Origin of the sequence: Butyricicoccus pullicaecorum (genome assembly GCF_002160355.1) — a bacterium.
Taxonomy (GTDB): domain Bacteria; phylum Bacillota; class Clostridia; order Oscillospirales; family Butyricicoccaceae; genus Butyricicoccus; species Butyricicoccus pullicaecorum.
Window position 1 is genome coordinate 1 of record NZ_NFKK01000007.1, and the last position, 56216, is coordinate 56216.

At 54.2% G+C, this 56216-nt stretch carries 61 protein-coding genes (1 of these 61 running past the window's edge); 15 read left to right on the forward strand and 46 right to left on the reverse strand.

Going from position 1 to position 56216, the window contains the following annotated elements:
• The 7 genes from B5F17_RS07270 to B5F17_RS07295 form a co-directional block, all read right to left on the reverse strand.
• The coding region (locus B5F17_RS07270) for a DUF3102 domain-containing protein (RefSeq protein ID WP_087372450.1) at positions 1–765 on the reverse strand (765 nt) is incomplete at its 3' end.
• Entirely contained in the window at positions 762–2264 is a 1503-nt protein-coding gene (locus B5F17_RS07275; RefSeq protein WP_087372452.1) for a PcfJ domain-containing protein, read from the reverse strand. The genes B5F17_RS07270 and B5F17_RS07275, both read right to left, overlap by 4 nt.
• 10 nt (positions 2265–2274) lie before the next feature.
• Positions 2275–2673 carry a hypothetical protein gene (locus B5F17_RS07280; protein ID WP_087372454.1) on the reverse strand — a complete coding sequence of 133 codons (399 nt, stop codon included), beginning with the start codon at positions 2671–2673 and terminating at the stop codon, positions 2275–2277.
• Positions 2674–2758: 85 nt separating this feature from the next.
• Positions 2759–3052, reverse strand: a complete 294-nt coding sequence (locus tag B5F17_RS07285) for a hypothetical protein (protein WP_087372456.1) — start codon at positions 3050–3052, stop codon at positions 2759–2761.
• Position 3053: 1 nt separating this feature from the next.
• A complete protein-coding gene (locus B5F17_RS14840; protein ID WP_162608115.1) occupies positions 3054–3212 on the reverse strand; it encodes a hypothetical protein in 159 nt (52 codons plus the stop codon).
• Positions 3209–3415 carry a hypothetical protein gene (locus tag B5F17_RS07290; RefSeq protein ID WP_087372459.1) on the reverse strand — a complete coding sequence of 69 codons (207 nt, stop codon included), beginning with the start codon at positions 3413–3415 and terminating at the stop codon, positions 3209–3211. The genes B5F17_RS14840 and B5F17_RS07290 overlap by 4 nt, the downstream gene beginning before the upstream one ends.
• Positions 3412–3591, reverse strand: coding sequence for a hypothetical protein (locus B5F17_RS07295; RefSeq protein WP_087372462.1), 180 nt, complete (start codon positions 3589–3591; stop codon positions 3412–3414). The genes B5F17_RS07290 and B5F17_RS07295 overlap by 4 nt, the downstream gene beginning before the upstream one ends.
• 90 nt (positions 3592–3681) lie before the next feature.
• Between B5F17_RS07295 and B5F17_RS07300 the strand changes: the two genes are divergently transcribed.
• Positions 3682–4047, forward strand: coding sequence for a hypothetical protein (locus tag B5F17_RS07300; RefSeq protein ID WP_087372465.1), 366 nt, complete (start codon positions 3682–3684; stop codon positions 4045–4047).
• Positions 4048–4298: 251 nt separating this feature from the next.
• Here the strand turns inward: B5F17_RS07300 and B5F17_RS07305 are convergent, their stop codons facing one another.
• Positions 4299–4748: a hypothetical protein gene (locus B5F17_RS07305; RefSeq protein ID WP_087372468.1), complete on the reverse strand. Its 450-nt coding sequence runs from the start codon at positions 4746–4748 to the stop codon at positions 4299–4301.
• 104 nt (positions 4749–4852) lie between these two features.
• Between B5F17_RS07305 and B5F17_RS07310 the strand changes: the two genes are divergently transcribed.
• Positions 4853–5059 (forward strand): hypothetical protein, encoded by a 207-nt coding sequence (locus B5F17_RS07310; RefSeq protein WP_087372473.1) that lies wholly within the window; start codon positions 4853–4855, stop codon positions 5057–5059.
• 14 nt (positions 5060–5073) lie between these two features.
• On the opposite strand, the gene B5F17_RS14845 is transcribed toward B5F17_RS07310, so the two are convergent.
• Genes B5F17_RS14845 through B5F17_RS07325 form a run of 3 tightly spaced genes read right to left on the reverse strand, consistent with a single transcriptional unit; the run spans position 5074 to position 5694 of the window.
• Positions 5074–5241, reverse strand: coding sequence for a hypothetical protein (locus B5F17_RS14845; RefSeq protein ID WP_162608116.1), 168 nt, complete (start codon positions 5239–5241; stop codon positions 5074–5076).
• A 14-nt stretch (positions 5242–5255) separates the two neighbouring features.
• Positions 5256–5441, reverse strand: a complete 186-nt coding sequence (locus B5F17_RS07320; protein ID WP_087372478.1) for a hypothetical protein — start codon at positions 5439–5441, stop codon at positions 5256–5258.
• A gap of 13 nt (positions 5442–5454) precedes the next feature.
• The gene (locus B5F17_RS07325) at positions 5455–5694 is read right to left on the reverse strand and encodes a helix-turn-helix domain-containing protein (protein WP_087372481.1); all 240 of its coding nucleotides are present in this window, start codon (positions 5692–5694) and stop codon (positions 5455–5457) included.
• A gap of 75 nt (positions 5695–5769) precedes the next feature.
• Between B5F17_RS07325 and B5F17_RS14850 the strand changes: the two genes are divergently transcribed.
• The 5 genes from B5F17_RS14850 to B5F17_RS07350 all read left to right on the forward strand — a co-directional run bounded on the left by B5F17_RS14850 (position 5770) and on the right by B5F17_RS07350 (position 9644).
• The gene (locus B5F17_RS14850; RefSeq protein ID WP_162608117.1) at positions 5770–5943 is read left to right on the forward strand and encodes a hypothetical protein; all 174 of its coding nucleotides are present in this window, start codon (positions 5770–5772) and stop codon (positions 5941–5943) included.
• Positions 5944–6158: 215 nt separating this feature from the next.
• Complete coding sequence (locus B5F17_RS07330; protein WP_087372483.1) at positions 6159–6548, forward strand: helix-turn-helix domain-containing protein; 390 nt, start codon at positions 6159–6161, stop codon at positions 6546–6548.
• A 35-nt stretch (positions 6549–6583) separates the two neighbouring features.
• The gene (locus tag B5F17_RS14685; RefSeq protein WP_143287703.1) at positions 6584–7405 is read left to right on the forward strand and encodes a YHYH domain-containing protein; all 822 of its coding nucleotides are present in this window, start codon (positions 6584–6586) and stop codon (positions 7403–7405) included.
• Positions 7406–7431: 26 nt separating this feature from the next.
• Positions 7432–7995, forward strand: a complete 564-nt coding sequence (locus tag B5F17_RS07345) for a hypothetical protein (RefSeq protein WP_087372490.1) — start codon at positions 7432–7434, stop codon at positions 7993–7995.
• A gap of 149 nt (positions 7996–8144) precedes the next feature.
• Positions 8145–9644: a recombinase family protein gene (locus B5F17_RS07350; protein WP_087372493.1), complete on the forward strand. Its 1500-nt coding sequence runs from the start codon at positions 8145–8147 to the stop codon at positions 9642–9644.
• A 172-nt stretch (positions 9645–9816) separates the two neighbouring features.
• Here the strand turns inward: B5F17_RS07350 and tsf are convergent, their stop codons facing one another.
• The 7 genes from tsf to B5F17_RS07385 form a co-directional block, all read right to left on the reverse strand.
• Positions 9817–10749 (reverse strand): translation elongation factor Ts, encoded by a 933-nt coding sequence (gene tsf / locus B5F17_RS07355; protein ID WP_087372497.1) that lies wholly within the window; start codon positions 10747–10749, stop codon positions 9817–9819.
• Between the two features lie 142 nt (positions 10750–10891).
• The gene (gene rpsB, locus B5F17_RS07360; RefSeq protein ID WP_016147604.1) at positions 10892–11620 is read right to left on the reverse strand and encodes a 30S ribosomal protein S2; all 729 of its coding nucleotides are present in this window, start codon (positions 11618–11620) and stop codon (positions 10892–10894) included.
• Between the two features lie 171 nt (positions 11621–11791).
• Positions 11792–12088 carry a PRC-barrel domain-containing protein gene (locus tag B5F17_RS07365; RefSeq protein ID WP_087372500.1) on the reverse strand — a complete coding sequence of 99 codons (297 nt, stop codon included), beginning with the start codon at positions 12086–12088 and terminating at the stop codon, positions 11792–11794.
• Positions 12088–12972 carry a polysaccharide deacetylase family protein gene (locus B5F17_RS07370; protein WP_162608118.1) on the reverse strand — a complete coding sequence of 295 codons (885 nt, stop codon included), beginning with the start codon at positions 12970–12972 and terminating at the stop codon, positions 12088–12090. The genes B5F17_RS07365 and B5F17_RS07370 overlap by 1 nt, the downstream gene beginning before the upstream one ends.
• A gap of 93 nt (positions 12973–13065) precedes the next feature.
• Positions 13066–14490: a 4Fe-4S dicluster domain-containing protein gene (locus tag B5F17_RS07375; RefSeq protein WP_087372506.1), complete on the reverse strand. Its 1425-nt coding sequence runs from the start codon at positions 14488–14490 to the stop codon at positions 13066–13068.
• A 61-nt stretch (positions 14491–14551) separates the two neighbouring features.
• The gene (locus B5F17_RS07380) at positions 14552–15106 is read right to left on the reverse strand and encodes a FumA C-terminus/TtdB family hydratase beta subunit (protein ID WP_087372508.1); all 555 of its coding nucleotides are present in this window, start codon (positions 15104–15106) and stop codon (positions 14552–14554) included.
• A 13-nt stretch (positions 15107–15119) separates the two neighbouring features.
• Positions 15120–15950 (reverse strand): hypothetical protein, encoded by an 831-nt coding sequence (locus tag B5F17_RS07385; RefSeq protein WP_087372511.1) that lies wholly within the window; start codon positions 15948–15950, stop codon positions 15120–15122.
• Between the two features lie 207 nt (positions 15951–16157).
• On the opposite strand from B5F17_RS07385, the gene ilvA reads away from it, so the two are divergent.
• Complete coding sequence (ilvA, locus tag B5F17_RS07390; protein ID WP_016147610.1) at positions 16158–17396, forward strand: threonine ammonia-lyase; 1239 nt, start codon at positions 16158–16160, stop codon at positions 17394–17396.
• Between the two features lie 61 nt (positions 17397–17457).
• Here the strand turns inward: ilvA and B5F17_RS07395 are convergent, their stop codons facing one another.
• From B5F17_RS07395 to B5F17_RS07415, 5 genes are all read right to left on the reverse strand, one after another.
• A complete protein-coding gene (locus B5F17_RS07395; RefSeq protein ID WP_087372515.1) occupies positions 17458–17832 on the reverse strand; it encodes a hypothetical protein in 375 nt (124 codons plus the stop codon).
• 80 nt (positions 17833–17912) lie between these two features.
• Positions 17913–18428: a Gx transporter family protein gene (locus tag B5F17_RS07400; RefSeq protein WP_087372518.1), complete on the reverse strand. Its 516-nt coding sequence runs from the start codon at positions 18426–18428 to the stop codon at positions 17913–17915.
• 16 nt (positions 18429–18444) lie between these two features.
• Positions 18445–18822: a NusG domain II-containing protein gene (locus B5F17_RS07405; protein ID WP_087372521.1), complete on the reverse strand. Its 378-nt coding sequence runs from the start codon at positions 18820–18822 to the stop codon at positions 18445–18447.
• Entirely contained in the window at positions 18812–19834 is a 1023-nt protein-coding gene (locus B5F17_RS07410) for an FAD:protein FMN transferase (RefSeq protein ID WP_242968726.1), read from the reverse strand. Before B5F17_RS07410 ends, B5F17_RS07405 begins: the two co-directional genes overlap by 11 nt.
• A gap of 157 nt (positions 19835–19991) precedes the next feature.
• Positions 19992–22106 carry a glutamine synthetase III family protein gene (locus B5F17_RS07415; RefSeq protein ID WP_087372526.1) on the reverse strand — a complete coding sequence of 705 codons (2115 nt, stop codon included), beginning with the start codon at positions 22104–22106 and terminating at the stop codon, positions 19992–19994.
• A gap of 323 nt (positions 22107–22429) precedes the next feature.
• Between B5F17_RS07415 and dapF the strand changes: the two genes are divergently transcribed.
• Together dapF and B5F17_RS07425 are read left to right on the forward strand one after the other, a co-directional pair.
• Positions 22430–23269, forward strand: coding sequence for a diaminopimelate epimerase (gene dapF / locus B5F17_RS07420; RefSeq protein WP_087372529.1), 840 nt, complete (start codon positions 22430–22432; stop codon positions 23267–23269).
• On the forward strand, positions 23266–23925 hold the full coding sequence (locus tag B5F17_RS07425) for an HAD hydrolase-like protein (RefSeq protein ID WP_087372532.1): 660 nt from the start codon (positions 23266–23268) through the stop codon (positions 23923–23925). Before dapF ends, B5F17_RS07425 begins: the two co-directional genes overlap by 4 nt.
• Before the next feature lie 186 nt (positions 23926–24111).
• Here B5F17_RS07425 and B5F17_RS07430 read toward each other — a convergent pair whose 3' ends face one another.
• From B5F17_RS07430 to B5F17_RS07440, 3 genes are all read right to left on the reverse strand, one after another.
• The gene (locus B5F17_RS07430) at positions 24112–24309 is read right to left on the reverse strand and encodes a hypothetical protein (RefSeq protein WP_016147618.1); all 198 of its coding nucleotides are present in this window, start codon (positions 24307–24309) and stop codon (positions 24112–24114) included.
• A 381-nt stretch (positions 24310–24690) separates the two neighbouring features.
• The gene (locus tag B5F17_RS07435; RefSeq protein WP_087372534.1) at positions 24691–25818 is read right to left on the reverse strand and encodes a stalk domain-containing protein; all 1128 of its coding nucleotides are present in this window, start codon (positions 25816–25818) and stop codon (positions 24691–24693) included.
• A gap of 90 nt (positions 25819–25908) precedes the next feature.
• Entirely contained in the window at positions 25909–27087 is a 1179-nt protein-coding gene (locus tag B5F17_RS07440; protein WP_087372537.1) for an S-layer homology domain-containing protein, read from the reverse strand.
• 131 nt (positions 27088–27218) lie between these two features.
• On the opposite strand from B5F17_RS07440, the gene B5F17_RS07445 reads away from it, so the two are divergent.
• Entirely contained in the window at positions 27219–28160 is a 942-nt protein-coding gene (locus B5F17_RS07445; RefSeq protein WP_087372539.1) for an L-lactate dehydrogenase, read from the forward strand.
• 55 nt (positions 28161–28215) lie between these two features.
• On the opposite strand, the gene B5F17_RS07450 is transcribed toward B5F17_RS07445, so the two are convergent.
• The 10 genes from B5F17_RS07450 to B5F17_RS07495 all read right to left on the reverse strand — a co-directional run bounded on the left by B5F17_RS07450 (position 28216) and on the right by B5F17_RS07495 (position 40700).
• A complete protein-coding gene (locus B5F17_RS07450) occupies positions 28216–29778 on the reverse strand; it encodes an S-layer homology domain-containing protein (RefSeq protein ID WP_087372541.1) in 1563 nt (520 codons plus the stop codon).
• 185 nt (positions 29779–29963) lie between these two features.
• Positions 29964–31211, reverse strand: a complete 1248-nt coding sequence (locus tag B5F17_RS07455; RefSeq protein WP_087372544.1) for a hypothetical protein — start codon at positions 31209–31211, stop codon at positions 29964–29966.
• A 13-nt stretch (positions 31212–31224) separates the two neighbouring features.
• Entirely contained in the window at positions 31225–32184 is a 960-nt protein-coding gene (locus B5F17_RS07460; protein WP_087372546.1) for a mechanosensitive ion channel family protein, read from the reverse strand.
• Between the two features lie 81 nt (positions 32185–32265).
• Complete coding sequence (proS, locus tag B5F17_RS07465; protein WP_087372548.1) at positions 32266–33705, reverse strand: proline--tRNA ligase; 1440 nt, start codon at positions 33703–33705, stop codon at positions 32266–32268.
• A gap of 83 nt (positions 33706–33788) precedes the next feature.
• Complete coding sequence (gene thrS, locus B5F17_RS07470) at positions 33789–35543, reverse strand: threonine--tRNA ligase (protein WP_016147626.1); 1755 nt, start codon at positions 35541–35543, stop codon at positions 33789–33791.
• A gap of 408 nt (positions 35544–35951) precedes the next feature.
• Positions 35952–36977 carry a LacI family DNA-binding transcriptional regulator gene (locus tag B5F17_RS07475; RefSeq protein ID WP_087372550.1) on the reverse strand — a complete coding sequence of 342 codons (1026 nt, stop codon included), beginning with the start codon at positions 36975–36977 and terminating at the stop codon, positions 35952–35954.
• Between the two features lie 34 nt (positions 36978–37011).
• Entirely contained in the window at positions 37012–37569 is a 558-nt protein-coding gene (locus tag B5F17_RS07480) for a YcxB family protein (protein ID WP_016147628.1), read from the reverse strand.
• A gap of 2 nt (positions 37570–37571) precedes the next feature.
• Positions 37572–38114: a YcxB family protein gene (locus tag B5F17_RS07485; protein ID WP_087372553.1), complete on the reverse strand. Its 543-nt coding sequence runs from the start codon at positions 38112–38114 to the stop codon at positions 37572–37574.
• Between the two features lie 351 nt (positions 38115–38465).
• On the reverse strand, positions 38466–39377 hold the full coding sequence (gene iolE, locus B5F17_RS07490; RefSeq protein WP_016147630.1) for a myo-inosose-2 dehydratase: 912 nt from the start codon (positions 39375–39377) through the stop codon (positions 38466–38468).
• A 150-nt stretch (positions 39378–39527) separates the two neighbouring features.
• On the reverse strand, positions 39528–40700 hold the full coding sequence (locus B5F17_RS07495; protein ID WP_016147631.1) for an NAD(P)-dependent malic enzyme: 1173 nt from the start codon (positions 40698–40700) through the stop codon (positions 39528–39530).
• A 213-nt stretch (positions 40701–40913) separates the two neighbouring features.
• Between B5F17_RS07495 and B5F17_RS07500 the strand changes: the two genes are divergently transcribed.
• A complete protein-coding gene (locus tag B5F17_RS07500) occupies positions 40914–41513 on the forward strand; it encodes a DUF4362 domain-containing protein (RefSeq protein ID WP_087372556.1) in 600 nt (199 codons plus the stop codon).
• Between the two features lie 226 nt (positions 41514–41739).
• Here B5F17_RS07500 and B5F17_RS07505 read toward each other — a convergent pair whose 3' ends face one another.
• A complete protein-coding gene (locus B5F17_RS07505; RefSeq protein WP_016147633.1) occupies positions 41740–42705 on the reverse strand; it encodes a transketolase family protein in 966 nt (321 codons plus the stop codon).
• A 15-nt stretch (positions 42706–42720) separates the two neighbouring features.
• Positions 42721–43572 (reverse strand): transketolase, encoded by an 852-nt coding sequence (locus B5F17_RS07510; protein ID WP_016147634.1) that lies wholly within the window; start codon positions 43570–43572, stop codon positions 42721–42723.
• 514 nt (positions 43573–44086) lie between these two features.
• On the opposite strand from B5F17_RS07510, the gene B5F17_RS07515 reads away from it, so the two are divergent.
• Complete coding sequence (locus B5F17_RS07515) at positions 44087–44845, forward strand: DeoR/GlpR family DNA-binding transcription regulator (RefSeq protein WP_016147635.1); 759 nt, start codon at positions 44087–44089, stop codon at positions 44843–44845.
• A gap of 1 nt (position 44846) precedes the next feature.
• Here B5F17_RS07515 and B5F17_RS07520 read toward each other — a convergent pair whose 3' ends face one another.
• Positions 44847–45731, reverse strand: coding sequence for a helix-turn-helix transcriptional regulator (locus tag B5F17_RS07520; protein WP_078689094.1), 885 nt, complete (start codon positions 45729–45731; stop codon positions 44847–44849).
• Positions 45732–46156: 425 nt separating this feature from the next.
• Between B5F17_RS07520 and B5F17_RS07525 the strand changes: the two genes are divergently transcribed.
• Both B5F17_RS07525 and iolD read left to right on the forward strand, forming a co-directional pair.
• Positions 46157–46963, forward strand: coding sequence for a 5-deoxy-glucuronate isomerase (locus B5F17_RS07525; protein ID WP_016147637.1), 807 nt, complete (start codon positions 46157–46159; stop codon positions 46961–46963).
• A gap of 75 nt (positions 46964–47038) precedes the next feature.
• Positions 47039–49000, forward strand: a complete 1962-nt coding sequence (gene iolD / locus B5F17_RS07530) for a 3D-(3,5/4)-trihydroxycyclohexane-1,2-dione acylhydrolase (decyclizing) (RefSeq protein ID WP_143287706.1) — start codon at positions 47039–47041, stop codon at positions 48998–49000.
• 109 nt (positions 49001–49109) lie between these two features.
• Here the strand turns inward: iolD and B5F17_RS07535 are convergent, their stop codons facing one another.
• From B5F17_RS07535 to B5F17_RS07565, 7 genes are all read right to left on the reverse strand, one after another.
• Complete coding sequence (locus B5F17_RS07535) at positions 49110–49535, reverse strand: VOC family protein (protein WP_087372562.1); 426 nt, start codon at positions 49533–49535, stop codon at positions 49110–49112.
• A gap of 85 nt (positions 49536–49620) precedes the next feature.
• Positions 49621–50304, reverse strand: a complete 684-nt coding sequence (locus B5F17_RS07540) for an MgtC/SapB family protein (RefSeq protein WP_016147640.1) — start codon at positions 50302–50304, stop codon at positions 49621–49623.
• Between the two features lie 174 nt (positions 50305–50478).
• Complete coding sequence (aspS, locus tag B5F17_RS07545) at positions 50479–52263, reverse strand: aspartate--tRNA ligase (RefSeq protein ID WP_087372565.1); 1785 nt, start codon at positions 52261–52263, stop codon at positions 50479–50481.
• Positions 52264–52293: 30 nt separating this feature from the next.
• Positions 52294–53652 carry a histidine--tRNA ligase gene (gene hisS / locus B5F17_RS07550; protein WP_087372568.1) on the reverse strand — a complete coding sequence of 453 codons (1359 nt, stop codon included), beginning with the start codon at positions 53650–53652 and terminating at the stop codon, positions 52294–52296.
• A 131-nt stretch (positions 53653–53783) separates the two neighbouring features.
• Positions 53784–54191 carry a methylglyoxal synthase gene (locus B5F17_RS07555; protein ID WP_016147643.1) on the reverse strand — a complete coding sequence of 136 codons (408 nt, stop codon included), beginning with the start codon at positions 54189–54191 and terminating at the stop codon, positions 53784–53786.
• 30 nt (positions 54192–54221) lie between these two features.
• Entirely contained in the window at positions 54222–54962 is a 741-nt protein-coding gene (minD, locus tag B5F17_RS07560) for a septum site-determining protein MinD (RefSeq protein WP_087372571.1), read from the reverse strand.
• Between the two features lie 230 nt (positions 54963–55192).
• On the reverse strand, positions 55193–56216 hold the 3' portion of the coding sequence (locus B5F17_RS07565) for a penicillin-binding transpeptidase domain-containing protein (protein WP_087372574.1). It continues 1076 nt past the right edge of the window; only the last 1024 of its 2100 coding nucleotides appear in the window; its start codon lies off the right edge, out of view; the stop codon is at positions 55193–55195.

Consider the following 56216-nt stretch of genomic DNA (forward strand, 5'->3'; position numbering starts at 1 on the left):
CAGCAAATTAACCTTCATCGCCAGCGGATTTCGAGCCTTGGCAAGCTTGCCCTCGGCGGCCTTCGCCTTTTCCTCGGCCTGTCTGACTGCCTTCTGCATCTCATCGCGCGCCGCCTGCCGGGCAGCTTCCAGCGCCTTTTCGTCCGGCACAACCTCAGCCTGAATGGGAATGGTCTTTGCCTCTTCCATAAGTTTCTGCACCTGCCCCTCAAGCGCACCGATCTTTTCCTCGGCGGCTAACCGAGCATTGCGCTCGTTCGTTTCAGCCTCTTCGGCCTTCTTTTGCGCCTCTTCTGCCTTTTCCATCTTTTCCAAGGCTTCTGCGCTGCGTTCATCAGCATCTTTAAGCGCTGCTCTGGCTTCTTTATAATCCGAAACCAACTTGTTGATTTCACGGCTGGACATAGACGGTAAATCATTTTCCGCCGCTAACTCTCGGCGTTCCTCGTCCGGTAAACCGAGCAACGGCAAAAGCTGCGCATATCCCAGCTCGCCGAAAAGCTCATCCTGACTCTTGCCGTCCAATCCAACTTGGTTGCCGCTGAATGCAGATGCAATACGCATATAGTTCTGTGCCGTGCTCGGCGTATACCCCAGTACACTTTGCAGGTAGTGAGTCCACTCACCGTGCGGAACCAAGTCTTTTGCTTCCAGCAGCCGACAGCCGATCTTGATGACCGCATCATAAAACACCTTCTTTGCATTATCACGGATGACAATGATTTCCGCCGTCACCGTGTCAATGTTGCGCACAATATCGCTCATGCACTTTTCCTCCTCTGGTCTCGTATATTTTTCAGCCGCTGCACCCAGGCATCCACAAACGCCTGCGCTTCCGGCGTGGCCTCCCGATTTTTATAGCCCCGGCACTGCCGCACAGTCAATGTACCCGGGATCAATTCAACTGTGTGCCAATTTTTCGTCGGATCATTTGCACGACGCAGAACGAAAATAACCGTTCGACCCTCCGCGTGCCGTTTGGCATACCCGGCAACACAGTTATCCTGCCGCTCACCCTCCAGCGTGATTTCTTTCACCGAATCAATCGGACGGATAAACATTCCGGCATGCCGCCACACCGCCCACTGCCATAGTCGGCGGCGGGCACGGAACATGCCATTGAGACCCTGATCCTGAATCTTTCGTTCCCGATCCGATAACCGCCGGTGCGCCTCATCCAGATCATGCGGCCAAAGTTCACCGCCGCCCAGACGCTCAATTTGTCTCAGATGATCGGCGTAATCGCGCAGCACGCTTGTGTACGACCGTCCGCAACGTTCAGCCTGCCGGTGAATATACCGGTACAGCTGTTTTTCATCGTCGTCCGGTATATCATGATTGAAACTCGGCCGTGCCCGTGCCCAGTCTACGCCGTCCTGATCGGCCCGAATGACTCCTGCTTGATACAGCCAATGAAACCAGATAATCTCCCGCGCGTGCAGTTGAGGAATAATTTTCATCTCCCGCTTGTCCGCACCTCGAAACAAGTCCTTGAACGTCTTTGCTTTCAGATTGACCGCGCGGCGCACATCGCCTCTGCTGCCATGGAAATAATCCTCAAGCAATGGAATACAATGCGACTTCCACAGGTATTCCACGCTTGGATTTTTCAGATAAAACCCAATGTACTCGATCAGCGGGAATTCATATTCGATTGCGCGATCAAGCTGACTATATTCCAGACAACTGCCCTGTATCGTCTCCCTGCTGATCGATCCCACAAAAGCTGGATAGTATTCGTATGAATACAAACTCACCCTCCAACTATCCATATGAATTGTTTTAATTGGTTTCCAGCCCTGCCAGCCGAACTTCCATTTTTCTGCTGTTCGATCGTCAAAATGATAAATGCTCATCGGCACATAATCCATTTCAAGCCCGTCTGGGCTTAAATACTGCGATACACGCCACGACCGCACCCAGATTTCCCGTCCGGCACCTCGAAACAGGTGATAGAACAAAAACGCACTAGTCAATTTGCCACCACGGCGAAACATCCAGCGGTGCGGTTCTACTTTTGTCCCGCACATCGGGCAAACCGTCATGTCTTTCAGCTTGTCCTTCACATCGGCCTCAAATTTCTTTCCACAGGCCGTACAAACACATTCCCAGTGCGGATAAGGAGACAGCGAAAACGGGTCTTCATCCATTCCTACACGCCGGGCAAACAGCTTGCCTTGCAGCTCTCGCCCGATGATCTCTTGCAGCTCCTCGAAATCCGGTTGCTCGCCCGGCAATCGAGCCAACATCTCGTCTGTTGTCATCCCGGCCACCTCACAGCAAATCCATCAGGTCGATGATTTCAGCCCGGGGTTCTTCCTCGTGCGCCATCGGCAGTACCTCCACCGAAGTATCTGCGCACTCCGTCCGGACACCTTCCACCCAAGCGCTTGGGATTTTGTAAAAATCCAGAATCAGCTTGATGACCGGATTATCTGAATTCATACCGAAAACTGCACACGCCCACGAGCCGCCCTTCTGGTGCTTTTGGGCGTAGTCATACAGTGCTTTGCCGCAGGCTTCAATCGACATCTCACGGTTTGCAAGATCCTGTTCGATCAGCTCCGCGATCTGTTCATTCTGTTGACCCAGATACAGCAAAATTTCGCCAATGCCCCGCACGTGCGGAGCACTGGCAGCTTCCAGCTGCTTTTTCAGCTCTAACATTTCCATATTCATTACCTCTTGCGCAGGCGAAGCGCCTGTGCTATACTAAAATACACACTTAACTTATCTTCAGGACTTGGGCGTCTCGGCATCAGCCGGACGCCCTTTCCTTTTGCCAAGACAGATCGCGCAAGTTCTCTTCCCGGCGAGCCTCTTCGATCAGGCGGTCATATTGTACCTTGATCGCCCAGGCTTCCCGAAAATCCTTTGTGTCCCGGCTGAGTGGTACAAGCTCCTCACTGCCCAATCTGCCGCCCAGACATTCATACAGCACATCGCCGTATAATGTCTGATATGCGGACACCAGCACACGATCAATCCGGCAAACCGGATACGACGTCACAGAACTAACTGGACGGACTTCAAGCCCCGAAAACCGAATCATCTCACGGCCTCACGCTGATTTTCCGTGCACCGGGCTGTAAAAAATCCTCCGGATTTTTCTGCTTTTGTGCGATCTTTACAGCGTGCGCCGCCTGACCCACATTGTTCGTCCGTACCTTATCGCGGACGATCTTATTTTGCTTGTCCTTCATGCAATTCATTTCTTGCCCCTCCGAACATGCAGCCCGATGATAATGCCGCTGCCCAAACACTGCAAAATATGTACGACAGGCATCGGCAGCAGCGCGGGCATGGTGCTTGTCCACCATTCATATAGGCCGCAGGCCGCGGCGATCAGCACGCACAGCATCAGCGCGACCCGGAACAGCCAGAAATAAATCCATCTCTGTTCCTGCTCTTTCATTCCTGTGATTCCTCCTTCTGCATCTGGCGCATGATATACGCCGTATGAATACGACGCGCAATCGTGAGTGCGCGGTCACGATCTGCCGCTATTTCCTCGGGGCTTTTGTGCGCAAAGCAAGCATCGTTGATAGATGCCGTACCCTGCTTAAACTTGTACTCTGCAACGATTGCCATAAGTAAACGCCTCCTTTGTTCTAATTTATGTCGGGTTCTTGTCCGCTTTTCCTCTTTCTGCTATACTGAAAGCAGAAAGGAGGTCTAATCATGACCATACTACATCCACAAGACTTTGATGTTATGGAGACGGCGCTTCAAGAACTCATGCATGCTATTGATACACCACTGTCTGCAAACATTGAACTCTCCCAAAACATGAGTGTAGAGCAATCTTTTAAGGCTCCTGCATCGAGTATTCTCGCGCAAATTGAATCTCTAACACAAAATACTTCCAATGATACTTTTCATTTGACCCAAGAGGAAGCCGATTGCCTTCGGTATGCCCTCCAGCTCATGATACGAACGAATAATGAGCTTTTGGCTTACCCTTTTACACCATCTAAATATAAGAAACGCATACAACGCGAAAACCGCGCTGCTTCTGTTTGTCTCTCACGGCTTTTTTCTTCCTGAGTCTTGCTTGCATTGCATCGCGCTGTACATCCGCCATCTTCCTGCACTTTGTATGTGCGCGTGGACTGCGATATGGCTTACAGAACATTTCCAATGTCATCCTCCTCGACTGCCACCCCTTTCGGGTGGCTTTTTATTCTCATTCTTTGGAAACTTCCGCTCCTAACAGCTCGTCCACCGTGCACCGGAGCGCTCTCGCGTGCGCCATCCCATCAAAACGATACTCCAATGCCTTCGGCTCCATATCACTTTCACCCTTTCTGCATAACTCGCATGATGTCACACATAGCCATTGTCAGATCGTACAGCGCCCGGGCATCTAAGCCCACAGAATGAGACTTTTCGGAGAGCAGCGCCATCTGCTTTCTGAGAAGTCTTTTTTCTTCTTCCAGCTCCGGTTGTTCTTCTGAACTGGATGTAACACTTTCCTTCTCCGGCCGCTCTTTCAAGCCAAGTGTAACGTCTTCCCCTTCTCCGTCCGCGCCGGATTTTTTTACAATGATAAACATCTGAGGCACATGATCGTATAGAGAATCCATCTCCAAATCACAAGGAGAACAGGTATCAACTTCATAATCCGGAATATCGTCAAAATCGTATCTTTTGCCGTTATACACCGTTTTGCCGCCGTTATAAGGAGACTCATAAACGAAGAGTGAAACGAATTCCGGAATGGTTTCCACAAGTTCTGATAATTTCATAATAATAACCTTCCTTCCTGCCGTATTTTCAAATTGCTGCGATGTCGGGTTCTTGTCCGTTTTTCCCTCTTCTGCTATGCTGGAAGCAGAAAGGAGGTGCCGTTATGGACTACGCACTGTACGACAAGGTACAGGCAGAATTAGGTATGATTGCAGATGTATATGGCAAAGAATGCAAAAATATCATTGATTCTGCCTGCAACGACCCTGTCATGAGAGACGCCCTGCTTGATCTGACCAAGGCAACGCAGAACGCACTCAACCAGCTTGCCGGATGTATCAGTGAATCTCTGATTGCATCCAGCAAATAATCCCGAAAGCGCTGTCAGTTTGGGCTGTCGGCGCTTTCTTTTTTCACCTCGACCGTTTCCACGACAAAACCAACGCGGCTGCGCAGTCGCATAAGCTCCTGCTGTGCTTCATCCATCAGGCTCTTGATCCGCTCCATTGATTTCTCAATTTCTGCATCATCCAAACGCAAATTTACATACATAATCATTTCCTCCATCAAACTTTGGACTCCGGACAACCAAAACCACGTTCAGGCGGTCGTCCATAACGCTTCACATGCCACGCAGCATACGCTTCCCACTGGGCCGGGTCTGAAAAAAATCTTTTCACACCCGACAACGTACCATGCACCAGCCTTCGCTGTGCTGCCCCCGGCAAATCATGGAAACTGATTTGTTCCATCGCTTCTCCTCCTTTACGATGCCGGTTCTTGTTCAGAGGCTTCCTCACACGGCTTTTGACTTTCTTGCGCAAAAAGATATTTCCACTCAAGTCCGGGAAAAACATCCAGGATTTTCAAAATTTCAGAGAATTTAAAATCGTTCCTGCCGGTAATTTTATTGCGCATGGCACTTTCCGAAATTCCAACTCGCTTTGCCAAATTCGCCGTGCTCATATCCCGTTTGAACATCTCAACTTCCAAATTCTTAAACAACTGTTCACACCTCCTCGTGTCCGCTTGGTTTATACTGGTAAGTAGGAAAGCCTTGGCCTCCAGAAAGGAGGTCATATGGATAACCAGACAAAATTTCAACAAATGCTTGATATCGTAAAATACACGCACAAATCCAACCCAGAACGTGTACTTGCTGTGCAAGCATTGATCGAAAATTCTTCGTTAACCAATGAGCAAAAGCTCTTTTTGAAGCAAGAATTGCTAGTCCATCAGTTGGCTAATACATAAATAATTTTTCGCAACGCTAGAATTTTCGGAGGCCGCTTTCCCGTTGATAATCCCCAGTGGCAGCTGGTGGATTATCAGAATGACGATACATCGTTCATCCGCTCTCATAATAAACGATATATCGTTCTATGTCAATAGAAATATTTGATGCGTCATAATTTTTTCTTGCAATCATTATTTTTTTGTGTTATGTTGAAAGTGGGAAGGAGGTTCTTATGTTATTAACCGAAAAGCTGGAAATCCTGATGAAGGAACAGCGCCTAAATAAGCGTCTTTTAGCCCACGAGTCTGGTATTCCGTATACAACCATTACCAGCCTCTTTTCCAAGGGATACGAAAACGCAAAACTTAGCACTTTGAAAGGTCTTGCAAACTTTTTTGGTGTTACGTTGGATTCCTTATGCCGCGATGAACTGGATGAACTGGTTTATAAGCCCATCGAAGATCAGGCAAACCACGTTTCCCCGCAAGAAAGAGCATTGCTTTCCAATTTCCACGATCTCAATGAGCAAGGTCAGGAAAAAGTCTGTGAATACGCCGCAGACCTTAGCGCCAGCGGCAAATATAAAAAATGTTCTGAGCCTGAATTGGCTGAGAACGCATAAAAAATAACTGTCATTAGGCGGCAGGAGGATTTTTCTTGAGAAAGTATTTATTCACAGGAGTTTTTCTCTTTCTGTTTATCATAGGTGCATTCGCTCATTCAGGAAAAACTGATAGCGCCGGAGGACACTATAATCATTCTACAGGCGAATATCATTACCATCACGGATACCCTGCTCACCAACATCCAGAAGGTATTTGTCCATATTCCTCTGATAATCATACTACCGAATCTTCTGGCACATCTGGCTCTTCTGCTGTATCATCTTCATCCAGTTCTTCTTCTGCACAATACGATCCTTTTACCGATGAAAGTACAGAAGGTTCTTATGAAGAAGCTTTTAACGCTGGCATGGAATATTATTTTGCAGAACTCCTACGAACTGGAGATTATGATGATTTGGAAAGTGTGATGGATGAACTCTACACGGATCATTACCAGGATGACTATACGCCACTTACAGATATCAACTATGTGTACTTTGAAGCGTTTAGCGACGGATATTATTCTGCTGAATGGACTCTCCAAGAATGGATCGATGAAAACAGTGTATCCCCTGACGAATTAGACTCAGATGAATTACCGCAAGAATATAGGGATATGATTGATTATGAAGAATCTTCTGATATGGAAAATGAAGATACAATATATGACTCCTATGATGTGAGTGACTCAACAAGTAAATTTACATCAAGTGGCGCATCTTCTGATGAAGGATTTTTTTCACTACTTTTTTCCTGGATTCTGGCCTTTATATCTTATATTCTTGTTTGCTGTGTAATAAGTTCAGTTATCTGTGCAATGGGTTTTCTCGTACGCTTTCTTATAGGTTTATTCAATAAAAATAACCGCCCGTAGGCGGACGCAATGGAGCGTATAAAAATATGTTTGAATTTCTCCGTTTTTTCGGTTCTCCTCGTTTTCAGTCTCCCTTTGATTTTACGTTGCCGTATCAGACGTCTTCTGACATTTATGCAAAGTTGGTGTGTGAATCGGCGCAGAGTTTTTTGCGGATCGCAAAATTACCGCTGGATAATATGGAAAATTGTGAAAAGGCAACCGGATGGCTTTTCTTTGTAATGTTTCATCGCGTTCACATGGAAACCGAAGAGGTCACAAGCATCATCCAGTCCCTTCAGCGCAATATGCTGCAGCATTCCTTCAAAGCCGCTCAAATAAACAGTTTTTTCCAACATGCAGACGGTTACTACCGCCGTTTTGTTGCCGCAGAAAACGACTTTCGCCGTTTACATGACGCGGGCAGTTCATTTGCTTTAGACTCCTATATAGAAATCTTTTTCGGCAAGATGGATGCAGATGAGCCTATGGAATCTTATATGGATAAGCAAATCAGGATCGCTTCCGCCATACACGAATCTACTGACGGCTTTTTGGAATCCGATCAAAAGATACAGTCCGACCTCAGAAACACACCTGGCTCGCAATAGTCAGTCAAAATATTTTGAAACCGCATTAGAGCAATAACAACTCCCGCCCTGAATACAGGGCGGGTCTTACTTATTCTGATAACGCATTATCGCAGAATATCAAATTCAAACATCATCAACGTTCAACGAATGAAAGGATAAATGTTTTCATGCGTGGTGTAATTTATGCACGTTATTCGTGCGACCGGCAAAAAGAAACCTCAGTAGAAGATCAAATACGCGATTGTCAGGCATTTGCTCTGGCAAACGATATTGACGTAATCGACACCTATATTGACCGCGCCCAAAGCGGCCGCAGCGATGACCGCATCGCCTTCCAACAAATGCTCACAGCCAGCGATCGAGGCGCGTTTGACTGTGTAATTGTCTGGAAACTGGATCGCTTCGCCCGTAATCGGTACGACTCCGCCATCAACAAAGCAAGGCTCAAACGCAACGGCGTTCGTGTCCTGTCTGCTATGGAACGAATCAGCGATAACCCGGAAGGCGTGCTGCTCGAAAGCCTGCTCGAAGGCATCGCAGAATATTATTCACTGGATTTACGTGAAAAAACCTATCGCGGTATGATGGGACGTGCCTTGCAATGCAAACACACCGGGGGTAAACCCGCACTCGGCTACAAAGTCAACGCCGATAAAAACTACGAAATCGACGAAGCCGGGGCGCAAATTGTCAGGTTGATTTTTGACTTGTACGCAAACGGGAAAAGCTATCGAGAAATTCTACATATTCTGAATGAACGAGGTGCTAAAACAACATCCGGTCGTCCATTCGGTACAAACAGCCTGCATGACCTACTGATAAATGAAAAATACATAGGCGTGTATACGTTCAGCCGGACACACCGTAAAGACGGTGGACGAAACAATCACGCATCCGACCCCGAAGCAATCCGAATTGCTGGTGGAGTCCCCGCGATCGTGTCGCAAGACGTATGGAATACTGTTCAAGAACGCATGGCCGAGAACAAACGCGCCCCAGCTCGCAGCAAAGCAAAAGTGGATTATCTCCTGACCGGCAAAATCTTTTGTGGCAAATGTGGGGGCGCAATGGTTGGCATGTCTACATGCAGCGGATATGCCTATTATGAGTGCAGTACCCGCAAACGCACCAAGCAATGCGATAAAAAATCTATCCGAAAAGAAGTAATCGAAAATACCATCCTTCGCTGCACGGTCTCCCTGTTAACAGATTCCGTAATAGACGATATTGCAGAAGTGGTAGCTGCGCTCTCCCGGAAGGAATGCAGCGAAAATGCCGAACTGCAATCAGTCGAACATGCCCTATCCGATGTTGAAAAACGAATCGAAAACATAGCATCAGCCATTGCACAGGGTATTATAACCCCCACCACCAAACACATGTTGGAGCAGGCCGAAAATGAACGTGCGCAGCTGTTGCACCGCAAATCCGAGCTGCAATCCATAGGCGTATACCCCATTACCAAAGAACAAGTCATTTTCTGGTTGGAAAGCTTTCGGAATCTCGATATTGATTCCATCGAAGATCAGCACACCATTATCGACTCGCTGGTGAATAGTGTGACCGTATTCGAAGACGGTACGCTACACATCATCTACAATTCCCAAGGTAAAAACCGTACAACAAAATGTTTGGATTTGCAACGCACCGGGCTACCGGCACCATGAAAAAGACACCCAAACGGGTGTCTTTTTTGTTTTTCTTATTTTTATAAAGATTTAAAATCCTATACTTTCTTGCTTTTATTATAAAAGGAAGCCTTAGAAAGAGAAAACAGCAAAAAAGAGGACAGGCCATGCCTGTCCTCTTTGAAAATTCGGTTGTGCTTCAAAAAGAAACTTACTTTGCCATGGAAGCAACTTCTGCTGCGAAGTCGTCCTGCTTCTTCTCGATGCCTTCGCCGCGCTCGAAACGAACGCACTTAACCAGCTTGATCTCGCCGCCCAGTTCCTTTGCAACAGCTGCGATGTGCTGCTCAACGGAAACCTTGTTCTCCTTAACGAAAGCCTGCTGCAGGAGGCAGTTCTCCTCGTAGTACTTGCCGATACGGCCCTCAACCATCTTGTGGATGATCTGCTCCGGCTTCGGCTTAGCAGCGGTCTTGTTCTCCTCGAGAGCCTGAGCCAGCAGGATCTCCTTCTCCTTAGCCAGGGTAGACTCGTCAACCTCAGACTTGTCCATGAATGCCGGATTCATAGCAGCAGCCTGCATGCCGATGTCCTTGCCCAGCTCCTTAACGGTAGCGTTGTCCTTCAGGTTGTCGGAAACTTCCAGAGCAACCAGGGTACCGATAACGCCGCCCATGTGGTTGTAAGCAACGTTTACAGTGTTAGCGTCGAAACGAGCGAAACGACGGATCTGGATGTTCTCACCGATGGTCAGAACCTTCTCCTGCAGAGCGGTCTCAACGGTCAGCTCGCCCATCTTGCAAGCCTTCAGCGCGTCAACGTCAGCCGGGTTCTCCTTGATGATAACGGTAGCAACGTCGTTTACGAATGCCTGGAAGTCAGCGTTCTTTGCAACGAAGTCGGTCTCAGCGTTAACCTCAACGATTGCAGCGATGCCGCACTCGTCGCAAACCTTAGCGCATACAACGCCCTCAGCAGCAACACGGTCAGCCTTCTTAGCAGCCTTTGCCAGGCCCTTCTCGCGCAGCAGCTCGATTGCCTTGTCGAAGTCGCCGTCAGCCTCGGTCAGAGCCTTCTTGCACTCCATCATACCTACGCTGGTCATTTCGCGCAGCTTCTTTACGTCAGCAGCAGTAAAAGCCATTTTCAGTTCCTCCAAAAAGATAAATTTCAGTGCATAAAAAACGCAGGGTGCGACGACTGACCGGCGCGCCGGGGGCGTCGCGCCCTGCGAATTAAAAATTTCGAGAATCCAGTCTCTATACTGTTTTCAGACGGGTTTCGTCTTACTCAGCAGCAGCTTCCTTCTCCTCAGCTGCAACCTCGAGCTGCTCGCCCTGCTTGCCTTCCAGAACAGCGTTAGCCATGGTCTGGGAGATCAGCTTGATTGCACGGATTGCGTCGTCGTTACCCGGGATAACGTAGTCAACTTCGTCCGGATCGCAGTTGGTGTCAACGATAGCGACAACCGGGATGCCCAGCTTCTTAGCCTCAGCGATTGCGTTCTTCTCCTTGCGGGGATCAACAACGAACATAGCGCCCGGCAGCTTCTTCATTTCCTTAACGCCGCCCAGGTACTTCTCGAGCTTAGCGATCTCGAGCTGGAGCTTGATAACTTCCTTCTTGGGAAGCAGATCGAAAGTGCCGTCTTCCTGCATCTTCTTGAGCTGGTTGAGACGGTTGATACGGGTGCGCATGGTCTTGAAGTTGGTCAGCATGCCGCCCAGCCAACGTGCGTTTACGAAGAACTGACCGCAACGCTCAGCCTCTTCCTTGATAGCGTCCTGAGCCTGCTTCTTGGTGCCGACGAACAGGATGGACTCACCAGCAGCAGCGGTGTCACGAACGAAGAAGTAAGCCTCCTCCAGCTTCTTGACGGTCTTCTGCAGGTCGATGATGTAGATGCCGTTACGCTCGGTGAAGATGTAAGCTGCCATCTTCGGGTTCCAGCGGCGGGTCTGATGGCCGAAGTGTACGCCGGCCTCCAGCAGCTGCTTCATAGAAATTACTGCCATTTTTAGTTTCCTCCTTGGTTTTAACCTCCATCCCGTTTCATCTGACAGGCGGCAACCGCTCCGAGAGCGGCCACCCGCCGCGTGCATCGCGGGATGTGTGTACTCGTACTTTCATATATTATCATACCACCTGTGGCTTTGTCAAAGGGATTTTTACATTTTTCCCGATTTTTACGAAGAAAACCACTTCTTTGTCCGGGGAGTTGGGCAGGATGACGCATAGCGGACAAAAATGATGTCCTCGCCGATCTTCTCGACCGACTCCCACGGGATGACGGCGTCGTCTCCCCGCCCCAAAAGGCCGAGCACACCGGCGGTCTCGGGAACGATCAGCGCGGTGATCTGCCCGCTGTCCGGGTTAAACTGTATGTCGCTGACATATCCCATCCGCGCCCCGTCGCACAAGTTGATGACCTCTCGGCAGCGTAGCTCGCTGAGTGTCACACTGTTCTCACAGGATTCTCGCATTACGATCCCTCCCCCGGCAATGCCTTTTCAAAGAAAGTGGTCGTGGACATGCCCGACGGCCGGTTGTACCGTCCGAGCAAAAACAGACTGTCCGGGTCACCGGGCGAAATGATATTGATGCGCTCCTCACAGGTCAGCGTGCAGCGAAATCCCATCTCTTGTAGAATGTCCTCGGTCTCGTCACTGTATGCACCATACGGATAAGCATAGCACTGCGGCGGCGTCAGACCGGACTCGGCCAGATAGGTCTGGGAAAGATGCGTGTCGTCAGTCAGCATCTGCCGGTATTCCTCGACGCTCTCGCTTCGCTTTTTCAGACAGCCCTTGCGCACACTGTCATCGTGCAGATCATAAGAGTGATTGCCGATCTCGAACACGCCGCTCTCCTGCATCTCGACCAGCCGTCCAGCAGATAAATATGACCAATATGCGTTTTCCTGTCCACTTTCGGTGTAGAGCGCGGTCTGTTCGCCGATGACCGACACAACTGCCTGCATATCCCGCTCGGCCAACAGCGGATAAGCGTATAAGTAGTTATTGTAGAACCCATCGTCAAAGGTAATCAGCACCGGTTTTGCGGGCAAGTCTCCCTTGCCGTCAACAAAGTCCACCAGCTCACTAATCGTCACAGTCTCATACCCATTGTGCTGCAAGTAGTCCAGATCGGCCTCGAGTGCCGCCGGACTGAGTACATACGGCCCCGCCCGCGCCTCGTCCTTGAGGATACTGTGATACATGATGACCGGCAGCTGTACACCGCCCTGCTCCAGCATGGCTGCGACCCGCTCGTCCGCCCGGTGCAGATTCCACGCACAGATACCACCCAGCAGCGCAATGGTCACCGCCATCTGCATAACCAGCTTGCCCATTCCGGTTCGTTCCATTTCCTTCCCTCCTTTTTGTCCGGTTCCAGTGTATGCAGCCATCGGACAAAAAAGAAGCGCAGGATTTACCTGCGCTTCTGGGAATATACCATATTATACGCCGACCTTGTAGGTGTCGATCGCCTGGCGGACGTTTTCCTTGTCGCTGTCCTTGCCGTACTTGTCGACCTTCATGCGGCTCTTGGGCTCGTGATTGAGCGATGCCGCGCCGCCGACACAGCCGCCGACACAGGCCATGCCCTCGATGAAGTTCTTGTCCAGCTTGCCGAACTTGGCCTTGAGCAGTGCTGCCTTGCACGCCTCAATGCCGTCGCAAGCCTCGGCCTTGACCTCAAAGTCCAGACCCTTCTCCTTGATGACCTCGAGCACAGCCTCGCTCAGACCGCCCGAACGGCCAAAGATACGGCCAAAATAGGACGCATCGTTCATGGACGTTTCTTCCAGGCTTTCCATCTCGATTTCGCGTGCGTCGATCATCGCCTGAAGTTCCTCAAAGGTCAGCACGCTGTCAATCCACAGATCGACGTTCGGCAGACGCATTTCGGCCTTCTTCGCCGTGCAGGGTCCAATGAAAATGCACTTGACCGGGTTTTCTCCGCCCAGCTTGACAAACTTGCCGATCTCCGCCATGGGCGACAGGTTGTGCGAAATCTTGTCTGCCAGCTCGGGCACATGCTTCTTGATGTAATCGACAAAGGCAGGGCAGCACGAAGAGGTCAAAAATCCCTTCTCGACCAGCTCCTCGGCTTCCTTGTCGGCAACCATATCCGCACCGATTGCAGCTTCAACCACATAGTCAAAGCCCAGCTGGCGGATGGCCGTTGCAACCTGTCCGAGCGTCACGCCGTCAAACTGTGCAGCGATGGCCGGTGCAACGATGGCAACCGTCTTATAGTTTTCCTTCTTATTGCGGATGATATTGATGGCATCGACCATAAAGGACTTGTCCATGATCGCACCGAACGGGCAGGCATACGAACAAGCACCGCACGAGATGCACTTCTCGGGGTTGATCTCGGCCTTCTTCTCCTCGTTCATGTGGATCGCGCCGACCTTACAGCTGCGCTCGCACGGACGAACGTGCTCGGTGATTGCACCATAAGGGCAGACCTTGGCACAGCGTCCGCACTCGATACACAGGTCAAAGTCGATGTGTGCCTTGCCGTTTTTCTTGGAGATTGCCTGCTTGGGGCAGGTCTTAATGCAGCGCTGGGAGATACAGCCGCGGCAGGACTCGCTGACCATGTAGCGCTCGACCGGGCACTCGTCACACGCGATCTCAATGACCTCGATGATGTTCGGATTGCGGCGGTCACCGCCCATCGCCAGTCGTACACGCTCCTGTACAATGGCGCGTTCCTTGTACACACAGCAGCGCATGGTCGGCTTAGGGCCGGGCGAGATGAGCTTGGGAATCTCGTAGTAGGATTCCATCAGCGTTCCCTCGTAAGCACGCTTGGCAACCGCCTTGAGCACGCGGTACTTGAGCAGCTGCACATCGGTTTCAAATGCTCTCATTGGTGGTTTCCCCTCTTTCGTAAAATCGTCAATTCTTTCCCCGAATCAATCAAATCATCCCTTATTCGGTGCGATACTGCGCCGCACCATCGCGGTACAGGTTACCGCCTACACTGTCCATTGCCACAATGGCAGTAAATCCCTCGACAGTCAGCCGCTTGACCGACTCACATCCCAAATCCTCGTATGCAATCACATCGAGTGCCTTGACGCTCTCTGCCTTGACCGCACCGGCACCGCCAATAGCGACCATGTACACGGCGCCGTTGCGTGCCATCGCATCGGCAACTGCCTGCGAGCGTACGCCCTTACCGATCATACAGGTCAGACCGGCGTCGAGCAGGCGGGGCGAATAAGGGTCCATGCGTCCCGAAGTGGTCGGACCGACCGAGCCAATGACCTGACCGGGCTTTTCCGGGGTCGGGCCTGCGTAGTAGACCGCTGCGCCGTCCAAGTCGAACGGTAAGTCCTGTCCCTCGTCCATCGCTGCGACAATACGCTTGTGCGCCGCATCGCGCGCGGTGTACAGCGTACCGGTCAGCGTGACCGTATCGCCTGCCCGCAGCTTGGGTGCGAACGCTTTGAGGTCTTGGGTCTTTAAATCATAGTGTGCCATGCTGGTTCCTCCGTCATTTATTGCCGCGCAGCGCGCCCAGAAGCTGGGCAAGCGTGGGCTTTTCGCGCATCGGACAGGCCGGTTTCTCTTCGGTATGTACCACAGGTTTTGCCTCGGTCTTGTGCACCGGCTTTTCCGGCTTCGCCGCCTGCGGCTTGGGCTCGGGTGCTGTGCCCGACATGCGTCCGCGCAGACCGGTCATAATCTCGTCCAGCTGGGTCAGTGCCTCGGCGGCCTGTGCATTTGCCTTGGCGTTCTCGCGCTCGGCTGCGGCCAGTGCCTGCCGATAGGACTCCTTTGTGTGCTCAATCGCCGCGAGCAGTCGCTCGGCCATCTGCTCAGCCTCACCGACCAGTGAGCACGCGTCGTGCTCAGCGCGCTGCTGAATCTCCTCAGCGCGGCCATGTGCGCACAGCTCGATCTCAGCCAGACGTGCACGTGCCTCATCGTACTCGGCGCACTTGGAAATCAGCTCGGCATTGTCCGCACGCACGTGATCGAGCGCGCTCTGCGCCTCTTCCAGACGGCTCTTGAGCGTCTGAATCTCCTGCTTTGCCCGCTCAGCCTCATCCTGTGCCTGACGCACCTGCGCCTTGAGCGAGACAATGGTCTGCTCCTTGGCCTGCTCTTCCTGCAGCACGCGGTCACGGTCGGCGATGAGCGCCTGTGCGGCGCGATCGGCTTCGTCCTTTTCCTGCAGGATGCGTGCACGCTCCTGCTCGGCCTTATTCAGTTTTTCTTCGAGTGCACTGCGGCGGTCGGCTTCAACCTCGATAAAGTCAAGCACGTCTTCCCGCCGGAACCCAAAGGGTGCTGTGCGAAAACCCATTTCCGATTGGCTCATAATGTTTCCTTCTCCGCATAGATTTATCTACATTCAGACAAGATTATTATAACAAAATGCTCTAAAAAACACAACTTAAATCTATTCCCTCGCGAAAATTCTGGTTTTTTTGCAGTCAAATTTCGGCTAGATGTATTGCAATTCGCAAGACACCATGCTAAACTGTAAAAATATAATCAACCTTTTTCGGAAAGCAGGGAAATCAATATGCTGACAGTCAATGACTTCCAGGAAGCAGCGGCCCGCCTGAAGAATGTCATCCACACCATTCCTCTGAGCACGTCCTGCACCTTTTCCGCGATGACCGGCGCGGAAGTTTATCTGAAATATGAAAATCAGCAAAAAACCGGTTCTTTTAAGGTACGCGGTGCGTACAACAAGATTATGAAGCGTTACATGGAGGGCAACCTCAAAGCGGTCGTCGCCTCCTCCGCTGGCAACCATGCACAGGGCGTTGCCTTCGCTGCTGCTTCGGTCGGCGTTCCGGCAACCATCGTCATGCCCCGCTCGGCACCTATTGCCAAGGTCGCAGCAACCGAGGGCTACGGCGCCAAGGTCGTGCTGCACGGCTCGGTTTACGACGAGACCTACCAGAAGGCCTGCGAGATCATTGAGCAGACCGGCGCAGAGCTCATCCATCCGTTCAACGACGAGGATGTTATGGCCGGTCAGGGTACGATTGGCCTGGAAATCCTGAGCGATCTGCCTACGGTTGACATGATTTTTGTTCCTGCCGGCGGCGGCGGACTGATCTCGGGTGTTGCTGCCTGTGTCAAGCAGATCAACCCCCGCATTCAGGTCATCGGCGTACAGGCTGAGGGCGCATCTGCGATCGTGGACTCCTTCCATCAGGACAGCATCCGTCCGACTGCAACCGCACACACCATTGCTGACGGTATCGCAGTCAAGGAACCGGGCGACCTGACCATGCAGTACATCAACCAGTACGTCGATCAGATGGTCACCGTATCCGATGCCGAGATCGCATCCACCATCCTCATGCTGCTCGAGCGCACCAAGCAGGTCGTCGAGCCCGCAGGTGCCGCTTCCCTTGCCGCTGTTCTGAATCAGAAGGTAGATATCAAGGGCAAGAAGGTCGTCTGCGTTATGTCGGGCGGCAATATCGACGTATCCTTCATCCACAAGGTTGTTGAAAAGGGTCTGGTCACCCGTCACCGTCATATCAAGTTCTCGACCATCATGCCCGACGTTCCGGGTGCACTGGAGAACTTTGCACACATCGTGGCCGAGCAGAATGCAAACGTCATCCTGTTCAACCATGACCGTGTCGCAGCCGATCTGGACATCGACGAGGCCATCATCGAGGTCGTCTGCGAAGTCAGCGGCGATGAGCACGCAAACCGTCTGCTCAAGGCGCTCAAGAAGGGCGGCTACGACATTTACAGCAAGAAGCAGGGCGGCTACGAGCTGTTCAACAAGAAATAATTTTTGCGCATCACAAAAGCGGGATGCAGTCCGAAAACCGGATTGCACCCCGCTTATTTTTTTACTTCTTTCCCGTCATGGAGTCGGTCGCGTTTTTCACTGCGTTACCAGCATCCTTGGCCGCGTCGCCAACCATGTCGCCTGCGTCTCCGACCATATCACCCGCATTATCCGCCATATCCTTGGCATCCTGGGTCACCGAACCGTCACTCGGTGTCTGATCGTCACCGACCATATTTTTATCCCCCTGCACGTTCGAGCCGTTGTCGGGCGCGTTGGGCAGGTCGGTGGTATCGCTATTCTGTGCCGCATCGTTCTGCGTGGTCTGGTCGGTCATATTGTTATCCGGCTTGGTGTCATTCTGATTGCCGCAGCCGGCCAGCATGGACGTGAGCGCCAGCGCCAGCAGGACAGAAGATAACATACGCTTTTTCATCGAATCTCGCTCCTTCCTTTTTGCGCTAGTATGTGTGCTTTGTACGCGCATTAACCGGAAGCGAGACCGGAAAAGTTCGGTTAGATTTCCATATTTATTTTTTTGAGGTGACCGAGCACTGCCGCACAGACCAGACCGGTTGCAAAGCCCATCGGGATGGACAGCACGAGTAGGAAGGGCAGATAGCCCACCACGTCGACCGTGCCCAGCACGAGAATGGCCGCGCCGATCTGGCCGATATTATGTGCAGCTGCGCCCGCAATCGAGATCCCCGGAATGGAAAAGCACCGTCCCAGACCGTACAGCAGTACGCGCATGACCAGCATGGACAGCAGGCCGCCGAAGAGCGAGAACAGAAATGCGGTGACGCTGCCCATAAACACCGAGGACAGGATGACGCGCACCACAACGACCGCGACCGTCTCACGCAGCCGCAGACGCGTCAAGGCAAAGAGTGTCACGACGTTCGCAAGACCCAGTTTGATGCCCGGAATAGGCACGGCGGCCTGTAAGGGAAACATGTGCTCCACAAGGGACAGCACCAGTGCTGCCGCAACCAGCAGACCGCACAGTGCGACCCGTTTGCTTGTCTTCATTTATCCCTGCCCCCTCTCATCGTGCCACCGCATCTACGGTCGTATCTTCACCGATCAAGCGCACGACGACACGCGTGGGCAGACAGACCGCCATCTGACCGGCACGGGTGAGCGTTCCGGTGTGGACGCACACCTGGTCGGGACAGTTGGACGAGGCAAAGCGTACGCTCTTGCCGTCCACCTCGATGACGTTCGTGATCTCTCCCTCTGTCAGCGTGATGGTGTCCTGATAGCCGTCGGCCAAGCGTATGGTCTTGACCACGGTATCGCCCTGCTTGATCTCACAGGTCAGGCTGTCCGAGGGCTGAAAGAGGAAGGGCAAGGTGATGAGTCCCGCCAGCACCAGCACGACCGCACAAATCACAAAGTCGCCCCAGCGCAATTTACCTTGCATCGATGTACCCTGCTTCCTCACCCATAAAGGTATACTGCGGCAATACGTTCTCGGTCGGAATGATGCGCTTGTCAGAGGTGATAAAAACCGCCTTGATGTCGTGTTCTGCGCAGAATTCCAGCCCCTTATCCAGTCCCTTGACAAACAGACCGGTGGTCAGCGCGTCGGCCTCCGCCGAATCGGTATCAACGACCGTGACACTGCGCAGGCCGTTATCGGTCGGATATCCGGTCGAAGGGTCAAAAATGTGATGGTATCGCTTGCCATCCTGCATGAAATACCGCTCATAATCGCCCGAGGTCACGACCGATTCATCGGTCATCGAGATCACCGCAACCGAGCTTGCACTGTTGTCCGGATCGGCGATGCCGATGCGCCAGGTGCCGTCCTCGCTGTTGGGATTTTTTCCGATGCCGTAGATATTGCCGCCCAGCTGCGCGAGCGCCTGCATGGTATCCCCTGCCATCCGGCAGATGGCTGCCGCATCATTGGCCGCCCAGCCCTTGCCGATACCGCCGAGGTCAATCTGTGCACCGTTTAGCAACTGTACGGTATTGTTTCCCAGCAGCTGGATATTGCGCCAGCCGACCTTCTTAAGCGTCTCATCGATCTCCGCTTGGGTCGGGACGTGTTCGTGATCGGTACCGATACCCCACAGATCAGACAGCGGTGCCGTGGTCGGGTCGTATGCACCGCCCGTCAGCTCGGCATACTGTACCGCGGTCTCGATCGCCTCGTAAAGCTCGTCCGACACGGTGACCGGCTGACCGTTCGCCGCGTTGAGCGCAGACAGCTCACTCTCTTCTCGCTGGCGCGACATGAGCTGATCCAGTCCATTGATATGCTGTTCGATCTCTACCCTTGTATCCTCGGCCGTCTTTTCGTTCTTGTCATAGGTCGTGACGGTCATAAAGGTATCCATCGCATAAAAGTCCGACTGACTGGACGCAGGCTCGCAGCCGGACATCAAAAGCAATGCGCCCAGCATACCCGCGGCTAATAGTTTCTTCATCTTCACAACAGGGCCTCCGTATCATTTGCTGATGGGAATTAGTATATCACAACTTTTGACGAAAGACTATAAAAAACGTCCAATTTTCCCATATTCATGCGGTTTTGTCCGCACATAAGACAAAGCGCGCAGCCTGACGGCTGCGCGCTGAAAAAACTTATACGTAGAACAGAATGTCGCTGTATGTCGGGAAGGGCCAGTACTCCTTGGAGACCAGGTTCTCCAGTTCGTCCGCGAGCTTTCTGGCTTCCTTCATTGCAGGCAGGACCTCGTCGCGGTAGTAGCGCGACAGCTTGCGTGCGCCCACGCCGCCGGGTGCGACAGCGAATGCCTCGGTCAGCACATCCTTTGCAGCCTCTACCTTGTGCGCCAGCACGTCCTGTGCAGCAGACAGCGCAGCGGTCTTGTCGGTGACCTTGCGTACCATCTCAACCTCAGCCGGAGCGTCTACGCCGATCTGCTTCTTGAGTGCAACACCCTCAGCCAGATCACGGGAGAACTTGGCACAAGCGGGCAGGATGAGCTTGCGCAGCATGTCGAGCATGGTCAGCGCCTCGATGCGCAGGGTCTTTGCGTACTCTTCGAGCAGAATCTCCTCACGCGAGCCAACCTCAACCGGGGTGTAGACACCGTGACGGGTGAACAGCTGGAGGTTCTTCTTGTCGGTGTAGTGCGGCAGTGCATCGGGCGTGGAAGCCAGATTGGACAGGCCGCGCTTCTTAGCCTCAACCAGCCATGCATCATCGTAGCCGTTGCCGTTGAAGATAATGCGCTTGTGCGCCTTGATCTCGCGGATGATCAGCTCGGACAGCGCCTGCTCAAAGTTCTCGGCCTGCTCGAGCTCGTCAGCGAACTGGCGCAGCTCTTCTGCTACCGCCGTGTTCAGGATGGTGTTGGTACATGCCACGTTGAAGGTCGAACCGGGCATACGGAACTCGAACTTATTGCCGGTGAAGGCAAAGGGCGAGGTACGGTTACGGTCAGAGGTATCCTTGGGGATGTTGGGCAGAGCGCTGACGCCGATGTCCATGTGGGTCTTCTCGGCTGCGTGGTAGGTCTTGCCCGATACCATCGCGTCAACGACTGCGCCCAGCTCGTCGCCGATGTACATGGAGACAACTGCCGGAGGTGCCTCGTGTGCGCCCAGGCGATGGTCATTGCCCGCGCTCGCTGCCGACAGGCGCAGCAGATCCTGATACTCGTCGACTGCCTTGATGACAGCGGTCAGGAACAGCAGGAACTGTGCGTTGGAAGACGGGGTGTTGCCCGGCTCGAGCAGGTTCTCGCCGCGATCGGTCGAGATCGACCAGTTATTGTGCTTACCCGAACCGTTGATGCCCTCAAACGGCTTTTCGTGCAGCAGGCAGACGAAACCGTGACGGTCAGCGACACGCTTCATGACCTCCATGGTCAGCTGGTTGTGATCGACCGCAATGTTGGTGGTCTCAAAGATGGGCGCCATCTCGTGCTGGCAGGGTGCGACCTCGTTGTGCTCGGTCTTGGAGTAGATGCCGAGCTTCCACAGCTCTTCGTCAAGCTCTGCCATGAATGCCTTGACGCGCGGACGGATGGAGCCGAAATAGTGGTCATCCATCTCCTGGCCCTTGGGTGCAGGTGCACCGAACAGGGTACGGCCGGTCAGGATAAGGTCGGGACGCTTGGCGTAATCGCTCTTGTTGATGAGGAAATATTCCTGCTCCGGGCCGACCGTGGTGGTAACATGCTTGCAGTCCTTGCCGAACAGGCGCAGCACGCGGCAAGCCTGCTTGGAGATTGCTTCCATCGAGCGCAGAAGCGGGGTCTTCTTGTCGAGGATCTGGCCGGTGTACGAGCAGAATGCAGTCGGGATGCACAGGGTGTGATCCTTAATGAATGCATAGGAGGTCGGGTCCCATGCGGTGTAACCGCGTGCCTCAAAGGTCGCGCGCAGACCGCCCGACGGGAAGGACGATGCGTCCGGCTCGCCCTTGATGAGCTCCTTGCCCGAAAACTCCATGATGACCGCGCCTTCGGCACCCGGGGTGATGAACGAGTCATGCTTTTCCGCGGTGATACCGGTCATAGGCTGGAACCAATGGGTATAATGGGTCGCCCCCATCGAAATGGCCCAGTCCTTCATTGCGTTGGCCACGATGTTTGCAACCGTCGGGTCGAGTGCGGTGCCCTCCGTGATCGTGCTCTTGAGCGCCTTGAATACGTCTTTGGGCAGACGCTCCTTCATGACCGATTCGTTGAACACCATACTACCGAACAGTTCGGGTACTTTGCTCATGGTTTGCCTCCTATTTTTAATCCAAGTTCAAATTTTGAGAGACGGCCCCCCTTGGGCCGGGTGCGGTCTGCGTTTTTCTCGCGGCAGACCAACTATAAATTTCATTATATGCGCATTTTTTCCCTTTGTCCAGCGCAGAACCGCCCTGTGAACGCCGGTTTTCTGCAATCGACAAGGATAGCCGCTCCGCGCCGCTCCTTTCTATGCAAAATGCAAAAAATCCATTTTTCCGACCCTTCTCTCCCCCGATATCCCCTCTTGACGCGCCTTGCCAAACCGTTTATCATGGTAATATCTCATATTTTCCGCCAAGGAGGCCATTTATGAAACTTTCTTTCACAAAAATGCAGGGCTGCGGAAACAGCTATCTCTATTTTAATTGTTTTGAACAGTCAATCAAAAACCCGTCTGAGCTGGCCATTCGCCTCTCTGAAGTGCACTTCGGCGTAGGCAGTGACGGCATCATCCTGATCTGTCCGTCCGAGGTCGCAGACGCAAAAATGCGCATGTTCAACGCCGACGGCAGCGAGGGTAAAATGTGCGGAAACGGTATCCGCTGCGTGGGCAAATACCTGTACGATTATGGCATGGTCGGTGACCGCACCGAGATCACGGTCGAGACGCTGTCGGGCATCAAGCACCTGACCCTGTACCCGGAGAACGGCAAGGTGGTTCAGGTACGCGTGGACATGGGCGCTGCCATCCTGACCCCCAGCGAAATCCCCTGCACCCTGCCCCAGCAGGCAGGCACCGATCTGACCGTAAACGGTGTGACCTACGCGGCAACCGCGGTCGGTATGGGCAATCCGCACTGCGTCCTGTTCCAGGAGGAGGATGTAGACGGTCTGGATCTCGAGAAGATTGGCCCGGACTTTGAGCACCACCCCGCTTTCCCCGAGCGCGTCAACACCGAGTTTATCAATGTACTGGGTGACCACGAACTCAAGATGCGTGTCTGGGAGCGCGGCAGCGGCGAGACCTGGGCATGCGGTACGGGCACCTGTGCGGCAGCAGTTGCAGCCGTGCTCAACGGTCACTGTCCCAAGAACGAAGACATTCTGGTACACCTGCGCGGCGGCGATCTGACCATCTGCTACACCGACGAGACCGTCTGGATGACCGGCCCCGCTGTCACCGTATGCGAGGGTACCGTAGAAGCATGATTCGTTATCTCTTTTTCGACCTCGACGGCACACTGACCAACCCCAAGGAGGGTATCACCAAGTCGGTGGCCTACGCACTGGACAAGGTATGTGGCATTCAGGTAGACGATCTGGATACCCTCACCGCCTACATTGGTCCCCCGCTCGTCACCGGTTTTATGGAGAACCACGGTGTAGACCGTGAGACCGCGCTCAAGTGTCAGGACGCCTACCGCGAACGCTTCCGCGTAGTCGGTCTGTTTGAAAACCGTCTGTTCCCCGAGATGCCCGGACTACTGGCCGATCTCAAGGCACAGGGCTACGTCCTGTGTACCGCGACCTCCAAGCCGCAGGACTTCGCCGTGCGCATTCTGGATCACTTCAACCTGTCCCAGTACTTCACCCTGATTTCGGGTGCGACCATGGATGGCACGATCTCGACCAAATTGCAGGTCATTGAGCACACGCTCGCGCAGCTCGGTCATCCCGACCGCGACAGCGTGCTGATGATCGGTGACCGCAGACACGACATTGAGGGTGCACACGCGGCACAGGTGCGCGCGGTCGGTGTTCTGTTCGGTTTTGGCTCGCGCGAAGAGCTCGAGCGTGCAGGCGCGGATGCCATCGCACCCACCATCGGCGACCTTCCCGCAGTTATCGCAAGCTTTGCCGACTAAGTTTATCTTCCCGCCGGGTTTTCCAGGGAAAACCCGGTTTTTCTTATGCGAAAAATCTTCCGAATATGCAGAAAACCGCAGTCTTAACAGACTGCGGTTTTCTGTGCAGGGGTATCAGGTGCCGCTTGATCACGGCAATTTTAAGAAGGAGAGTTTTGGAGAAACGAATTTCTGAGTCACGCAGATTTACTGCATCTGTCGTGCCGGCATGACAAAAGCACGGAACAGGGGCAATTCCCGTGTATGGGAGATCGCATACTGTGCCCGGCATTCCGGACAAAACATTTGGTTATACAGAGCGATCTTACGGAAGCGATCCTCGGCCTGGCCAGTCAGATCCATTGTGTGAACATGATTACAGCGAAAGCGTACTTCGTACAGCATATGTGCGACCTCCTATATCTTAGATTTCATTAACTCGATTATATCCAAACATTTTTCGACATTCAACGGTATTATGCATAAATATCGATGTATTTTACAAGTATTATTTGTATCATATGTCAATATTTTACGTATCTTTTACAAAGATACACCGAAAAAGTTATATTTTTCAGGTGATATTTTCTTGCAAAAAGTTACGAAATTTTTAGACTTTTGAGTCATCTTTTCCGTATATATCGAATTTTTTAGTTTTTGATATATGAAATCGATTTCATATATCCTGTGAAATCGATGCAAAAAAGAGCCGCCAATCCAAGGCGGCTCTCGATTTTCGCCGTATTTTTCGCAATACAGCGGCAATTTCTTATATGAACTTATTTTTTATGCCTGTGCGGTGATGGTGACCGTACCAGCCTCGGTTACAACATCAAAGCCAACCAGAGCCTTGAACAGGTCTGCTGCGGCGTAAGTCGTGCCGTCTACGATGTACGGTGCAACGCCATACTGTGCGGGAGCGGTCATACCAACTGCGTCCTCGATCTTGGTGGTCGAAACGTAGTTGTCGGTACCAATCTCCAGTGTCATCGAACGGGTGTCGTTCTCAACGGTAACGTACTCCTTGCCGTCCTTCTGCTCATAGCTGACCGTGCAGCCCAGAGCCTCTGCTGCTGCGCGAACGGGTACAACTGCAACGCCGTCCTTCATCTCGCCCTTGACTTCCAGGGTCTTGCCGCCAGCAACGATGGTCAGCTCGGTGGTCTCAGCAGCGGTCTGCTCGGTCTCACGGGTTGCCTGAGTCTCGGTAGCGGTCTCCTCGGTTGCTGCTGCCGGCAGGATTACAACCTTCTGGGTGTAAGCCTGACCCGGATAGCTCATTGCAACGATGTCGTACCATGCCAGGAAACGGGTACCCTCGGTCAGGTCAGCCTTGGTCACGATGTTCTTGGTCTTGTAGGGTGCGTAAGTGGTCTTGTCGTCCATGCGGATGATCATGCTGCCGTCCGCGGTCAGAACCTCGGTCATTCCCTCTTCGTTGATAGAAACCGTGCCAACCTCGTGCAGGGATGCCGGGGTATTCTCACCCACGCCAACCAGAATCAGCTCGCAAGCCGACTGCGGCGGCAGGCTGCGGGTCATTGCCTTGGAGTAGTATGCGTAAATCTTGTCGCCTTCCTTGATGTCGGACAGTGCTGCGGCAGCGCCGGTCTCGTTGTTTACGATCAGGGTGTCTGCGCCCAGGTTGAGCTGGATATCCTGCTCATCGGTGGTCTTGACCAGAATCGAGGAAACGGTCTCGCCGTCCATGTTGATCTTGCTGACGGTTGCCATCGAACCGGTGCGGAAAGACTCCTTGACCTGCGGTACTGCGGTGGTCGTGGTCTCGGTTGCGGCGGTGTTATCGGCTGCCGGAGCGGTGGTCTCTGCTGCGGTTGCATCTGCTGCAAATGCTACGCTGCTGCACGCCAGTACGGCACTCAGGCCCATTGCTAAAATCTGCTTCTTTTTCATAATCTTCGTCCTCCTTTGGATTCTCTTGTTAGGTTAGACGCAGGCTCTCTCCAAAAGTTCCAAGTTTTCCCATTCTTTTAAAAAAATTTTTTATACGTCCATTCCGTCCGGTACCTGCACGCTGCCGCTCTGGCTGCGCAGGGCAGCGCTGAGCGAAATGGCATAGGTCGAGGTGCGTCCGCCGATCGGCATGTTCACATAAATGCGTCCGGTCCGCTGGCTGAATACGCCACTCTGCTCGGTCGCGCTGTAATCGACCTGCTTGAGCACGACATTGGAACCGCTCACCAGTTCATTCAGCACACCCGGCATAAAGGAAAACGCATATCGTCCATTTTGTGCACTCACGTCCATGACCGCGCTGACCGGAATGCGGGCATCTGCCGTGCCCAGCGTCACCGGCTGTGCCGCCTTGACCGTTTTTCCGTTCTCGTAGCGATAGAGCGTACCGTTTTTCTGGTACAGTCCCATGATGAGCGTGCCATCCTGCCGCAGTTCAGCCGAGAAATCCTGACCGTCCACGGTCAGCGTACCGCTGCATGCAGCCTCATTGTAGGCGTTGTCGGTGATGGTTGCGGTCAGATCGTAGGTACGCGCACCCGATTGGGCATTCTGCATGCGTATCTGATCGTACGCCTGACAGCTCTGGAACAGGGTCAGCGTATCCGAGGCCTTGCTCGCGCTGACGCTGCCACGCTCCACGAGCGCTTCGAGCAGCATGTCTGTCCCGTCCGCCGTCGGACGGCTGAGCGCGGTGTAGCTCATGGCGACCACATGATCACGCAGGAACGGGTCGGTGTCACAGTTGACCTCGTCAATTACCCCCAGCTTTTCGGCGTAGTCCAGCGCGGTCTTATAAGTATATCCATTTCCGTCCTCGTATCCCAGTGCACGCAGCAGGAAAGTTGCATATTGCTGTGCGCTGCACGTATCGCGGGTGCCGAACTTGGTGTCGCTGACACCGACGGTCAACTTGTTCTCGTACAGCCAGCCGATATAGGGCGCCGCCCAATCGGGTACGTCGGTAAACGGAACGTCATAGTTTCCGGCCATCGCTGCATCTTCCTCACCCAGCAGGCGCACCAGCATAATAGCAGCCTCGGCGCGGGTAGGCGTGCGGTCGAGTTCGTAACCGTTCTGCGTACCAACGAGCAGTCCCATATTTTTGAGCGCATCGGCACAGTGTGTGAAGTTAGCCGCACCGGCCATACCAGTCAAAGCAGCAGCGGCCAGCACGCCTGCGGTCGCTCTGCGCATCCATTGTCTCATGCGGAAAAGTTCCTCCTTGTCCTGTTTTTCTTCTCCATTGTATCACAAGCCCTCTGTTTCTGACAAAATAAATTTTTCCAGCCATCAAACCACAGGCAATCGGACATGCTACAAACATTGGAGGGATGACAATGAATCTGCAAAAATGTGCGGTGATCGGCACCGGTTTTGTCGGTGCGACAGCCGCTTACACACTGGCCACGAGCGGTCTGTTCTCCGAACTGATTCTGCTCGATGTCAACCGTGCCAAGGCCGAGGGCGAAGCCGCCGACATCAGTCACGGCGTTTCTTTCGCCCAGCCCTGCGCCGTGCACGCCGGCGATTATCAGGACCTCAAGGACTGCGGTCTGGTCATTCTGGCCGCCGGAGCCAACCAAAAACCGGGTGAAACCCGCATTGACCTGCTGCACCGAAACGAAGTGATCTTAAAGAGCATTCTGGATGCCGTGCTTGCCGTCGCACCCGACTGTATTCTGCTCGTGGTATCCAATCCGGTCGATCTGCTCACCTATCTGGCACAAAAGCTATCTGGACTGCCCGCCTGCCGGGTTATTGGTACAGGAACCGTGCTGGACACCGCACGGCTCAAGTATCTGGTCGGTCAATATTTACAGGTAGACAGCCGCAATGTGCACGCCTTCATCATCGGCGAACACGGCGACAGCGAACTTGCCGTCTGGTCGTCGGCCAATGTCTCCGGCATGGATTTACCCGACTACTGCCGCATTGCAGGCAAGGAATTTTCGCAGTCGGTGCTGGATGACATCTATCAAAACGTGCGAGACGCGGCCTACCACATCATCGAGGGCAAGGGTGCGACCTACTACGGCATCGGTATGGCGGTACTGCGCATCGCACGCGCCATCGTGCGCGGAGAGCGCTCGGTGCTGCCCGTGTCCTCGGTCATTCAGGGACGATATGGTGTGGACGAAATCTGTCTGGGACTGCCGTCGGTCTTGGGCAAAAACGGCATCGAGACCGTGCTCGATCTGCCGCTCAGCTACGAGGAGCGCAAGCGGCTGGAATCCTCAGCTGCCAAGCTGCGCACCCTGCTCGATGAAATGAAAATCTGAGCAGACGCAAAAAGAGACCGCCCAAATGGACGGTCTCTTGTGTTTGCAAAAAATCTTACTTTGCAGGAGTTGCAGGGGTCAGCTGGGTAGCCGGAACGGACTCAGCGGTCTTGTCAGCTGCTGCAGCCTCGTCCTTCTTCTCCTCAGCCGGCTTTACCTCGGTTGCCGGAGCGGTCTCAGTGGTCAGAGCCTCTGCTGCGGTCTCAGCCTCAGCGGTCAGCTCTTCCAGCGTCTTGTAGGTGTCCAGATCGGTCGGGTACTTGACCTCAACTGCGTCGCCAACCTTCTTGGTAGCCATGTTCATCTGCATGGTAACGTCGACCTTCATGCCCAGCATCTCCATGGTCATTGCCATGTCAGCCTTCTCGTCGTACAGACCGCCGTTCTTGAAGGTAACCTCAACGTCAGCCTTGCTCAGATCCAGAGCCAGCTTGAACATATCCTCGGTCAGGCCCTGTGCCTTCATTTCCTCGGTCAGCTCAACCTGCGTGGTCATCTGGCTGAACAGCTCGGTGAACAGGCCGTTGAATGCCTCGGTGTTGTAGCTCATCTTGTAGGTGTTGCCATCCTGCGAGATGCTGTCTACCATGCACAGCGGCATAGTGGTCATGCCAGTCAGCTGCTGCATATCGAAGCCCTTGAACACGGTCTCGAGGTCAAGATCCTGCTTCATCTTGGAACCCATCATGTTGGTGTATGCAACGCCGTCCTTGACGTACATTTCCATCGGAACGTCCATCTTCTCAGTCTTGCCGTCCTCGGTGGGTACGTTTACGGTCAGAGAGCCGGTCATAGCCATCTGCATCTCTTCGAGCTTGGCCGGGTCAGCCTTAACCTGTACGTTGAACTTACCTGCTGCATCAACGCTCAGATCTTCAACCTTCATGTTCATGGTGAAGTCAGCGGTTGCGTCAGCCGAGGTGGTTGCAGCAACAGCCTTGTAAGCCTCGTTGAAGTTGCGCAGAGCCTCGAAGGTCTTCTGCACCGGAGCTGCCTTCTCAGCGTCAACAGCCTTGTCGCCCACCAGCTTGGTCAGCAGGTCGGTCTCGCCGGACTTCGGAGCGACAGACAGTGCGGTGTAGCTCATTGCAACAACATCGTCACGCATAAAGTCGTCAGCGTCCATGTTGAACATATCGACTACGCCCTTCTCGGTTGCGAAATCGATTGCCTTATCGTAAGTAAAGTCGCCGCCCTCTGCATCGGAGTAGCCCAGTGCGCGCATCAGGAAAGTAGTGTACTGCTGTGCGGTGCACTTGTTGCCCGGCTCAAAGGTGGTTGCGGTTGCGCCAGAGGTCAGGCCCTGGTCATACAGCCATGCAACGTAGGGCTTTGCCCAATCGTAGCCGTTGTCCAGATCGGTGAACGGGAACTTGTCTGCGTTTGCCTCATAGTAAGTCTTGGCCTCTGCCTCCTTGCCCAGCAGGCGAACCATCATGGTTGCAGCCTCTGCACGGTCGGGAGCACGGTCGAGATCGTAGCCTGCCTCAGAACCCTGGAACAGACCCAGATCCTTCAGAACATCTGCGCTGGAAGTAAAATTAGCGGCAGAAGCGCCCGATGCCAGCATAGCGGCTGCGAGCGAACCAATTACCATGGACTTCATTACTTTTTTCATTTCCAATCATCCTCCTTCAGGATACCTATGGGATATTATAGCACTTTACCCAAAGAAAGCAAGGCGAGCGGGCCTTTTTTCGCATTTGTTCATTAAATTTTTACAAAGGAACAGGAATGAATCAGATATCTTTTAGGACATCTGTCATTCCTGTTCTCAGTTTCAGAAACTATTTTTAGATATTTTTACGGCGTGTTGGAAATCTTGATGTAGCTCGAATAGCCGCTCGGCAGAGAAAATGCCGGTACATCTGTCGTTTTTACCGTCTCGGTCGACACGCTGTACATCACATCGTGAAGCGTCATATACAGCGAGCTGATTGCCGGAATTCCCTTGTCATCAAAAGTCAGCTGTGCTGCACCCTCAGACAGCGTCATGGTATAAGTCTGTCCCTTTTGCGTAATATTTCCAATCAGGCTGCGCGCCGGCATGGGCGTCATCACAAGAGACAGAATGTTGACATCACGCAGGAAGGCTGCAACCTGATCGTCACGGTAATCGCCTGCCGTCCAGGGCGAAATGGAAATGCCGCTGCTGTCGCGCAGGACAATGACCTGCTGAGACACCGAATGACCGCCATTTAACGCAATCGACAGCATGCCGTCCAGCCGCGAGCGGTTGCCCTCGTTGATGAGCATACCGTGCAGGCTCATGCTGTTGCCCTTGCCATCGTCCAGAATGGCGGCAAACACGTCGCTCTGATACGGTGCACTCGCCTGTACCTGATTGGTCAGTGCGGTGATCTGCGCAGTCTCGGCGTGTACCGACTCGGCCTTTTTCGCGTCCACCGCACCATCCTGCACCAGCTTGCCAAGCAGGTCAGTCTCGCTGCCCTTGGGCTTGAGCTCCAGCGCCATACGGCTCATCTGTGCCGCATCATCTCGACGGAAATCGTCCAGATCACACGAGAAATTGTCGATCAGACCCACACGCATACCGAACGACAGCGCGTTGTCATAGGTAAAATCACCCGCCTGATCGGAATAACCCAGCGCACGCAGCATGAGCGCGGTGTACATCTGCGCGGTGCACGGCGACTCAGGCTCAAACTTGTCATAGCTTGCGCCGCGAATCATGCCGCGATGGTAGAGCAGATTGACATACGGCTTCTGCCAGTCCTGCAAGTCGGTAAACGGCGTTCCGGCAGCCTCCTTGGCTTCCTCCTCCAGTCCCAGCAGACGCACCAGCATAACCGCTGCCTCCGCACGGGTGCACGGTTCTTCCAGCTCGTACACCGGGCGGCCAAAACGGTCTACACCCGCGCCCTGAAACAGTCCCAGCTCATACAGCACGTCGGCACTCGCGGTGTAGTCCGCCGTGGGGGTATTTTCCGCCACCACCTCTTCGGGCGGCGGGGTCATCTCGGACACCACTGCGCCCGCCGAACCTGTCAGCAGTCCGACAGCGCAAAGTCCTGCAAGCAGTCGTCTCATTGACTTCCTCCTGTCACTTGTTCATCACAACCAGATGCGGATAAGCAATATCAATGCCTTCCTGATCAAAGCGCTTCTTGATGCGGCGCATCAGATCGGCACGCATGGCAAAGGTCGTACCATTGTCCTTGCCCCACAGCAGCGCACGCAGGACAACCGCCGAGTCGGCCAGCTCATTGACACGCACGGTTACACGCGGTGCGCCATTTGCCTTGGCTTCCTCGGTGCGCAGATCCAGATAATCGGGATGTTCACCCACCTCGTCAGCCAGTACGGCCAGCGCCTGATCGACATCAGATTCGTATGTAATACCGATATCCAGCGTCAGGCATACATTCTTGTCGCCATAGTCGGCATTCTCCACGATGGCGGCATTCATGGTGCTGTTCGGGATGATGACACGCTTGTTTTCAATCGTGCGCAATACGGTATGCCGCAGGCTGATCTCCTCAACCGTACCGGCGACACCCTGAGACACGACGTTCACGACATCACCGATCACAAACGGCCGGAAGGCCAGAATCATCATGCCGCTGGCAATCGAGCCCAGCGCTTCCTGACCAGCCAGACCAAAGACAACAGCCAGCACACCACCAGCTGCAAGCAGCTTGGTCATGGCCTGATTGAGTGCCGGAATACTGGAAACGATAATTGCAAAGGCGGCAAAGTAGATCAAAAACAGCACCGGATAGCGCAGAAAGGCGGCAAGCGTCGCACCCGACTTGTTAATCTCCTTCATGTGGTCGGTTATTCTGCGGAAGATGCGGTTTGTGATCTTGACCGCAATCAGCATCAGCAAAATTGTGACTGCAATCAGCAGCACCTTACCCAAAAAGATGCCCACGGTATTGTCATTGAAAAAATCATTCAGCACCGTCCACCAAGACTTAGGCAATGCAGCCGCAATCGCGTCTTCTGCTGCGCCGGTCAGTGCACCGCCAGCATCGGTTACGGTATTGGTTCCAGTCTCCATAATTGCGTCCTCCTTTTCTCTTGATAGCGCGAGAGCCGCGCAGTATCTGCGCGGCCCTCATCAGACAGATCGTTTTTAAACTTAGTATGCGATGCCCCAGACGATCATCTTCTTGGCCGGCTTGCCGCAGATCGGGCAAACGTCGTCCAGGTGTTCCTGTTCGAAAGGCATGCAGCGGGAAGGCATACCGGTCTCCTCCTTGACCTTTTCCTCGCAGGCCAGATCGCCGCACCACATGGACTTGACAAAGCCGGTGTGCTCCTTGAGGATGTTCTTCATGTCCTCGATCGAGTGTGCTACATAGGTGTGCTCCTCGCGGTTCTTGAGCGCCTTGTCAAACAGTGCCTGCTGTACCTCGTCGAGCAGCTTGGGCACAACGGTGGTCAGATCCTCGAACTTGACGACAGTCTTCTCGCGGTTGTCGCGGCGAACCAGTACGCACTGGCCGTTCTCGATATCACGCGGACCGACCTCGAGACGGAGCGGGAAGCCCTTCATCTCGTACTCGGCAAACTTCCAGCCAGGGCTGTTGTCGGTGACGTCGATCTTGGTGCGGATGCCCGCCTGCTTGAGCATCTCGTACAGCTCGGTTGCCTTGTCGATGACGCCCGGCTTGTGTGCTGCAACCGGGATAACAACCAGCTGGAAGGGAGCGATCTTGGGCGGCAGTACCAGACCCTCGTTGTCACCGTGGGTCATGATGATCGCACCGATCAGACGGGTGGATACGCCCCAAGAAGTCTGATACATGTACTGGAGGGTATTGTTCTTGTCGGTGAACTGCATGTTGAATGCGCGTGCAAAGCCATCACCGAAGTAGTGCGACGTACCGGACTGCAGTGCCTTACCGTCGTGCATCATTGCCTCGATGGTGTAGGTATCCTCTGCACCTGCGAAACGCTCCTTATCGGTCTTCTGACCCTTGAGCACCGGGATTGCAAGGTAGTCCTCACAGAAGGTCGCGTAGGTATTGAGCATGCGCATGGTCTCCTCGCGTGCTTCCTCCTCGGTTGCATGGACGGTGTGACCCTCCTGCCACCAGAACTCACGCGAACGCAGGAACGGACGGGTGGTCTTCTCCCAGCGAACAACCGAGCACCACTGGTTATACAGCTTGGGCAGGTCACGCCAGGAGCGAACGATCTTCGCATAGTGCTCGCAGAACAGGGTCTCGGAGGTCGGACGGACGCACAGACGCTCCTCGAGCTTCTCCGAACCGCCATGGGTAACCCATGCGCACTCGGGTGCAAAGCCCTCAACGTGGTCTGCTTCCTTGAGCAGCAGGGATTCCGGGATAAAGAGGGGCATTGCCACGTTCTCGTGACCGGTCTCCTTGAACATGCCGTCCAGAGTCTTCTGGATGTTCTCCCACAGAGCCTGTGCATAGGGGCGCATAATCACGCAACCCTTGACCGACGAGTAGTCGATCATCTCCGCCTTCTTGACGATGTCGGTATACCACTGGGCGAAATCGACGTCCATGGACGTGATCTCAGATACCAGTTTCTTCTTATCTGCCATTTGTGCAATCACCTTTTCTGTAAATTTAGGAATCGTGCGGCAAGCCTTTGGGCAATGCCGCACGCGGAATGCCTGATTGATTCTTACTTACACAGGCGGGACTTCACTTCATATTCCAGCTTCTCGACGAATTCAGCGATGGGCATGACAGTGGTCTTACCATCACGACGGTCACGTACAGCGACCTGGCCTGCCTCTTCTTCCTTATCGCCCAGTACCAGCATGTACGGTACCTTCTCAAGCTGTGCCTCGCGAATCTTGTAGCCAATCTTCTCGTTGCGCTCGTCAAGCTCGGTGCGGAAGCCCTTGTCCTCGAGCTGACGCTGAATTTCTTCCGCATATGCGCGGTTACGGTCGGTCATGGTCAGCAGCTTAACCTGTACCGGTGCCAGCCAGGTCGGGAACGCACCAGCGAAGTGCTCGGTCAGGATGCCGATGAAGCGCTCGATGGAACCGAAGACTACGCGGTGAATCATAACCGGACGGTGCTTCTGGTCATCCGCGCCGGTGTACTCAAGCTCAAAGCGCTCGGGCAGCTGGAAGTCCAGCTGAATGGTGCCGCACTGCCAGGTACGACCCAGGCAGTCCTCCAGATGGAAGTCAATCTTCGGGCCGTAGAATGCGCCGTCGCCCTCATTGATTACGTAATCCTTACCCATTTCCTCCAGTGCAGCCTTCAGGCCGTTGGTTGCCATCTCCCAATCAGCCTCATCACCCATGTGATCTTCCGGCATGGTGGACAGCTCAATGTGGTACGGGAAGCCGAACATGCTGTATACGTCATCGATCAGCTTGCAGACGCCCTTGATCTCGTCCTTAATCTGCTCACGGGTCATAAAGATATGCGCATCATCCTGAGTGAAGCAGCGTACGCGCATCAGGCCGTGCAGAGCACCCGACAGCTCATGACGATGTACCAAGCCCAACTCACCGACACGCAGCGGCAGCTCACGGTAAGAGTGCGGCTGATTCTTATAGACCAGCATACCACCCGGGCAGTTCATAGGCTTGATGGCGAAATCCTGCTCATCAATGACCGTGGTGTACATGTTGTTTTTATAGTGATCCCAGTGACCCGAACGCTCCCACAGACTGCGGTTGAGCATGATCGGGGTAGAGATCTCCTGATAGCCCGCCTTGCGGTGAATCTCACGCCAGAAGTCAATCAGGGTGTTCTTGAGGATCATGCCCTTGGGCAGGAAGAACGGGAAGCCCGGGCCCTCGTCCATCATAGTAAACAGACCCAGCTCGCGGCCCAGCTTACGATGATCGCGGCGCTTTGCCTCCTCGATGCGCTGCAGATATGCATCCAACTCATCCTTCTTGGGGAATGCGGTACCGTAAATACGCTGGAGCATCTTGCGGCTCGCGTCACCACGCCAGTAAGCACCGGTAACCGAGGTCAGCTTGAGCGCATTGCCCTTAACACGACCGGTCGAATCCAGGTGCGGACCTGCGCACAGGTCGGTGAACTCACCCTGCTTGTAGAAGGAGATAACCGCATCCTCGGGCAGATCATCGATGAGCTCCACCTTGTACGGCTCTTCCTTCTCTTCCATGAGCTTGCGTGCCTCGGCGCGCGGCAGCTCAAAGCGCTCGAGCGGCAGCTTCTCCTTGCAGATCTTCTTCATCTCTGCCTCGATCGCATCCAGGTGCTCCTGGGTCAGCGAGAACGGCAGGTCGATATCGTAATAAAAACCGTTATCGATCGCCGGGCCAATGGCCAGCTTTGCCTCGGGATACAGGCGCTTAACTGCCTGCGCGAGGATATGAGAGACCGTATGACGGTAGGTATCACGGTATTCCGGGTTTTCAAACGTGTACTGATTGTCAGACATAATGGTTCCATCCTTTCTGTGGCTTTGGGGCGAACAAAAAAGCCCACCCCCAAATCGAAATTGATTTCAGGGGTGAGCTTGTAAAACCCACGGTTCCACCCTGCTTGCAGCCATGACAACACAGCTGCCGCTCGGAGCCCGTAACGAGGGCGATTCGGCACAGGATACTGTAATTTTCCCCTGTGCGGCTCAGGAACCGGTATGCCGTTTTCTCCAGCCCGATGTCCGCTTCCAGCCACGGCGGACACTCTCTGTCAGGCCGCCTGTTAGAATCCGGCGGTTTCCTTCAAAGCCTTTTTGATATGAAATCTTATAATGATGATACACCAGCGCACCGCCTTTGTCAACCAGACACCTGCCCAAAAACCGGTGTCAATTCAGGCAAAAGCAGGGCATTTTTCCAAAACTTTACAGATTATAGCGAGTCTTGAGCGTGATGCCGGTGTAGCAGAAGGAGTGCTCGGGCCGTCTGCCGTAGAGAATAAAATCGCGCAGCAGCATGAGCGGCCGGCTGCCCTGCTCGCGGGCAGTCTGGTCAATCAGGATGCTGATCGTACCCTGCCGCAGCTCGTCGATGTTCTGCGGAGTCACGTCGTAGGCGATGACGCGTACTTTTCCATCCCGTCCAGCCTCGCGCAGTGCCTCACACACGCCGTGCTGACCGTTGGCGGCAACGTAGATGCCTGCAAGGTCGGGATGTTCTGCCAGCAGATGTTGGGTCAGCTCATACGCGCAGTCGTCGCGGTCAAAACAGGGCTGGATGGGCAGGGTCATAATGCCGGGCGCAATGCAGCGCAGTTCCTCGGAAAAGCTCGTGCAGCGCATGCGGTGTCCATCATTGCGCAGATGGCCGGTAATCGTCGCGACCTTTCCGTCCTGTGCGACCATGAGCGCCATGAGTCCCGCTGCCGTGCGGCCTGCACGGGCGTTGTCCTGTCCGACAAAGCACATGCGTTTGGACTGCGGCAAATCGGCGTTGAACGTCACGACCGGGATCCCCTGATCGGCAATCTCGTTGAGCTTTTCGCAGATAATCGCATCATCTGCCGGTGTGATGGCCAGACCATGAATGCCCATCTCCATCAGTTCATCGAGGTACAGCATTTCCTGTATGGCGTCCACCGACTCCATGGTGCGGATAACAACCTCCACGCCCTCTTTTTGCAGCGCACGCGCGGCCTGCTCGGCACCTTCCACAACGATTTTCATGGTTGGTGTCTCAGCCGACTGCACAATGATACCAATTTTAATCTGCTTGCGGCTGCGTGCCAGTGCCTGACCGACCGCATTGGGGTGATAACCCAGTTCCTCGGCAATTCTGCGCACCCGCTCGGCGACTTCCGGGCTGACGCGTCCGCGATCGTGCAGCGCACGGTCTACCGTTCCGCGCGATACGCCTGCGATCTCAGCGATTTGTTTGAGCGTCACTGCCATCGCGACCCTCTCCTCCTTTTTCCCTTCTCTTTCCCTACGCCTCTTCCTTCTCTTCCGGTGCGTTCTGCTTGGCCTGCGCAATGCGCTCTTCCAGCACACGGATAAACTCTTTCTTCTCCTCGTCATTGGCAAACGCGCTGTTGGGCACAATGAGACCTGCCAGATCGTCCAGATACAGATACACCTGACGCGCTGCCTCTGTCACGCGCTTAAAGCTCGCGTACGGATGCAGGGTGTCCTCGCTCTCACCAATGAGCTGTACGCCTTCATCGGTCAATTTGAGCGTTTTCGGGCCGCAAATGTGCTTATTGGTTGCGCGTCTGAGGGTCATGTGTACATGCTTGTGCACCTTGCGCTTGTACATTTTCGGACCGCCCAAGAAACAGGCAACCGCAAGGATCAGATACACCGCAACGCTGACAGGCGTCAGCGAATTGAGCGCGTACATCAGTCCGGTACCGCCGACGATGACCAGTCCGGCCAGAATGATGCTCATATTGCGGATGGACTTCTGGGTCAGCGGGTCATGGTCGATAAAGTATATATTGTAGTCCACAAAATCCTGTGGCGTGATGACATAATTCAGTTCCATTTTTACTTCTCCGCAACTCCACTTCTTCGTTTATGTACCATGTGCCGCAATTCGGACAGGAATTCCGCCCGCTCGCTCTCACCTCGGACAAATGCCGACGGCGGAATGACCACGGTCTGACGGTCTCCATAACTCAAAAACAGATATCCGTCCTCGTCTCCGATGTGCTCGATGCTGTCGTACAGCAGGACGTTGGTCTCCTCTCCATCGTTGATGTGCAGACCGTCCTCCTCTACGCTCGTCACCGCAGTGTAAGGTGTAATGCGCGGCGCATACTTCTTTTCGGCAGTCTTGCGCATGCTGTCGCGCATCCACTGCGGAATGAGCACCCAGGCACAGACAGCCAGAATTGCGAACGGTATAACCGCAATCAGGCCAATCCGTCCGACTGCCTCGAGCAGTACGCCAACCAGCAGAATGCCCAGACTGATCAGCCAGCGCATCCAGAAAATGCGCGACGCGATGGCACGATCGTGCGCCACATGATATTTTTGATAGGCCAGGTACTCTTCCGGCCCAATCTCATAGCGATATTGCTGCAGCACAGTGTTCTCCTCCTTGCTCGTTCTGCCTTTTATGATACCATAACGTCCGCTTAGATGCAACGAAAAGAGCCGACCATTCGGTCGGCTCAGGTCGTCGGAAAACTGCGGTTTTCCGACGAATCAGCGTCCACCGCGCAAAGCGCTCTGGACGAAGAACACCCGAAACCGCGCATCAATGAGCGGTCCCGGGTGTTTCGCTGTGCAAAAAGCCACGCACATGTCGCGTCTTTTTGCAAAAATCACACACGCCCTGCGGGCGTAAACGCTTTGAACAAGTAAAGAGCCGACCATTCGGTCGGCTCTTTGGGTGTCATCTTTGACTCGATATGTTCGGTTAGCAGGTCGCTAAAATTAGAGACCAGTGTGCTCCTTGATGTATGCACGAGCCATCTTTGCGTACTCGAACGGATTTGCCTTTGCAGGATCCTGCTCAGCCTCGACCATGATCCAGCCTTCGTAGCCAGCCTTGTCGAGCAGCTCGAATACGTCGTCGAACTGTACGCAGCCGTCCGGATCACCCGGTACGGTGAATGCGCCGTTGCGGACAGCGTCCAGGAAGGACCAGTGCTCAGCACGAACCTTCTCAACGATCGGCATACGCATGTTCTTGAGGTGTACGTGACCTACGCGGTCAGCGAACTTCTCCAGCATCTTAACCGGGTCCTCGCCAGCGAAGGTGAAGTGGCCGGTGTCGAAGCACAGGAATACGTACTTGGGATCGGTGTTCTCCATCAGGCGGGTGGTCTCCTCAACGGTCTGTACCACGGTGCCCATGTGATGATGGAAGCAGGAACGGATGCCGTACTGCTCGAGGGACAGCTTGCCCAGCTTGTTCAGACCCTCGCACAGACGAGTCCACTCCTCATCGGTCAGTACGCGCTTGTTCTCCATGTCCAGAACGGAAACATCAGTCTTGCCCTGGATCGAACCGGACTGCTCGGAGATGTTGATTGCAGTTGCGCCAACATACTTCAGGTACTCCAGCTCCTTGATGAACTCAGCCTCAACCTCTTCGTACGGCTTGTCAACCAGGAAGGAAGAGAACCACTTGGACGCGATGGTCATACCACGTACGTCCAGCATATGCTTGAGGACAACCTTGTCCTCGGGATACTTATGACCGACCTCGGAACCGGTGAAACCAGCCAGTGCCATCTCAGAGACACACTGCTGGAAAGTGTTTTCGTCGCCGAGATCCCACATATCATCGTTGGACCAACCAATCGGGCACATACCGAGTCTTACTTTCTTGGGATCTAACATTTTTCATACCTCCGTAATGAAATTTGCAACCACCACGCAGAGAGCGCAGCGCAAGCTCTTCATGTTTCTATTGTATAAGACTGCACCACAAAAGTCAACTATCTTATAGCAAAGGTACCCAAATTTTCTTACGATTTAGACAAAAAGTACTCAGACACGCGCAACGCCGGTACGAACCGCAGCATCTGCAACGGCTTTGGCAACAGCACCCGTAACACGCGCGTCAAAGGCCAGCGGCATGATGTTATCCGCCGACAGTTCTTCGTCGGTGATGACGTGCGCAATCGCATAAGCTGCCGCCATTTTCATCTCTTCATTGATGTCCGATGCACGCACGTCAAGCGCACCTCGGAAGATGCCCGGGAAGGCCAGTACGTTGTTGATCTGGTTGGGGTAGTCCGAACGACCGGTGCCGACAACGGCTGCGCCGCCCTTCTTGGCCTCGTCCGGCCAGATCTCGGGTACCGGGTTTGCCATCGCAAAGACCATCGGGTCCTTGGCCATGGTCGAAACCATCTCGGCAGTCAACACGCCCGGTGCCGACAGACCAAAGAACACGTCCGCACCCTTGACCGCATCGGCAAGGGTACCGGTCATGTGGTCGCGGTTGGTGATCTTTGCCATCTCTGCCTGTGCCGGATTGAGGCGCTCGTCGCCCTCGCATACGATGCCGAAACGCTCGCACATGATAACGTTCTGCACGCCCAGGAACATCAGGAACTTGGTGACCGCGATCGCTGCCGCGCCGCAGCCGTTGACAACCAGCTTGATGTCCTTAAGGTCACGACCGGTCAGACGGCAAGCGTTGATCATCGCAGCCGCACAGCAAACTGCCGTACCATGCTGGTCATCGTGGAAAATCGGAATGTCGCAAACTTCCTTCAGACGGCGCTCGATCTCGAAGCAGCGCGGTGCCGCGATATCCTCCAGATTGACACCGCCGAACGAACCGGAAATCAGCTGGATGGTGCGCACGATCTCGTCTACATCCTTGCTCTTGACGCAAAGCGGGAAGGCATCCACGTCAGCGAAGGCCTTAAACAGTGCACACTTGCCCTCCATGACCGGCATGCCGGCCTCCGGGCCGATATCACCCAGACCCAGTACCGCCGTACCGTCGGTGATCACCGCAACCAGATTGTGACGGCGGGTGTATTTATAGCTCAGGGACGGGTCATCCTTAATCTTGAGGCAAGGCTCGGCAACACCCGGGGTGTAAGCGATCGACAGATCCTCACGGTTCTCAACCGGGCAGCGTGCAACGACCTCGATCTTTCCGCCCCACTCTTCATGCGCCAGCAGCGCTCTTTCCTTTGCGTCCATTTGCGAAACCTCCGTTTTGCGTGTTGTAATGTATATCTCTATTTTACCGCACCACGCCGCGTTTGCCTAGAGAAAATACGCCTCAATCGCTTTTTCTTCCGGCATATCCGACACGCCGCATTGCACAAAGACTTCCCTTCTGCTACAATACAAATAGAGGAACTTTCCTCTTATTTTCCTCGTCTATCTGCATATAAAAGGAGATGACGCACGATGAAACGAACCAAACTTTTATTCATATTCTGCCTACTGCTGGCTGGACTGACCGCCTGCGGCCCCAAGGACACAGCGGAAAATCCGTCCACGCCGCCCGATCAGTCCCAGTCGACGACCGAGCCGCAGACCACGGACGATCCCCAGTCCACTCCCAGCACCTCTCAGCCCACTGAGATTCCCGAAGACCCCAACGCGATCGACTTCTTTGACTGCGGTGTGCTCGATCTTCCGAATTCCGGTGAGACCAGCGGTCGGGAAAACTTTGAGGAATTTCTCAACGTAACCGGTGTCGGTAAGTCTGCAACCATCCAGATCAAACAGTACACCACCGAAGGCGATCCCATCGTCTCCACCCTGTCTTACGACGGCACCGCCTATACCCTGAAGACAGACAACACCGCCGACAAATTCGCGGCGGAGTCCGATCGCGGTGTCAAGGAGACTTCCTGGAAACGCCTTGTCATCACCGAAACGACGAAAAATGATACCCTCTATCAGGTCTTCCGTCTGACCAACCTCGATGAAGGTGCAGTCACCGGCGAAACGCCCGACGGTGATGATGTTTGCACCCTCTTCCAAGAACCCCTTGAAGATTAAATCCCGCCCGCAGCCGAAATTGAAGCTTTCGCTCAAGCCTTTCTCGAAAGGCTTGCGGGTTCTCAGGGCAGCGCCCTGAGTCGTCCGTCGCAACGGACGAAATCCCCCTTTGATTTTCCCGTCCCCCGCAAGGGAAAATCAACCAAAATATCAAAACAAAAGGGATGTCCTGACGGACATCCCTTTCTATTTGACTTAAAACTCAATTCAGGACCTACGCCCCAAATTACTTACGAGCGATAGCCTTCTTAACAGCTGCTACGATGTCAGCTGCAGTCAGGTTGTACTCTTCCTGCAGGAAGTTCTGTGCACCAACCTGGCCAAAGCGGTTCTGTACACCAACCATCTCCATCGGTACCGGGCAGTTCTTTGCTACAACCTGTGCAACAGCAGAACCCAGACCGCAGTTTACCTGATGGTTCTCAGCAGTTACGATTGCACCGGTCTCCTTCGCGGAAGCTACGATCAGCTCCTCGTCGATGGGCTTCCAGGTGAACATATCTACAACCTTAGCCGATACGCCCTCAGCCTCCAGGGCTTCCTGAGCCTTGAGTGCCTCGTCTACCATGATACCGGAAGCGATGATGGTAACATCCTTGCCTTCCTTCAGGGTAACGCCCTTGCCGATCTCGAAGTCAGCGCCGTCGTCGTAGACCTTTACGATGCCCTTACGAACCATGCGCATGTAGGAGAACTTCTTGGACTCTGCCAGCTTCTTGGTCAGGCAGTGAATCATAGCGTAGTCGGTCGGATCGATAACAACTGCGTCCGGGATGGACATGTACAGTGCGCAATCCTCAAACGGCATGTGGGTACCGCCGTTGTATGCAGCGCATACGCCGGGGTCGGAACCGATGATATGTACCGGCAGCTTTGCGTATGCTGCGGACATGAATGCCTGGTCGAATGCACGGCGGGAAGCGAAGCAGCCGAACGAGTGAACGAAAGCGGTCTTGCCGGCAGCGGTCATACCAGCTGCAACGCCGACAGCGTCAGCCTCAGCGATACCAGCGTTGAAGCACTGGCCGGGGAACTCCTTCTCCAGCTTCGCGGTGTTGATGCAGTTGTACAGGTCGCAGTCGATGTGTACGACGTTGCGGTCTGCCTTCATCATCTCTTCCATGGCGGTTACGTAACCGTCACGATTTGCACGGGAATCCTTCTCGTGCTTGCCAATCAAAGTAAAGCTCATTGTTCGATACCCTCCTTACTGTGCCTTGACCTTGGCGAGCTCTGCCTCTGCAAAAGCGATCGCCTCGTCCCACTGCTCCTTGCTCGGCTGCGAGGAGTGTGCGCCGGACGGCTCTGCAAAGGTGCAGCCCTTGCCCTTAATGGTGTTGAGCACGATGCAGGTGGGCTTGCCGGTAACCTGGTAAGCAGCCTCAACAGCGTCGTAAACCTGCTCTACATCGTTGCCGTCAGCAACATCGATGACGTTCCAGCCAAAAGCGTCGAACTTTGCGCCGATGCCCTTGCCGTGGCTCATGATGTCGTCAACCGAACCGTCGAGCTGACGCTTGTTGGAGTCTACGAAGCAAACCAGATTGTCCAGCTTGTAGTGCGCAGCAAACTGAGCTGCCTCCCAAACCTGACCCTCGTCGCACTCGCCGTCGCCAACGAATACGAATACATGGTTGGTACGGCCGTCAACCTTGTTTGCCAGTGCAGCGCCGGTTGCGGTGGACATACCCTGACCGAGAGAACCGGTGGTCAGATCAACGCCCGGAGTCTTGGTGCGGTCGGTATGGGACGGGAAATTGGTATGGGGCTGGTTGAGGGTATAAGCCTGCTCGAGAGGATAGAAGCCCTTCAGGCCCAGGGTTGCGTACATAGCCGGGCCTGCATGACCCTTGGACATAACGCACCAGTCACGATCTTCCCAGCGGGGATTCTTGGGGTCAACCTTCATAACGCTGCCGTACAGTACAGCCAGAGCCTCTACAACGGACATGGAACCGCCGACATGGCCAAAGCCAAGCGAGCCGATGGTCTTCAGAGCCTCAACTCTGATTTCCTGGGCAAATACGCGCAGTTCCTTCATTTTTTCTGCTTTCTGCATTGCATACACCTGCCTATAATTACAGTTATTCATGTGAAAACCGGCCAAACCGCCTTTGGGTCTGCCGTTTTCTCCTTCTCACTACTTGTAGTCTATCATCGTTCTGGCTAAATTTCAATGCTGAGTTGGGGATTTTTCTGAAAAATTTTTTGTTACTTTGGTCACATTCTGATTGACTTTTATTTTCGAGCATTCCCAAAACCTCTGTGAAAAGCGTGCTTTTTCGCCCGATTCCGACCAAAAAATACCCCTTGGAGAAACATGCCGATTTTCGCCCGAATTCTGGTTGCTTTTTCGTTATTTTCTGATAAAATTATAAGCAGGGTTGTTTTGTTTTCTACGGCCTTCCGACTAATCCCGTCGGGAGCCGACAGCTGTATTTCTGTGCGCTTTGCGTCCGGCCATACGCGCGCGCAGATTCTTTACACGTAAACCATGGCCAATCAGAGAATTTGGGATTGTGAAAAGCCATGCGCTTTCATCACACGGACATTAGGAAGAAAAGGGAGAATATATGAAAATCAGTCGTCTCAACTCGATCGAGCAGTACGTTATCTCGAAAGAGACCGTTTCCATCGATGAACTCTGCGAAGTCTTCGGTGTATCCAAGAATACCATCCGCCGCGACCTCAATGACCTTGAAGCACGCGGCCACATCGCCAAGGTCTATGGCGGCGTTACCACCGTCGGCTCGCCCGGCGCTGTCCCCATGCCTGTGCGTACCAACTTGAATTCCGCTGACAAAAACCAGATTGGTATGCTCGCCGCTGCCGAAGTACAGGACGGCGATACCATCTTCCTCGACTCGGGCTCGACGACTGTCTGCCTGCTGCGTTACCTGTCCGGCCGCAAGCGCGTGACCGTCATCACGCACTCGCTGGGCGCAATGAGCGAGGCTTCCAAGTACGATAACCTTAGCCTCATCTCGCTCGGCGGCATTTACAGCAGTGCTACCGACTCCTTTACCGGCCTTTCTACCTTTGAAATGCTGTCCGGTATGACCATCAACAAGGCATTCATGGCTGCAACCGGCGTTTCGCTCGAGAGCGGCATGACCAATACCACCTTCCTCGAGGCAGAGATCAAGCGCGGCGTTGTACAGCGCGCTTCGTCCATCTATCTGATGGCAGACTCGTCCAAACTGGACAAGTCCGCTGTTATCTCCTTCTGCCAGCTTCAGGATCTGACCGCGTTCATCACCGACCGCCGTCCGCCTGAGAAATATCTGCATTTCTTCTCGGAGAACAACATCCGCGTGCGCTACGACCGCTGATTTACTGTCGATCGCTCACCGATCGCCGGTAGTCTGTCGGCGTACAGCCGTAGACTTCGCGGAATCTCTTGATAAAGTAGCTTACATTATCAAAGCCCACGCTCAAACTGATTTCCAGTATGGGCAGATCGCTTTCGCGCAGCAGGCGCGAGGCACGCTCAATGCGCAGAAAATTGACGTGCTGCACCAGTGTTCTGCCCAGATTTTCCTTGAAAAAGCTGCAAAAGTACTGTGGAGACAGACCAAACTGTGCCGAGACATCGGCAAGACGCAGGCGTTCGGTACAGTGCTCGCTGAGGTATTCCACGATCCGGCGCAAAAGCTGTACTTTATACTCCTCGCCCGACCGCTGGGCACGCTGTTCCAGCTTTCCCGCGGCGGCCAACTGGCCAATCAGGTACAGCAATGCAGACTTGACCAAAAGTTGATATCCAAACGGCTGATCCGCACATACGCGGATCATTTTTTTTAGCTCTCGGAACAGTTCCTGCCCAAGCGCAGTCTCGTGCGACACGTAGGCCGGCAGCCGCAGGCCGCCTTCTTCCAACGGTGCAAGCAGCTCACTTTGCGCAATGTCCGTCCGCCGAAACTGCAAAAAGTCCAGCGGAAATACAAACGCGCGGAATAAATTATCTACACCGCCCCGAATTTCGTGCAATTGTCCCGAGGACACAAAAAACACGTCGCCTTCCTGCCCTGCATATCGGTGGTCGGCAATGGTCACCATGACCGTTCCGCGCAATACCGTGATAATCTCGGTCTCCGGATGCCAGTGATACGGCACCAGATCGGAGTCCTGCGCCTGCGGCGCCGAATAAATCTGAAACGGGAACCCCTGCGTTCCATGCTCTCGCTTTTCTCTGCGTGCGGCGTCCACGTCCTGCACTCTCTCCTTCCCTGTCTGATCGGCTCAGAAATACAAAAATCTTAAAATCGTGTTATTACACAGGAAGATACTGCAAGCATCCTCCCGGACATTTGACTATAATTATACTCAAGATGTACCGGAAAGACAAGATACAAGCCGGAAAACCCGGCTCTCCCTTTCTCCTTCTCACCCTTTCTCACCCTGATCTTGTCCCGGTCACGCACACCGCCCGCACCACAGCTTTCGGAACTTTGTACGGAATTTTGTGGTATTGCCTGTGCAAAACGTCAAAATAGTTTGATATTTTCTCCAAAATTACGCAAAAGCGTTGATGATTTTTGGGTATCATGCTATAATGACTGTAACCGAGTATCTATGAATACTCCTCCCTGCGGCGGGCTTTTACGGCACGCGTGGGACTATTTTTTCTGGAGGTATGTGCTATGTACATTGATAAGCAAGTCAAGCGTGGCTACAACGAGTATATTCGCCTGGATGAGGGCATCGGCAAGGACGCTATGATGGACGTCGCTCTGCTCGTTATGGAGGACGGCGACACCTATTCTTTCAACGAGGCCGAAAAGGAACTCGCTTGCCTGGTTTTTGACGGCAAGTGCACCTTCGAGTGGGAAGGCCAGTCCTACGATGTAGACCGTCCCAATCCCTTCGATTACAATCCCTCTTGCCTGCATGTCTGCAAGGGCGTCGAGGTCAAGATCACCGCACACGGTCCCTGCAACATCTACGTGCAGAAGACCCTCAACGAGAAGACCTTCCCGAGCAAGATGTACAAGCCGGAAGACACCGACACCTGGGCACGCGGCAATCAGGGCGAGCTGATGGGCTGCATCAAGCGTGATGTCCGCACCTGCTTCGACCTCGACAACGCGCCCTACTCCAACATGGTTCTCGGCGAAGTTGTTAACCTGCCGGGCAAGTGGTCTTCCTACCCGCCGCACCATCATCCGCAGCCCGAGTGCTACTTCTACCGCTATGACAAGCCGATGGGCTTCGGCGCTGGCTGGGGCAACGGCGAGATCTACGAGACCCATCACAACGGTCTTGCAATCATCACCGACAAGATGCACTCTCAGGTTACCGCTCCCGGTTACTCCTGCTGCTACGCTTGGGGCATCCGCCATCTGCCGGGCGATCCGTGGGACAAGACCCGTATCGACGACGAGGAGCATCTGTGGCTGCTCGAGGACGATGCCAACGATCACATCTGGCATTGCCCGACCGGTAACTGATTTTCGTTTCCCTTTTTCACCAACCATATAGATTAAACCGTTTCTTTTTTAGGAGGAATGATTGACATGAAGCACATGGAAACCGTTCGCCTGACTGCAAGCCAGGCTCTGGTTCGCTTCCTCGAGAACCAGTACGTCAGCTACATCGACATGGACGGCAACGAAGTTGAGCACAAGTTCGTCAAGGGCATCTTCATGCTGCCCGGCCACGGCAACGTTGTTGGCTTTGCAAACGGCGTTGAGCAGGAGCTCAAGGACATGGTCGTTTACCAGGGCAAGAACGAGCAGGGCATGGCTCTGGCTGCAATCGGCTACGCAAAGCAGATGCGCCGCAAGCAGATTTTTGCCTGCACCTCTTCTGTCGGCCCCGGCGCCTGCAACATGGTAACCGCTGCCGCTACCGCTACCGCAAACAACATCCCGGTTCTGATTCTGCCGGGCGACATCTACGCTTCCCGTCAGCCTGACCCGGTACTCCAGCAGATGGAGCAGCCGCACAACCTGACCATCTCGGCACATGACGCATTCCAGGCTGTTACCAAGTACTGGGGCCGCATCAACCGTCCCGAGCAGGTTATGACCGACATGATCTCGGCTATGCGTGTTCTGACCGACACCGCAAACACCGGTGCTGTTGCAATCTCCCTGCCGCAGGACGTACAGGCTGAAGCTTACGACTACCCGGTTGACTTCTTCAAGAAGCGCGTATGGCGCATCGACCGCCGCCCGATCACCAAGTATGCTCTCGAGCAGGCTGTTGAAGTTATCAAGAACGCAAAGAAGCCCCTGCTGATCTGCGGCGGCGGCGTTCGTTACGCTGAGGCTCACAAGGTATTCAAGAAGTTCGCTGAGGACTTCGGCATCGCATTCGGCGAGACCCAGGCCGGCAAGTCGGCAATCGAGTGGACCCACGAGCTCAACCTGGGCGGTCTGGGCACCACCGGCGGCATCGCTGCAAACAAGCTGGCGCACGAGGCTGACGTTGTCATCGGCGTTGGTACCCGTTACACCGACTTCACCACCGCTTCCAAGTGGCTGTACCGCACCGATGCAAAGTTCGTCAACATCAACCCCTCCGAGTTCCAGGCTTACAAGATGGACGCTACCCCGGTTGTTGCTGACGCAAACGAGGCTCTGACCGCAATCGGCGAGGAGCTCAAGAAGATCGGCTATCATACCGACGCTGCTTACGCTGAGGCTGTTGCTGCTTACCGCAAGGAGTGGTTCGACGAGGTTGATCGTCTGGATCACGTTGTTTACACCGACAAGGAGACCTTCACTCCTGAGATCAACGACGCAAACCGCGAGTGCGTTGAGAAGTACATTGAAGACACCGGCTGCAAGCTGTGCCAGACCACCGTTCTGGGTACTATCAACCGCATGATCGACGACAACGCAATCGTTGTTGCTGCTGCCGGCTCGCTGCCGGGCGACATGCAGGGTCTGTGGCGTGCACGCAAGACCAACACCTATCACATGGAGTATGGTTACTCCTGCATGGGTTACGAGATCGCTGCTGCTCTGGGCGCTAAGATGGCTTGCCCGGATCAGGAAGTTTACTCGATGTGCGGCGACGGCTCGTTCGACATGCTGCATTCCGAGCTGATCACCTCCATCCAGACCGGCCACAAGATCAACGTTATGCTGTTCGACAACGCTTCCTTCGGCTGCATCAACAACCTGGAAGTTGGTCAGGGCAACGCTTGCATCTGCACCGAGAAGAACATGCTCGAAGAGGGCGTGACCAATGGTATCCACAAGGGCAAGGTCATTCAGGTCGACTACGCTGCAATCGGCGCTGCTTACGGCTGCAAGACCTACACCGTTAAGACCCAGGAAGAGCTGGAAGCTGCAATCGAGGACGCAAAGAAGCAGACCGTTTCGACCCTGATCGATATGAAGGTTCTGCCCAAGACCATGTCTGCTGGTTACGAGAACTGGTGGCGTGTAGGCGTCGCTGAAGTTTCCACCAAGCCGGAAGTTCAGGCCGCTCGCAAGGCAATCGAAGATCATCTGTACGAGGCTCGTCACTATTAATTCGAGCATCCACCCAGAAATAACAGAAGGGTGTGGGAGAAATCCCACACCCTCTCTTTTTTGATGCAAAAAAATTAAACCTGCCCAAAAAGGCAGGTTTTTTTCTGTCTTACAGACGCTTGCTGCGTGCATTCTCACCAAAATGCTCGATCAGCTCGACCATCTCGCCGCTCGGGCCCTTGAAGAAGATGTTGCGCAGGCCGCCGAACAGGTTGGGCAGCTCGATCGGCTCTTCGGTGCAGAACTCACCCAGACCCATGACGCGCATCTCATTGACCACCAGCGGCAGATTGGCAACCTCAATCGCAAAGTGCGGGATGACACCCTCACCTGCGGGTATCTTGCCGTCGCCCGGCTGAATCAGCTCAATCTCAAAGTTGGTCAGGGTCAGCATGGCCAGCTGATTGACGCCGGTCGGCTTCTGTACGCTGTCACGCATGGTGCATTCTGCACCCAGAGTCTCATAAAACTTGATAGAACGCTCGATGTCAGGCGTATAGATCGCAATATGTGCCAGTCTCAGATAACTTCTCATATTAGGGACTTCCCTTCTTAATAATTCTCTTTCCCTATTTTACCACATGACCTTGCACTTGTAAAAGCAAAATGTAGCTTTTTTCTCAATATTCAACCGCCTGAATGGCCGGAAATTCTTCCATCATATTCATCAAATCGCCCGCGTCAAAATGCAGCGGCAGACGAATCTGCAAATCCATCGACACATTGCCGTTGCCTTCCTTCTTGGCCTTGATGTTCATAATCTCAACGTTGTACATCCGCAGTCTGCTGCGCAGCTCGGTCATCGCCCCCGGCTCGTCGCGCATGACGATGTGGAAGCACTCGGCCGACACGGCGTTCTTGAGAATGGGAGAATCGCGATGGATGAACGCCTGCACCAGGAAAATTGCCACCGTTCCAGCGATACCCATGACATACAGTCCACCGCCGATGGCCATACCACAGCCTGCCGTGCCCCAGATACCAGCCGCGGTGGTCAGTCCGGTGACCGTCGACTGGTTGCGGCGGAAAATCATGCCTGCACCCAGAAAGCTGACGCCTGATACGATGCCCGCGGCGACACGCGAGGGGTCGAGCTTGACGGCCTCACTGACCACGTCGAAATACGCATACTTGGACACAATCATCATAAGCGCCGAGGCGATGGCTACGATAAAGTGTGTGCGCAGACCGGCTGATTTGAGTCGGTTCAGTCGTTCGTAGCCAATGGCCGCGCCGCACGCGCCTGCCAATGCCAAACGGAACAAAAATTCCAGGTTTAGTCTCCAATCAATCGCTGTAATCATAATAATTATGTACGCTCCCTTCTGTGATACAAGGCCGCGTCCGCAGTCTATTGTAATATTATAGTAAAATCTATGTAAAATATCAATATATAAATTTTACAATTGGAGGGATTCGTCCACAGACAAAAAACGCACGCCGGACGAACTCCAGCGTGCGTTTGTGATTACTTAGCTTTATGCTTCGTCGTCTTCGTGACGAACGATTGCGATGGACAGCTCGTCGAGCTGCTTCTGCTCAACCGTGCCAGGTGCATCCATCATCAGATCCTGTGCATTCTTGTTCATCGGGAACGGAATGATCTCACGGATGGACTCCTCGCCAGCCAGCAGCATAACCATACGGTCAACACCGGGTGCGATACCTGCATGCGGAGGTGCACCGTAGCAGAATGCGTTGTACATTGCCGGGAACTTCGCCTTAACAGCGTCCTCGCCCAGACGTACCAGCTCAAATGCCTTGACCATGATCTCGGGGTCATGGTTACGGACCGCACCAGAGGACAGCTCGACACCGTTGCAGACCAGATCGTACTGGAATGCAGTGATGGTCAGCGGGTCGACCTCGCCAGCGTGTGCCTTGTCCAGAATCTCTGCGCCGCCGTTGGGCATGGAGAACGGGTTGTGGCAGAACTCCAGCTCGCCAGACTCCTCGCCGATCTCGTACATCGGGAAGTCAACGATCCAGCAGAACTCGTAGCGCTCGGTGTCCATGTGGTTCGGGCACATTGCACCCAGCTTGCTGCGCAGAACGCCAGCGGTCTTCTGGGCAACGCCCTTCTTGCCAGCGGTCAGACCGACAAAGGTGTTCGGCTTGAGGTCGAGGGCTGCGATGATGGCATCCTTCTTGTCCTGCAGGAACTTTGCGATGCCGCCGGCAATCTCGCCCTTCTCGTCGAGCTTGAACCAGTAAGCCTTATTGCCCGACTGTACCTCAACATCTGCGCACAGCTTATCGATCTGCTTGCGGGTTGCGGTGAAGTCGGTAACCGGGATAGCCTTGACGACATTGCCCTCGAACGGGCCGAAGCCGCAGTCACCGATCAGCTCGGTCACGTCGGTAACGGTCAGATCGATACGCAGGTCGGGCTTATCCGAACCGTAGGTCTCCATGGCCTCGGTGAACGGAATGCGCTTGAACGGTGCGCTCGATGCAACGTTGTACTTGCCGTACTTTGCAAAGATCGGCGGCAGAACATCCTCCAGAACGGCAAATACGTCGTCCTGATTTGCAAATGCCATCTCCATATCCAGCTGGTAGAACTCACCGGGCGAACGGTCGCCGCGTGCGTCCTCGTCGCGGAAGCAGGGAGCGATCTGGAAGTAACGGTCAAAGCCCGATGCCATCAGCAGCTGCTTGAACTGCTGCGGTGCCTGCGGCAGCGCGTAGAACTTGCCCGGATGCTTACGGGACGGCACGAGGTAATCGCGTGCACCCTCAGGAGAGGAAGCGGTCAGAATCGGGGTGGTGATCTCGAGGAAGCCGTGCTCGGTCATAGCAGCGCGCAGAGCGGCAACAACGTTGCAGCGCAGCACGATGTTGTTCTTGACCTCCGGGTTGCGCAGGTCGAGGTAACGGTACTTCAAACGCAGGGTCTCATCGGCCTCGCGGCTGCGGCCAACCTGGAAGGGCAGCTCATTGTAACGGCAGCGGCCGAGAACTTCGATCTTGGTCGGAACGACCTCGATGTCGCCGGTTGCCATCTTGGGGTTCTTGCTGTCGCGCTCGCGCACAACGCCCTCAACCGAAATGGTGGATTCCTTATTGAGTCCCTTGATGGATGCCAGCATCTCCTCGGTCTCAAGAACGACCTGAGTGGTGCCGTAGAAGTCGCGCAGGATGACAAACGCCAGGCTGCTGCCAACCTCACGCACGTTTTCCATCCAGCCGACGATCTTTACCGTCTGGCCGACATGCTCCATACGCAGGTCATTGCAGGTGTGGGTTCGAGACTGAAACATAATACACTTTCCTTTACATTGAAATTCGTCTTATCGATCCAGAATAACCGTACCGGCTGCACGTGCGGCAAGGCCGTCACGAATGCGCACAAGCGCCTCGTCAAAGCCGGTGTTGGTCTGTTCGCCGGTCGCGAGCTCCTTGAGTGCGACGACGTTATTTTTGATCTCGTCCTCGCCCATGAAGATAACATAGGGGATGGCGAGCTTGTCCGCGTAGGTGATCTTTGCCTTGAACTTCTTCTTTTCGCAGTGCAGCTGGACGCGGATGCCGTTGTCACGCAGACGGGTCGCCAGCTCGATGGCCGGGCCGACCTCGTCGGTCATGGGCAGGATCATCACGTCGGCGGGAGATGCTGGCGGGTTCTGATTGAGGTAATCCTTGTCCTGCAGGACGAAGAACAGGCGGGTCAGACCGATGGAGATGCCCACGCCGGGCAGCTTCTTATCGGTGTAGTACTCGGCCAGGTTGTCGTAGCGGCCGCCCGAGCAGATCGAACCGATTTCCGGGTGATCGAGCATGGTGGTCTCGTAAACCGTGCCGGTGTAGTAATCCAGACCACGTGCGATGGTCAGGTCGATCTCAAAGTGATCAGCCGGAACGCCGAAGCCTTCCATGTAGGTCGCAACCGTGGTCAGCTCAGAGATACCCTGATCGAGCGTCTCGTTCTTGCCCTCGTAGCCCTTGAGTGCTTCCAGAATGCCCTGGGTACCGCCCTCGATGGTGATAAACTTGAGAATCTCGTCTGCCTGCTCGCTGGTTGCGCCGCAGTCCTCGGTCAGGATCTCGCGTACCTTGTCCGGGCCAATCTTCTCGAGCTTATCGATCGTGCGCATAACGTCACTTGCCTTGTCAGACAGGCCGAGCATGGCAAAGAAGCCGTTGAGCACCTTTCGGTTGTTGATGCGAATCTTAAAGCGCTTGAGACCCAGACGGGAGAAGGTCTTATAGATGATGGACGGGATCTCGGCCTCGTTGATGATGTCGAGCTGACCGTCGCCGATGATATCAATATCCGCCTGATAGAACTCGCGGAAACGGCCGCGCTGGGCACGCTCGCCGCGGTAAACCTTGCCGATCTGATAGCGACGGAACGGGAAGGTCAGCTGTCCGTAGTTGAGTGCTACGTACTTTGCCAGCGGAACGGTCAGGTCGAAACGCATGGACAGGTCGGTATCGCCCTTCTGGAAGCGGTAGATCTGCTTCTCGGTCTCACCGCCGCCCTTGGCAAGCAGGACTTCGGACGCTTCGAGCACCGGGGTATCAAGCGGATAGAAGCCGTAGAGCGCGTAGGTCTCGCGCAGGGTCTGCATGATGCGTTCCATCTGCTCCTGAGCCGCCGGCAGAAGCTCCATAAAGCCGGACAGTGTTCTGGGTTTGATTTTTTCCATCTGTACGAAAAACTCCTTCTGACTATCATTTTACCCACTGCTGGAACATGCAAAATGCCGCAGGACGCGGCATAAAAAGAGGCGCACCCGAACCCGCCGGGGCGGGCGGGTACGCCGGATGTCCGTTTGAATCAGCGGGACTTGGGATTTACAATATTTCTCCAATCGAGATCGCCGCGATCCAGACCGAGAATGAGCATTTCTGCGGTCGCCGCGTTGGTTGCGATCGGGATGTTATGCATGTCGCACAGGCGCGCGAGCACATGGATATCGGGCTCGTACTGGCTGTTGGACATGGGATCACGGAAGAACAGGACGAGGTCGATCTCGTTGTACGAGACGCGGGCAGAAATCTGCTCCTCACCGCCCTGCATACCCGGGAGATATCGTTCAATTTTGAGACCGGTTGCCTCTGATACGAGTTTGCCCGTGGTACCGGTCGCGCACAGGTTGTGCTTTGCGAGGATGCCGCAGTATGCCATGCAGAACTGCACCATGAGCTCTTTCTTTCGATCGTGTGCGATCAAAGCGATATTCATAACTCTGTTGGTCTCCTTTCTAGTCATACCTTATAGCCGCATGAGCGGCAGGCGCTCTCCTTCCAGGCGGCGTGCGATGTTGCGGTAGGCCTGGGCTGCGCCCGATTTTTTATAGCTTACAACACTCTTTCCGCTGCCGGCGCAGGCAATCACGTCCTCATCCTCGGGGATGATTCCGAGCAGCTGCAAACCGGAAGTGTCGATTGCATCGTCAATGTTAGCGGCGACGCCGTAGCGCACCAGGCGCGGACGCACGCGGTTGACGACCAGACGAATGCGCATGATGCACTCGTCCTCCATCCGTCTGGCGACGCGCTCTGCGCCGCGGATGGAAGCGGGGTCGGGCATAGTCACGACAATGCCCTGGGTCGCGATCTGGGCATAGAGCGACAGCTCGGCGGGCAGTCCTGCCGGCCCGTCAATGATGACGTAGTCGTAGCCGTCCTGCTCGGTCTGCTCGGCCAGACTGCGCATTTGGGATGCGGTCAGGTCGGGAAGATCGGCGGGCGCGGTCAGCAGGTACAGACCGTCAGTCGTCGGATGGGCGGCTGCCGCGCGGGACAGCGGTACCGTACCGCGTGCCACATCGGCAAACGTGAATACGGCCAGTTCGCTCATGCCGAGCACCAGATCGAGATTGCGCAGACCACAGTCGCCGTCCACAACCAGCACCTTTTTCCCTAGTCCTGCCAGCGCGGTCCCGACCGCAGCTGTCAGAGAGGTTTTTCCTGTGCCGCCCTTACCGGACGCAACCAAAATGATCTTGCGCATACTTCCTCCGAATGATTTCACACCTTACATTCAAGTATAAAGCAAAAATCGGTCTGTGACAAGCCTATGACGGTGTATTTTTACAAGTTTTTTCCGACATCTGCCGAAACAAACATTGGAATTTTCCACAAGGGGTGTACAAACGACAGATTTTGCTCCGGACACATAGAAGCACCTGCAAGATATCCCATCTTGCAGGTGCTTTTGATCTTCCGTCTGCGCGGAATTTTTTACTTTTGCAGCGTGTACTCGGCGGGTACCGACTCCATCTCTCCTTCGCCCTGGAAGTAGGCGTCGAAGATATCACGGGCAACCGGTGCAACAGATGAACCATGCAGTGCACATTCACCAACAACAGCAACCGCGATTTCCGGATCATCTGCCGGAGCGTAAGCGATCAGGACACCATGATCGGTGCTATTTCCATCAAAATCCTTACCACCACTATGCTGCGATGTACCAGTCTTGATTGCAATCGGAATCGGATAATTTGCGAAGGTCGCTGCTGCGGTACCGCCCTCGTCGGCAACCGACTGCATAGCATCAGTAACGGCCTTCAGATTTGCCGGATCAACATCAATCTGCTGGGCAACCTTAGGCTCGTTCTCCATGACCGTGCTGCTGTAATCATACGACTTGACGCTCTTGATCAGCGTCGGCTGATAGCGGGTGCCGCCGTTTGCCAGCGTTGCCGCATAGACAGCCAGCTGGAGCGGGGTGATGGTGTTATCACTCTGACCGATTGCAGCCTGTACAACGTCACCGGGCTGCCACTGGTTAAAGAGTGGATTGTTTTCCAGCATCTGTGCACGGTAGGTCGGGCCTGCGGCCGAACCGGCAATCTCACCGACCTCAATGCCGGTCTTCTGACCGAAGCCGAACAGCTTGGACCACTTCTCAATGGTCGCACCGCCCAGCATGTAGCCGGTCTCGTAGAAATAAATATTACACGACTTTTTGATTGCCTGATTTAAATCTACCGTACCATGCCAACCTAAGCACTTAAAGGTACGAGAGCTAAATCTCGTATAATAATGGTTGCAGACCATGGTCGTACTCTGGTTGATGACGCCCTCTTCCAGACCGGCCAGTGCAATCATGGGCTTGAAGGTAGAACCTGGTGCGTATGCCATCTGGAAGGCACGGTTGCGCGTGGGCTCCAGCGGATTGTCATTGATGGCTGCCGAATCCTCGAGGAAGGTCGCCTGACTGTACGTCGGGTAGTTGGCTGCTGCCAGCACTTCGCCGGTGTCG

Bases quoted from the DNA above. Each gene is read 5' to 3' on its own strand.
- B5F17_RS07500 (WP_087372556.1), top strand. From the start codon at position 40,914: ATGAAACGAACCAAACTTTTATTCATATTCTGCCTACTGCTGGCTGGA.
- B5F17_RS07305 (WP_087372468.1), bottom strand. From the start codon at position 4,748: ATGAAATTATCAGAACTTGTGGAAACCATTCCGGAATTCGTTTCACTC.
- B5F17_RS07380 (WP_087372508.1), bottom strand. From the start codon at position 15,106: ATGGCACACTATGATTTAAAGACCCAAGACCTCAAAGCGTTCGCACCC.
- B5F17_RS07320 (WP_087372478.1), bottom strand. From the start codon at position 5,441: ATGGAACAAATCAGTTTCCATGATTTGCCGGGGGCAGCACAGCGAAGG.
- proS (WP_087372548.1), bottom strand. From the start codon at position 33,705: ATGGCAGATAAGAAGAAACTGGTATCTGAGATCACGTCCATGGACGTC.
- B5F17_RS07365 (WP_087372500.1), bottom strand. From the start codon at position 12,088: ATGCGAGAATCCTGTGAGAACAGTGTGACACTCAGCGAGCTACGCTGC.
- B5F17_RS07480 (WP_016147628.1), bottom strand. From the start codon at position 37,569: ATGGAACTGAATTATGTCATCACGCCACAGGATTTTGTGGACTACAAT.
- B5F17_RS07510 (WP_016147634.1), bottom strand. From the start codon at position 43,572: ATGCAGAAAGCAGAAAAAATGAAGGAACTGCGCGTATTTGCCCAGGAA.
- B5F17_RS07410 (WP_242968726.1), bottom strand. From the start codon at position 19,834: ATGAAGAAACTATTAGCCGCGGGTATGCTGGGCGCATTGCTTTTGATG.
- hisS (WP_087372568.1), bottom strand. From the start codon at position 53,652: ATGGAAAAAATCAAACCCAGAACACTGTCCGGCTTTATGGAGCTTCTG.
- minD (WP_087372571.1), bottom strand. From the start codon at position 54,962: ATGCGCAAGATCATTTTGGTTGCGTCCGGTAAGGGCGGCACAGGAAAA.
- B5F17_RS07455 (WP_087372544.1), bottom strand. From the start codon at position 31,211: ATGAGACGACTGCTTGCAGGACTTTGCGCTGTCGGACTGCTGACAGGT.
- B5F17_RS07555 (WP_016147643.1), bottom strand. From the start codon at position 54,191: ATGAATATCGCTTTGATCGCACACGATCGAAAGAAAGAGCTCATGGTG.
- B5F17_RS07475 (WP_087372550.1), bottom strand. From the start codon at position 36,977: ATGGCAGTGACGCTCAAACAAATCGCTGAGATCGCAGGCGTATCGCGC.
- B5F17_RS07300 (WP_087372465.1), top strand. From the start codon at position 3,682: ATGACCATACTACATCCACAAGACTTTGATGTTATGGAGACGGCGCTT.
- B5F17_RS07400 (WP_087372518.1), bottom strand. From the start codon at position 18,428: ATGAAGACAAGCAAACGGGTCGCACTGTGCGGTCTGCTGGTTGCGGCA.
- ilvA (WP_016147610.1), top strand. From the start codon at position 16,158: ATGCTGACAGTCAATGACTTCCAGGAAGCAGCGGCCCGCCTGAAGAAT.
- B5F17_RS07425 (WP_087372532.1), top strand. From the start codon at position 23,266: ATGATTCGTTATCTCTTTTTCGACCTCGACGGCACACTGACCAACCCC.
- iolE (WP_016147630.1), bottom strand. From the start codon at position 39,377: ATGTTAGATCCCAAGAAAGTAAGACTCGGTATGTGCCCGATTGGTTGG.
- aspS (WP_087372565.1), bottom strand. From the start codon at position 52,263: ATGTTTCAGTCTCGAACCCACACCTGCAATGACCTGCGTATGGAGCAT.
- B5F17_RS07375 (WP_087372506.1), bottom strand. From the start codon at position 14,490: ATGAGAGCATTTGAAACCGATGTGCAGCTGCTCAAGTACCGCGTGCTC.
- B5F17_RS14850 (WP_162608117.1), top strand. From the start codon at position 5,770: ATGGATAACCAGACAAAATTTCAACAAATGCTTGATATCGTAAAATAC.
- B5F17_RS07430 (WP_016147618.1), bottom strand. From the start codon at position 24,309: ATGCTGTACGAAGTACGCTTTCGCTGTAATCATGTTCACACAATGGAT.
- B5F17_RS07310 (WP_087372473.1), top strand. From the start codon at position 4,853: ATGGACTACGCACTGTACGACAAGGTACAGGCAGAATTAGGTATGATT.
- B5F17_RS07285 (WP_087372456.1), bottom strand. From the start codon at position 3,052: ATGATTCGGTTTTCGGGGCTTGAAGTCCGTCCAGTTAGTTCTGTGACG.
- B5F17_RS07515 (WP_016147635.1), top strand. From the start codon at position 44,087: ATGAAAATCAGTCGTCTCAACTCGATCGAGCAGTACGTTATCTCGAAA.
- B5F17_RS07385 (WP_087372511.1), bottom strand. From the start codon at position 15,950: ATGAGCCAATCGGAAATGGGTTTTCGCACAGCACCCTTTGGGTTCCGG.
- B5F17_RS07440 (WP_087372537.1), bottom strand. From the start codon at position 27,087: ATGAGACAATGGATGCGCAGAGCGACCGCAGGCGTGCTGGCCGCTGCT.
- B5F17_RS14845 (WP_162608116.1), bottom strand. From the start codon at position 5,241: ATGTATGTAAATTTGCGTTTGGATGATGCAGAAATTGAGAAATCAATG.
- B5F17_RS07535 (WP_087372562.1), bottom strand. From the start codon at position 49,535: ATGAGAAGTTATCTGAGACTGGCACATATTGCGATCTATACGCCTGAC.
- dapF (WP_087372529.1), top strand. From the start codon at position 22,430: ATGAAACTTTCTTTCACAAAAATGCAGGGCTGCGGAAACAGCTATCTC.
- B5F17_RS07395 (WP_087372515.1), bottom strand. From the start codon at position 17,832: ATGAAAAAGCGTATGTTATCTTCTGTCCTGCTGGCGCTGGCGCTCACG.
- tsf (WP_087372497.1), bottom strand. From the start codon at position 10,749: ATGGCTTTTACTGCTGCTGACGTAAAGAAGCTGCGCGAAATGACCAGC.
- B5F17_RS07345 (WP_087372490.1), top strand. From the start codon at position 7,432: ATGTTTGAATTTCTCCGTTTTTTCGGTTCTCCTCGTTTTCAGTCTCCC.
- B5F17_RS07445 (WP_087372539.1), top strand. From the start codon at position 27,219: ATGAATCTGCAAAAATGTGCGGTGATCGGCACCGGTTTTGTCGGTGCG.
- B5F17_RS07525 (WP_016147637.1), top strand. From the start codon at position 46,157: ATGTACATTGATAAGCAAGTCAAGCGTGGCTACAACGAGTATATTCGC.
- B5F17_RS07280 (WP_087372454.1), bottom strand. From the start codon at position 2,673: ATGGAAATGTTAGAGCTGAAAAAGCAGCTGGAAGCTGCCAGTGCTCCG.
- B5F17_RS07370 (WP_162608118.1), bottom strand. From the start codon at position 12,972: ATGGAACGAACCGGAATGGGCAAGCTGGTTATGCAGATGGCGGTGACC.
- B5F17_RS07415 (WP_087372526.1), bottom strand. From the start codon at position 22,106: ATGAGCAAAGTACCCGAACTGTTCGGTAGTATGGTGTTCAACGAATCG.
- B5F17_RS07435 (WP_087372534.1), bottom strand. From the start codon at position 25,818: ATGAAAAAGAAGCAGATTTTAGCAATGGGCCTGAGTGCCGTACTGGCG.
- B5F17_RS07540 (WP_016147640.1), bottom strand. From the start codon at position 50,304: ATGATTACAGCGATTGATTGGAGACTAAACCTGGAATTTTTGTTCCGT.
- B5F17_RS07460 (WP_087372546.1), bottom strand. From the start codon at position 32,184: ATGGAGACTGGAACCAATACCGTAACCGATGCTGGCGGTGCACTGACC.
- B5F17_RS07405 (WP_087372521.1), bottom strand. From the start codon at position 18,822: ATGCAAGGTAAATTGCGCTGGGGCGACTTTGTGATTTGTGCGGTCGTG.
- rpsB (WP_016147604.1), bottom strand. From the start codon at position 11,620: ATGGCAGTAATTTCTATGAAGCAGCTGCTGGAGGCCGGCGTACACTTC.
- B5F17_RS14840 (WP_162608115.1), bottom strand. From the start codon at position 3,212: ATGAATTGCATGAAGGACAAGCAAAATAAGATCGTCCGCGATAAGGTA.
- B5F17_RS07495 (WP_016147631.1), bottom strand. From the start codon at position 40,700: ATGGACGCAAAGGAAAGAGCGCTGCTGGCGCATGAAGAGTGGGGCGGA.
- thrS (WP_016147626.1), bottom strand. From the start codon at position 35,543: ATGTCTGACAATCAGTACACGTTTGAAAACCCGGAATACCGTGATACC.
- B5F17_RS07295 (WP_087372462.1), bottom strand. From the start codon at position 3,591: ATGGCAATCGTTGCAGAGTACAAGTTTAAGCAGGGTACGGCATCTATC.
- B5F17_RS07505 (WP_016147633.1), bottom strand. From the start codon at position 42,705: ATGAGCTTTACTTTGATTGGCAAGCACGAGAAGGATTCCCGTGCAAAT.
- iolD (WP_143287706.1), top strand. From the start codon at position 47,039: ATGGAAACCGTTCGCCTGACTGCAAGCCAGGCTCTGGTTCGCTTCCTC.
- B5F17_RS07350 (WP_087372493.1), top strand. From the start codon at position 8,145: ATGCGTGGTGTAATTTATGCACGTTATTCGTGCGACCGGCAAAAAGAA.
- B5F17_RS07290 (WP_087372459.1), bottom strand. From the start codon at position 3,415: ATGAAAGAGCAGGAACAGAGATGGATTTATTTCTGGCTGTTCCGGGTC.
- B5F17_RS07275 (WP_087372452.1), bottom strand. From the start codon at position 2,264: ATGACAACAGACGAGATGTTGGCTCGATTGCCGGGCGAGCAACCGGAT.
- B5F17_RS07450 (WP_087372541.1), bottom strand. From the start codon at position 29,778: ATGAAAAAAGTAATGAAGTCCATGGTAATTGGTTCGCTCGCAGCCGCT.
- B5F17_RS07330 (WP_087372483.1), top strand. From the start codon at position 6,159: ATGTTATTAACCGAAAAGCTGGAAATCCTGATGAAGGAACAGCGCCTA.